Origin of the sequence: Parabacteroides sp. PFB2-10 (genome assembly GCF_029893085.1) — a bacterium.
Classification (GTDB): Bacteria; Bacteroidota; Bacteroidia; order Bacteroidales; family Tannerellaceae; genus QVMG01.
Genome location: NZ_JARXWI010000017.1, coordinates 1 through 57,671 on the forward strand (window position 1 = coordinate 1; position 57,671 = coordinate 57,671).

A 57,671-nucleotide genomic window follows, 5' to 3' on the forward strand; every position below is an offset into this window, starting at 1 on the left:
GTAATTCCAAAATTCACCCGTTTGGGTTTTCTTGAGATATTCTTTCCTTTAGCCCCCCCCCCCAGTCGTTCGCTTCGCTCTCTTCACTGGGGGTTATTAGGAGTTAAACGCCTATGGGCGTTACCTGCTTACCTTCAATTATTACAAGATTGGATTTCTCTGCAGGTGTCCCGAGAAGGGACATCCTCTTTGTAGGCCGTTGCTTTAGCATCGGTATATATGTCCCAATCCAACCCGGGCGTGCCGCAGGTATGCCATCATTATATGCGTACCTGCGGCACGCATATAATGAAATTCAATGCATTAATACCGATGCTAAAGCAACGGCCTACAAAGATATGCAACCGTTCCGGTTGCACTGTCCTCCTTCACATATTACATTATCCGAAGACCTCCGCAAGCAGTCACCTGAACGCGGGCATTGCCCATTCAAACAATGAAGATCGCCAACAGAAACATCGTTGTGATTGAGGTTTTCTTTCACTTTTTCACAGTTTGGTTGTTTCTTCGCTCAAAGATCGATAAATAAATCACTATATTTGTGGCAATAAGACCAGAAAATTATGAAGTATAAGTTGTTAGTATTAGACGTAGACGGAACTTTACTCAACGACCAAAAAGAAATATCTAAAGGCACAAAGACTGCTTTGTTGAAAGTTCAACAAATGGGTTTGCAGATTGTATTGGCATCCGGCAGACCTACACATGGTGTGCTTCCGATTGCGCAGGAATTAGAACTTGACCAATACGGAGGATACATTATGTCGTATAACGGCGGGCAGATCTTTAATGCGCAAACGGGTGAGCGCCTGTTTGAAAAGCGTATCGACACCCAATGGATTTCTTACCTGGAGAGAAAGTCTGTCAAAAACGGATTCCCTATATTTACCTATCAGAAGGATCGTATTATCACGAACAGACCTGACAATGCCCATGTGCAGGAAGAGGCTCGACTGAACCATATGGAGGTGGTGGGTGTGCCTAATTTCAGTGAAGCGATCGACTTCAAACCCTGCAAGGTGATGTTGGTCAGTGACGATGCGAGTGCGTTAGCCGGATTGGAAACCCATTGGCGGAAACGGCTGAGTGGTTCCCTCGATGTATTTCCCTCCGAGACCTACTACCTGGAGGTGGTACCCGAAGGGATCAATAAAGGTAATACCCTGGCCTTTCTGTTAGACAGGTTGAAGATAACGAAAGAACAGGTCATTGCTCTGGGCGACGGGGTATGCGACATTCCTATGCTTCAGTTGGCCGGTATGGGCATTGCAATGGGCAATGCGATGGATGTGGTAAAGAGTTGTGCCGACTATATCACCCTTTCGAATGAAGAAGACGGGGTAGCAGCCGCTTTGGAAAAGGCGGTCATCGCGGAACTGCGTGAGACCTCCATTCCGTTGGATGAACTGAACGCCCGGGCCAGGCATGCACTTATGGGGAACCTGGGTATACAATACACCTATGCGTCGCCGGAAAGGATCGAGGCGACCATGCCGGTCGATGTGCGTACCCGGCAGCCTTTTGGCATCCTGCACGGGGGAGCCACCCTGGCATTAGCCGAAACGGTTGCCGGATTGGGGTCGATGATCTTATGCAAACCAGATGAAATCATTGTCGGGATGCAGGTGAGTGGCAACCATCTGTCGTCGGCACATGAGGGCGATACGGTGCGTGCCGTCGGTACGATCATTCACAAAGGGCGTTCGTCGCATGTATGGAATGTTGATGTGTTTACCTCGACCGACAAATTGGTATCATCAATCAGAGTAGTAAATAGTGTCTTAAAGAAAAAATAAGTTATGGAACATGTTTATGCTGCCATTGATACGGCAATCCACGACAATAGAAGTTTCGTCGTATACCGTCTGCCAAATGACAATAAACTGCGTTTTGTTTCTGCAACAACGGAAGATGCGGTGCAAACTTTCTATGATTTTAATGAACTGAACGGGCTGGAAGGTTTTGTGATTGCTCCTTTCGGCGTTGGGCAGGAGTGTCCGATCGTGTGTATACAGGCAAAGGAGATCACCTGGGAATACCCGGAGGAGTCACCCTATGATTTTACAAATGAAGAACCGCCTGTGCCGGCTCATATTACGCCGCGCTACAAGAAAAGGTTTCACAAGTTTATGGCTGCCTTCCATGAATGGGGCATGCAAAAGATTGTCTTTTCTCGGCAGTTAAAGATGGAGCGGCCCGATATGTTTTCGCCTTCGGAGGCATTTATGAAGGCTTGTTACCGCTACCCGGACGCCTATGTCTATCTTTTCCATACACCGACCACGAGTACCTGGCTGGGGTGTACGCCCGAGTTGTTGCTCGAAGGGGAAGGTGAACAGTGGCGGTCTGTTGCCTTAGCAGGCACTCAGCCTTTGGTAAACGGTGTCCTGCCTATGGTATGGAGTGAGAAGAATTATGAAGAGCAGCGCATGGTGTCGGATTATATCTACAACCAGTTGCAGGCTGCCGGAATCGATACGAAAGAAGAGGGGCCTTTTATCGTCCGTGCCGGCGAAGTAGCCCACCTAAGCAGTACATTCCATTTTACACTTCCAGACAATGAATACCTGGGCGATCTGTTGCAGTTGCTTCACCCAACGCCGGCGGTTTGCGGTTTGCCGAAAGAAGATGCCTATTGGTATATATGCGACCATGAAGGCTATTCGCGTGACTATTACAGTGGGTTTCTCGGATGGTTGTCGCCGGATGGGAAGACGGAATTATATATGAATCTTCGATGCATGCAGATTGGTCCTAAAATCCTGATGCTTTACGCAGGCAGTGGCCTTTTGCCTCTTTCGACGGCCGACGACGAATGGCAAGAGACGGAAGCAAAGATGCAGACGATGAAGGCGCTTTTATAAGAATTATGAATTGTGAATTATGAATTATGAAGGGGGAAGAGTTTTCTCTCATAATTCATAATTCATAATTCACAATTAAGAAAATATGTATACTAATAAAAAATCAATACTCCAATTAGTAGAGCTACTAAAGGAATATGAAGTAAAAAACATTGTGTTGTGTCCGGGAAGCCGAAACGCTCCGCTGGTGCATACATTTGTAAATCATCCCTATTTCCAGTGTCATTCGGTAACCGACGAGCGAAGCGCAAGCTTTTATGCGTTGGGATTGGCCTTGCACGGTGGGAAACCGGCGGCAGTTGTGTGTACATCGGGAACAGCTCTATTGAATATGCACCCGGCTGTGGCGGAAGCCTATTACCAGCAGGTGCCTCTTGTGGTGATCTCTGCCGATCGTCCTATTCAATTCCTCGGGCAGATGGAGGGGCAAACCATTCCGCAAGCCAATGTCTTTGCCTCCTTAGTCAAGAAGTCGGTCAGCCTGCCCGAAGTGCGCACCGAAGAGGAAGAGTCTTTTTGCAACCGCCTTATTAACGAAGCCCTGTTGGAATTGAACCACCGAGGGAAAGGACCTGTCCATATCAATGTACCTATTTCGGAACCTTTGTTTGAGTTTACGACTGAGAAGCTACCGGATGTACGCGTGATCACCCGCTACCAGGGACTGAATGTGTATGATAAGGACTATAACGAGCTCGTCAATCGCCTGAACAGGTATAACCGTCGGATGATGCTGGTCGGACAAATGATGCTTATCTATCTTTTTGACAAGAAGATCAGCAAATTGATATATAAGCATTTTGCCTGGTTGACGGAGCATCTGAGTAACCGGACTGTTCCCGGCATGGCTATCAAAAACTTCGATACGCTATTGTATCTGCTTTCGGAAGAGGAAAAGGAGAAGATGCGTCCGGAGCTGGTCATTACCTATGGCGGCCATATTGTGTCGAAACGCGTGAAGAAATTCCTGCGCGATCATCCGCCGAAAGAGCATTGGCATGTGTCGGCCGACGGCGAAGTGGTTGATATGTTCGGCTCCTTAACGACGGTGATCGAAATGGATCCTTTCGAGTTTATAGAGAAAATAGCTCCTTTGCTTGAAAACAAACCCTGCACCTATCCGCAGGTTTGGGAGAACCTTTCCAAACAGATTCAAGCGCCAGAGCTTCCTTATTCCGCCATGACAGCGATAGGGTCGCTGATGAAATCGATGCCCGAGGTGGCCTCGTTGCATCTGGGGAATAGCTCTACGGTGCGCTATGCGCAGTTGTTTACATTGCCGGAAACCGTCGAGGTGTGTTGCAACCGGGGGACTGCCGGTATCGATGGGTCGCTTTCGGCGGCGTTGGGCTATGCCTCCTCTTCGGATAAGATCAACTTTATTGTATTGGGCGATTTGGGTTTCTTCTACGATATGAATGCTCTCTGGATGGGAGAGATACGGACTAATGTGCGTATTCTTCTGATTAATAACGGCGGAGGAGAGATATTCCAAACCATTCCGGGATTCAATATGCCGGAAGAGACCCGGAAATACGTGACGGCTGTGCATACAACCTCTGCCAAAGGATGGGCGGAAGAGCGGGGATTCCGGTATGGTTCCGCACGTAATACAGAAGAGTTGGCCGAGGAGATGGCTGGTTTTGCGACTGCTGAGGAGGCCGACCGCCCTATGTTCCTGGAAGTTTTTACGGATAAAGCGGAAGACGTTCGTTTATTGAAAGAATATTATCACGCATTAAAAGAAAACAAATAAGATATGGAAAGAATATGGACGCCTATCAAGGCTTACGAAGATATACTTTTTGACTTTTACAACGGCATTGCCCGTATCACGATCAATCGCCCCCGCTACCGCAATGCCTTTACGCCAACTACCACCGGAGAGATGAGCGATGCGTTGCGTATCTGCCGGGAGAATGCCGATATCTGTGTGGTGGTATTGACCGGAGCCGGCGACAAAGCCTTTTGCTCGGGTGGCGATCAGAATGTGAAAGGGCGTGGCGGGTATATCGATAAAGAGGGTGTGCCGCGGCTTAGTGTATTGGAGGTTCAAAAGCAGATCCGTTCGCTTCCGAAACCGGTCATAGCGGCTGTCAATGGCTATGCGATTGGTGGAGGTCATGTATTGCATGTGGTTTGCGATCTTTCCATTGCTTCCGAGAATGCGATCTTCGGACAGACAGGACCGCGCGTGGGTAGCTTCGACGCCGGATTCGGCTCCTCATACCTGGCGCGTATCGTAGGTCAGAAGAAGGCACGCGAGATATGGTTTCTCTGCCGCCAGTATAATGCTGTGGAGGCCTTGGATATGGGACTTATCAATAAGGTCGTTCCTTTGCAGCAATTGGAAGACGAGTATGTGCAATGGGCGGAAGAGATGATGCAACTCAGTCCACTGGCTCTTCGTATGATCAAGGCGGGATTGAATGCCGAGTTGGATGGACAGGCCGGTATTCAGGAGTTGGCCGGTGATGCCACCTTGCTCTATTACCTGACCGACGAAGCACAAGAGGGGAAACATGCCTTCCTTGAAAAACGGAAACCGGACTTCAAGCAATATCCCAAGTTCCCATAAAGAAGATATATATTTTCTTCTAAGCATGCTTTACGCTTCGCGAATGATGTATCAATTATCCATTATCCATTCTCAATTAAACTTCCGTCTTCCTGCCGGAACCTCCCGGGGTGTGTACACCTCCCGCCAGGTTTGGTATGTCCTCCTGCAGAACAGGGAAGATCCGCGTCGATGGGGAATAGGCGAATGTGCCCCACTTCCTTCGTTGAGCATAGATGATGTGCCCGAATACGAATATATCCTGGCGAAAGCCTGTTGGCAGCTGGAACAAGAGGGTGTTCTTCCGATAGATTCTCTTCGCGATTACCCTTCCATATTGATGGGATTGGAAACGGCTCTGATGCAATACCATGCCGGTGGTTTCGGTTTCTTCCCTACTCCTTTTGCACAAGGGGAGGAGGGAATCCGTATTAACGGGCTTATCTGGATGGGCGATTACGACTATATGCTATCGCAGATACGCCGGAAGATAGAAGCCGGATATCAATGCATTAAGTTAAAGATCGGAGCGATCCGCTTTGAGGAAGAGTTGGAGTTGTTGCGATTGATCCGCCAGCAGTTCTCCGCTCGTGAGATAGAACTCCGGGTTGATGCTAACGGTGCCTTTTCGCCAACCGATGCGTTAGAGAAGTTGAACAGACTGGCTGAACTGGATATTCATTCCATTGAGCAGCCTATCCGTGCCGGGCAATGGGAGGAGATGGCACGGTTGGTGGAGGCGACGCCCCTGCCGATAGCGTTGGATGAAGAGTTAATCGGGAACTATACATACGAAAAGAAGGCGGAGCTGCTCTCAACCATCCGGCCACATTATATCATTCTGAAGCCATCCCTTCACGGAGGCTTCGCAGGGTGTGAAGAGTGGATCGCCTTGGCGGAGAAGCAAAAGATCGGTTGGTGGGTCACTTCGGCATTGGAATCAAATATCGGATTGAATGCAATCGCACAATGGACTGCGCGATGGGCTAACCCCATGCCTCAGGGATTGGGCACCGGATTGTTGTTTGAGGAGAACATTGACCTGCCTCTTACCATACAAGGAGATTGTCTTTGGTTTGATCCTGAGAGTAAAAACCTGCCTGAAACGCCTGAAGATATGGCTTTTCCTGCTGAAGGAAATTATTGCTTTCAACGCAAAAAACAAAGACTGCATGCCCTGACATCTATCGACGAAGAGGTGAAATTATTCCTTGAAGAATGGCAAAACGAGCAACCCTGCCTCCCTGTCCGTACCTCGGGTTCTACCGGAACGCCCAAAGAATTATGGGTACGCAAAGACCGGATGATGCAAAGCGCCCGCATTACCTGTGCATTCCTTGGTTTGAAGAAAGGGGATGTGGCACTACACTGCCTGCCTCTTTCCTATATCGCGGGTAAGATGATGCTGGTGCGTAGCCTGGTGGCCGGATTGTCTTCGAAGTTTATTTCCCCCTCTTCGCATCCGCTTCAGGAGGATATGGGAAGAATTGACTTCGTGGCCCTTACTCCAACGCAGGTGTATGAGACATTACAGGTGCCGGAAGAAAAAGAAAGGTTGAAGCGTATCAACCATGTTCTTATCGGCGGCGGCAGCCTTCCACCGGAGGTAGAAAGAAAATTGGCCGGATTTCCCAATCATATCTACGCGACATACGGCATGACAGAGACCCTTTCCCATATCGCGCTGCGCCGCGTAAGCGGGGAAGAGGCAACGGAGTGGTATACCCCCTTTCCCTCTATCAGGCTTTCGCTTTCCGAAGAGGGAACATTGGTTGTCGACGCTCCCTTGGTCGCTGCGGAGGTTCTTGTAACGAATGATATAGCTGTCATCCGGGAGGATGGAAGCTTCCGGATTCTGGGGCGAAAAGACAATGTGATCAATTCAGGAAGTATAAAAATACAAATTGAAGAGCTGGAAACAGTGCTTCGTGCATTTATTTCTTTTACTTTTGTGATTACCTCGGTGTCCGACCCGAAATGGGGCGAAATAGTTGTTCTCTTGATAGAGGGCGCCTGCCGGACAGAAGAGGTCTATGCCCTTTTAAAAGAGATGTGTGCACAAGAAAAGATACCGAAGTATCATTGTCCCCAATATGTTTTCCGGGTAGAGCAGATTCCTCTGACGGAGAACGGGAAGATCGACCGGGCGAATTGTCGCCGACTGGCTGAAGAAATAATAACACGATCATAAATTATAAAACGTCAACCCCATGAAAAAAACACTTTTCTCCCTGGCTCTCTGCTTCGGAGTCCTGCTATCGGCAACCGCACAGGTTTACGATATGAACAAATTTCCGGGCAATCCGACACCTGATGTATTGGAAAAGTATGCCGGTTATGATTGCTTGGTCTTATTAGACAGTACCTCCGTTGAGGTGGAGGCTACCGGATCGGGCAGCTTCATTATCTATAAAAGCTTGAAGATACAGACGCCTAAAGGTGCTGTGGCGAACCGGATCGTTAAATACGATTACGACCCCTTGACAGCATTTGCCGAGTTCCGCCATGTGACTATCTACCGGGCTAATGGCGATATCCTCAACCTGGATGTGACCAAAGCCTGCGATTATGCCGCGCCCGCTCGCTCTATTTACTGGGGAGCCCGTCAGATTATGATGGAGGTGGGACGGTTGGAGCCGGGCGATATTGTTGAATACAAGATCCGGAAGAAAGGATTCACCTACGCGCTTTTGGCTGATGGTGGCGACGATGATGCCCGCTTTATCCCTCCGATGCGCGGACATTTCTACGATATTGTTCCCTTCTGGGTGGAGAATCCGACTCTGCGCAAGGTCTATTCGGTGACACTGCCGAAGGAGAAAGAGATGCAATACGAGTTTTATCAGGGTGAAAGCAGTTCGTCTGTCTACTTCCAAGAGGAGGGCAAGAAATATACCTTCCAGATGCGGGACGTACTTCCCTTCCGTGCGGAACCCAATATGGTGGATCTCTTTGATGCCGCCCCCAAGCTTTTCATGTCGTCTACGCCCAGTTGGGTAGACAAATCCCTGTGGTTTAATAAGGTCAATGAGGACTACGGCAGCTTTGAAGCGCTTCCCGAAGCCCAGAAGAAGGTGGACGAACTCATCAAAGGCAAGAAAACGGATATGGAAAAGATCGCTGTATTGACCCATTGGGTGGCCGATAATATCCGTTATTCCGGGATCTCGATGGGCGAAGGCGAAGGATTTACCCTACATAATACGAAGATGAATTATACCGATCGCTGCGGTGTATGCAAGGATATCGCCGGTATGCTGATCTCTTTCCTGCGTATGGCCGGTTTCGAAGCCTATCCCGCCATGACCATGGCCGGCAGCCGGGTGGAGAAGATCGCGGCCGATCACTTTAACCACTGCGTGGCAGTTGTTAAGCTTTCCAACGGAACCTATATGCCGCTCGACCCGACCTGGGTGCCCTTTACCCGCGAACTATGGAGCAGTGCCGAACAACAACAGAATTATCTGCCAGGTGTTCCGGAAGGATCTGATCTGCAACTCACTCCCCTGTCGGCTCCCGAAAATCACTATGTGCGCATAAAAGCGGAGAATCGCATTGACGAAAAGGGTCGTTTGCAGGGACAATTCACCATCACCGCCGAAGGACAGTCCGACCGTGCCATTCGCCGGATATTCACGACCGGATGGCAATCCGAATGGCAGGCATCGCTCGAACGCGAACTACTCAACGTATCGCCGAAGGCCATACTGAAGAAGGTCGACTACGGCAAAGCGCCGAAAGACTACCAGGCGGCACCTATCCGTATCACCTTCACCTATGAAATACCCAACTATGCCGTCACAACCGGCAGTGAATTGTTGTTTAAACCGATGGTTATGAACAACCTGTACGATCAGGTTAAAACCTTTTTGCGCTTAGATACAAGCCTGGATAAACGCCAATATGGCTTTAAAGATGCCTGTTCCCGCTTGGTCGAAGTAGACGAAACGATCCGCTTGCCTAAAGGTTATCAGCTGGTCACCTTCCCGAAGCAGGGGAGCCTGCGAAGTGGCTGCGCCGACTTTATCGGATTCCTTCAACAGGATGGCAACCAGATCCGCTTGCGTTCGGAGATTGCCCTCAAGAAGCGGGTCTATGAACCCGAAGACTGGGACGACTTCCGCCAGGCGGTAGAGGCCTATAAGCAATATGGAGACTATATCATTGTCAGCAAATAATCTAAACAGAAAATACAGTATGAAAACAATATATAAGATTATATCTATTTTGTGTTTGTCGGCTATTGCAGCCTATAGCCACGCGGCTTCAGAAGCCGAATACGGGAAGGTGGAAAAATCCTGGGTGTTGCATGCCGACGGCAGTCAGACCTATCGCTACGCTATGGAATTGACCCTCTTCACCCATACGGCCATGAACAGCACCTACGGGGAAAGTTTCATTCTCTATAACCCGGCGTTTCAGGAATTGGAAATCCTGACATCCTATACCCGCCAGACGGACGGTACCATCATAAAGACACCCGAAAACGCTTTCGTAGAGGTGCTTCCCCGCAATGCCGCCGATGCGCCGGCCTACAACCACCTGAAAGAGATGGTGGTGGTACATACCGGTTTGGAGCTCGGCGCCACGATCTACCTGGAATATATCTTGAAAACAAAGCCTGGCTATTTCGACGCACTCGACATCTACGAACCGCTGCAGGAAACATCTCCGGTGAAAAACTATACGGCGACCATTACCGTACCCGAAAACAGCCCTTTCCATTATCAACTCACCGGAATAATGGCCAAGGCAACGGAGGAGATAAAAGACGGATCGAAGACCGTTTCCTATTCATTGCGCAACGTGCCGGCCACCTCCCGCGAGTCTTTCCAGATGCAAAACCGCGACAACTCACCGCAGCTTGCCGCCTCCACCTATGCCTCCATCGAAGAGGCCTTGTCGACTCTCTCGAAAAACCTCTACACAGGCTCCAACCTGGAAGCGGAAGCCTTTGCCGAGTATACCATTTACGACGAAACGGAAGACAAAGGCAAGGCAGAGTTAATCCAGAAGCATATTATTCAGAAAATGGGAACCAGCCAGGTTGCTTTGGAACAAACGGGCTATAAAACCCGTAATGTAAGCGAAGCCCTGCGTAGTGCCTACGGGACGGCTGCGGAAAAGGCCGCCCTGCTGGCTATCATGTTGAACTCGGTAGAGATCCCGGCCGAAGTGGTGGCTGTTTATCCGGGCCATGTGGATCCTGTCGGATTGAAAGGCCTTAAGCATCTATTTGTTCAGGCAAAAATAGCTGGTGAAGATACCTTTCTCTCTCCCCTAAGCCTGGCTGCCCCTACGGTTATGCCGCGCGGCGAATTGGATCAGATCTACACCCTTTCGGGCAAACGGATAGAGGTGAAGGCCGCCCCCCTTGTAATCACTGAGAAGAGAGAAATCAAGCTGACAAGAGAGCAAAACAAGAACGGATACATTATCTATGCGTTGCCTACCATTCCCCAGGGGATCGACACATGGGGCATGCGTACCCTAAACACACAACGCAAAGAGGTGTTTGAAATTCCGTCGCTATTGGAAGAGGAGATCACGTATGAGATCACGTTGGAAGAGTATATCGAATTGAAAACCACCACGTCCCGCCATATCACGCACGCGGCGATCGGATCGTTTTCGCAGACCATCAGCCAGGAAGGCAATCAGGTGATCGTGAAACGTGCGATCCGGCTCGACAAACAGCAGTATTCGCCTGCCGAATATCAGTTGGTACGTGAACTTATCCAGGAATGGAATGACCCATCCGGACGGACACTTTTGTTTTCCATCATGTAAACAGGATTTAAAAAATCCTATTTTATCTTCTGAATTCCACATTTTGTCTACTTTTCTGCACAGAATTGTAGACAAAAGATATCTTTGCGTTATCGTTGCATATCGTAACGCATCAGTAATACAATAAGGTGCATGGGAAAAATAGTTGGATGGGTTTTGTATCAAAGTTTTTATGTTAGTCTATATGTAGTCGGCCTGTTGCCTATGCAGCTATTGTATAAGGTTTCTTCTTTTTCTTCTTATTTTATGTTCCACGTCCTTTCTTACCGGAAGCGTGTTGTCACCCAGAACCTTTTGCGCTCATTCCCGGAGAAGAGTGAGGAGGAAAGAACTCGGATCGCCGCCGGGTTTTACCGTTGCTTTACGGATAATATCGTTGAGATCGTCAAATTGTTCTCGATCCATCCGGAGAAACAGGCCGAGAAGGTATCCATCAGCGGCACGGAACAGCTCGTTGCCCAGTTGGAAAACAACAAACATGTGATTGTCTGTATGGGGCATTGTGCCAATTGGGAGATCCTAAACATATTGCCCTACCGGGGAGATATAAATATGTATGCCGTTTATAAGCCTTTGCGAAACAAGGCTGTTGACCGATTGTTCCTGACCCTGCGCTCCCGCTTTGGGCTGGGGCTCGTTCCGTCCAAATCCATTGTCAAGCATTTTCTGTCGAATAAGAACAACCCTTCGGTCTATTTTTTTATTGCCGATCAATGCCCGAAGGTGGTCGAAGAGAAATATCGACTGATGATGTTAAATCAAAAAACAAGTATGTTCTCCGGCGTAGAGAAACTGGCCCGTTCGACCGATGCCGCCGTGATGTATATGCACGTGACCCGATCCAGCCGGGGCAACTACGCCATCGAATACAAACTCATCTCGACACAACCCAAACAAACCGAAGAGACCGAAATCATCCGCCACTACGCCTCCCTCCTCGAACAAAACATATTGGAAAACCCCAGCGATTGGCTTTGGTCGCATAAGCGCTGGAAGAGGTAGACTGTGATTACGCTGAATGCAGGATGGGCTATGATTTGATTCGTTTGACTTGAAGGATTACTCTGATTCTTAGTTCATCCGATAAATGTGTGTTTGGAAGTTTGGATAGGGTGAGATAATGAACTGATTATTCATGTAAACAATCAAGAGAATCAGATAAATCAAAAAAATCAAATCATAGCCCATCCTGTATTCAAATAAATCACAGTTCAAGAAATATCATTTTGCTCTGCACTTCGCTTCGCTCGTTAAGCGATTTACAAATTGTCAAAAACGCAGGAGTTTTTTTCCGAAATCCCGGGACTTTGGAGATAAACTCCCGGGAGAAACATTTTTTAACGTATCATATTGTAAAGCAAAATGGCCTTTTTGCTTACATTTTGTCAATTTAACTTTTCGCTCTTTTAGGGATCCGGATCGAAATCTTTTATTTTTTTCGGCGACAAATCGTACCGTCATGTTGAAGAGTTGGCAGTATATTTGCAAACCTATTTATGTGTAAGCCTGTTTCCATAATATACTATCCTTGTGAAAGGGTGGTTTTTGGTATGGCTTTATACTTGTAAATCAATAAGAAACAAAAAAATATAGAAGAAATGAACAAGGTGAATGAAGAGAGAAAGAGGGTGTCGGAAGATGATCCGATAAACGAATGTGCGACAAATTTGCAGGAAGAAGCACCCATTTCGTCAGATGAAACGGGTGAAAATGCTGACAATGTGGCTGACGGATGTGAAACACTACAGAAAAAGTACGATGAATTGAATGATTCGCATCTGCGTTTGATGGCCGAGTTCGACAACTACCGTAAGCGCACATTGCGCGAGAAGGCGGACCTGATCAAAACCGGCGGAGAAACGACGCTGACAAACCTGTTGCCTGTGATCGACGATTTCGAGCGGGCGTTGCAAACCATCCGCGTGGCCGAAGATGTGAAAGCGGTGAGCGAAGGGGTGGAACTGATCTATACGAAATTCATGGCTTATCTGGCTCAGCAGGGCGTGCGTCCTATTGAGGCGATTGGCAAGACATTCGATACGGAGGCTTTTGAAGCTATCGCGACGATTCCGGCTCCGGAAGAAGATCTGAAAGGGAAAGTACTCGATTGTGTCCAGACCGGATACACATTGAACGACAAGGTCATCCGCCACTCTAAAGTGGTTGTGGGCGAATGACGAACAAGTGTTAAGAAGAAACAAACAAAACAATGGCTAAAAGGGATTACTACGAAGTATTGGGCGTTGCTAAAACTGCCACCGTCGACGAGATAAAAAAAGCGTACCGTAAGAAAGCAATCGAATTCCATCCGGACAAGAATCCGGATAATAAAGAGGCGGAAGAGAAATTTAAAGAGGCGGCAGAGGCGTATGATGTCCTGAGTGACGCGCAGAAACGGCAGCGTTATGACCAGTTCGGACACGCCGGTATGGGCGGCGCTTCGGGTGGTGGTGGCTTCAGCGGCGGTATGTCGATGGAAGATATATTCTCCCAGTTCGGAGATATTTTCGGCGGCCATTTCGGTGGTTTTGGCGGCTTCAGTGGTTTTGGCGGCGGATCGCGTGGCGGACGCCGGGTGAACCGTGGGTCGGATCTTCGCGTGAAGGTGAAACTGAATCTGAAAGACATCGCTCATGGTGTAGAGAAGAAAATCAAGGTAAAGAAGTTTGTTCCCTGTAAACATTGTCATGGATCGGGAGCTGAAGATGATAAGAGCGTTAAGACCTGCGACACATGCCACGGTAGTGGAGTCGTAACGCGCGTGACCAGTACCTTCCTCGGACAGATGCAGACTCAATCGGTTTGTCCTACCTGTAACGGAGAAGGAAAGGTGATTACCAAGAAATGTACCGTTTGTGCCGGTGAAGGCATCGTGAAAGACGACGATGTGATCACGATCAATGTACCGGCCGGTGTAGCAGAGGGTATGCAGTTGTCGATGAGTGGCAAAGGAAACGCGGCCCGTCATGGCGGCGTGAATGGCGACCTCCTGATCTTAGTAGAAGAGGAGGCGCATCCCGAACTGATCCGCGATGAGAATGATTTGCTTTATAACCTGTTGCTCACTGTTCCACAGGCTGCTTTGGGTACCACGGTCGAAGTGCCTACCGTCGACGGCAAGGCCAAACTGAAGATCGATCCGGGCACGCAACCGGGCAAGGTGCTTCGTTTGCGCAACAAAGGGTTGCCCTCCATCAATAGCTACGGAACCGGCGATTTATTGGTGAATGTGAGCGTCTATATTCCTGAAGTATTGACTCCATCCGAGAAGGAAACCCTGACTGGTTGGGAGAACTCCCCGAATTTCCAGCCCAACAAAACTATGAAGGAGAAGATTTTCAGCAAGTTCAGGCACATGTTTGATTAACGGGGAAGAAATGGAAGAGGGGAAAGAGCATTGGTATGTTTTGTATACCGCGCCACGGGCCGAAAAGCAGGTACATGAGCGGATGAAAATCCAGGGTATGGAGAGCTGGTTGCCATTGCACCGTTCGCCACGCGTGTGGTCGGATCGGGTTAAAATGGTCGATATACCTCTTTTCCCTTCCTACCTGTTTGTGCGGACTACTGAGCACCAGGTTCATTCCCTACTTCGTGTGTATGGGGTCTCCCGTCTGCTCTATTATAATGGGAAACCGGCAACTATCCGCCAAAAGGAGATCGATGCCATTGAACTGTTCCTGCAAGAGGCATCCGAACGTCGGCTGTTGCCGGGCGATGAGGTGGAGATACTCTGTGGGGCAATGAAAAATGTATCCGGTAAGGTAAAGAAGGTAAAGAAAAACTACCTTTTGCTTTACCTGGAGCAATTAGGGGCAACCGTTTGTGTGAACCTGCATGAGGTGGCGCCGCTCAAACGACTGAAATAGTCCGACAAAGCGAAATGCCCTGATAAAAGCCTTCGTCAACCGCCAAAAAAAATGTAAGTTTGTGCCTCAAATTCAATAAAGAGAAAAAACAATGAGTATATTTTCAAAGATTTTCGGAAGAAAGAAAACGGAGACCGGGTTGGTGGACAGTGAACGAACCATGGAGGAGTTTATGACCTTTGTGCGGGTGTATTACCAAGGGGTTATTGCCGTGAATTTAGGCGTTACCAACATGAATATGTTGCCCGATCTTGCCCTGTTTAAACGGATGCTGAAGATCCCGACACAAAACAACAAACCCGGCCTGGCCGAGAAGTCGAAAGTAAAGAAGGTATTGATGGCGGATTACGATCTGAAGGACTCTTTCTTCAGGGAGATCGACGCCTCGGTAAAGAAAAACTGCAAGAAGCAACAGGATATACAATCTTACTTCTTTAAATTTCAAGGCTTTTGCAATGATCTCTTCTCGCTCTTGGACAATCTGATGAAATGGAAGTTCCGTCTTTCTATGCTCAACAAGAAATTATTGTATCAGCAAACGGAGAAAACGGTGCATGACATTGTAACCAAATCCGAATGGAAAGAGGTCAACGATCAGAAAGCGGCCTGGAGTGTTCGTAAGACGGCAGAGGTGTTGGGCTATTCGGAAGAGTGGATGACCGATTTTATCTATAACATTGTGTTATTGGCCAAGAACGAGGCCAAGATGAACGCCAAGAAAAAATAATATGGAAGTCCGGACGGAACAACATCCTCTGGGCTTTTTTTTGCCCCCTAACTGCCGATTGTTGATGCTGGGCAGCTTTCCTCCTCCCAAGGCCCGCTGGTCGATGGACTTTTACTATCCGAACATTATCAACGATATGTGGCGGATAATGGGACTGATATTCTACGAAGACAAAGACTATTTCCTGGCCAATCCGAAAGCTTTCAGCCGTGAGAAGGCAGTTGCCTTTTGTGAAGCGAAGGGCATTGGTCTGGGAGATACGGCGGTCGAAGTGATTCGCCAGAAGGCAAACGCATCGGATAAATTCCTCGAAGTAGTCAAGCCGTTGGATCTGTCTGTTATCCTGCCAGCAATACCCCAATGCCAGGCGATTGCTGTTACGGGACAGAAGGCGATGGACACGATACTTTCCCTGTTGCCCGGCACGAAAGAACCTACCGTTGGCGGAAGCGTCGTCGTTGATTACAAAGGACATTCGCTATTGCTTTTCCGGATGCCCTCTTCCTCGAGAGCTTATCCAAAACCATTGATCGAGAAGGCTGAGGTCTATAAAAGCATGTTTGAAACGTTGAAAATGGTATAAAAATGTTGTAATACAAATATTAAACGTTAAATTACTATGTTATTTCTTTTCAGATAGAAAGTAAAAGGCTATTTTTATTGCCGATAAAAAATAGTGGGAATACTATTACATTCTGAAAGAACGAATATGTTTTAAAAACCATGCGTAAAAACACTTTGTCAAAGCATTATCATTCTGGCAAAAAAAGAAATTTCTTTAAGAAAAGAACCTTTATCTTTTTTATTGGCCTCATTCTGGGAATAGCAATCGTCGTATCTGCTTACCTTACCTCTGTTCATTTTTCAACAGACGAATCTTGTATGGTCTGCCATGTGCATCCGCATGTGGAAGATAGTTGGAAACTTTCAACGCACGTGAATAACGGAAGCGGCGTAAAAGTGAGTTGCGTCGATTGCCATCTTCCGCCACAGAACGATACGTGGGATCATTATACAGCTAAACTGAAGCTGGGACTGAAGGATGTTTGGGGTTATATGACAAAAGACAGTGCCGACTTTGACTGGGATATGAAGTCGGAGTTGGATCATGCCGTAAAATATATACCGAATCAATCTTGTGTAAAATGCCATCAGAACCTTTTCCCCGAAGGCATTACATCGGATGGTATTACCGCCCATCTCTATTATGAGGAAAATGAAAAGAAATTGAACCTGCAATGTATCAGTTGCCACTTAGACGTGGGGCATTATAATCCGAACTATACCCATTCGAAACTAACGGGCATACCGGGAGTTACTTTTGGTGTAACGATAGATCCGAGCATGTACTTTAAGGAACCAACCAAGGTGAATGCCTTCGAGGACTTTGAAGAACAGATTCCGGGCACGGCTGTAACCGTAGCCATGAAGGCGATACCGGGCGGCACGTTCCAAATGGGTAGCACAGCAAAAGAGCCATTCCGCAAAGAAGACGAGGGACCGGTGCGTACGGTAACGGTTAGCCCATTCTTCATGGCAGAAATAGAGACCTCCTGGGATCAATACTGGGCATTCTATGCGCAAACCATGAGCGAAGGACGTATTCCGCCTGAAGATGTGTATGCCAACAACAGTAATCCGGAGGTAGATGCCATTTCCGGTCCGACTCCTCCGTTTGGATTCCCTGATCAGGGTTGGGGCGGAGGCGAGCGTCCGGCCATCACCATGACACACTATGCTGCAGAGACATTCTGCCAATGGCTGTCGCAAAAGACAGGTAAGAAATACCGGTTGCCGACAGAAGCCGAATGGGAATACGCGGCACGTGGAGGCACGGAGACGCCTTATTTCTTCCCGGGCAGTCCGAAGGATTATTCTAACCTGGGATTCTGGCGCAAAATCTTTGATGCCAAGACAGACAGTATTTCACCGTATGTGATTTATACGAATAATAGCCGCAATCGCACACAGGAGCCAAGCGTTGTTCGGGCAAATCCATTCGGATTGAAGAATATGTCGGGTAACGTAATGGAATATTGTGCGGATAAATACGATGAGAAAGCTTATAGCAAATGGGCAGAGCAGGTAACAGATCCGCTGGTTACCGAAGGTGAGGAATGGGTTGTGCGTGGGGGTAATTACGCTTCCGATGCGTCGGAACTGCGCGTGGCAGCTCGTGATTATACAAAACATGACACCTGGTTAAAGACCGACCCGCAACAGCCTAAGAGTATCTGGTGGTATTCGGATATTCGTGGCGTTGGTTTCCGCGTGGTTTGTGAACCGGCATCAGCAATAGAACAGTAAACAACCGAAATAATAATCTATTATCATGAAAAAAGGAAGTATTAGCAGAAGATCATTTTTGAAAAGCTCAGCGGCAGCAGGTGCTTTAGGCGTTATCGGAACAGGTGGCGCGGCAACAGTATTGACCTCTTGTGATGGCGGAAAAGAACCGGCTATCAAACCTCTGAAGGAACCGGGAACCTATTATATCCCTGATTTGGATATGGACAAGGCGGCCGATGGGAAAGAGCTGAAAGCCGGGGTGATCGGTTGTGGTGGTCGTGGTTCGGGTGCGGCGTTCAATTGGTTGAATGCGGCCGATGGCGTAACCATTACAGCGCTTTGCGATACTTTCAAAGAGAGAGTTGACAGCTTGGCTAAAAGACTGAAGGAAGAGAAAGAGATTGATATTCCGGAAAATATGCGTTTTGTTGGTTTGGATGCCTACAAACAACTTATTGATAGTGGTGTAGATGTGGTAATCGTTGCCACACCACCTAATTTCCGTCCGATTCATTTTGAATATGCGACGCAGAAAAACAAACATTCTTTCCTGGAAAAACCGATTTGTGTAGATCCAGCCGGCTATCGCACCATCGTTGCAACAGCCAAACAGGCGGCAGCGAAGAACCTGCGTGTTATTACAGGAACACAACGCCATCACCAACGCAGCTATGTAGAATCCTATAAGAAAATAATGGAAGGCATGATCGGCGAGATCACCGGTGGTGTTGTTTATTGGAATGGCGGTAAATTGTGGCATCGCGATCGTCAAACAGGTTGGACCGATGCTGAATGGATGATCAAAGACTGGGTGAACTGGAAATGGCTTTCGGGAGACCATATCGTGGAGCAACACGTACATAATATAGATGTATTTACCTGGTTCAGCGGATTGAAACCGGTAAGTGCTGTTGGTTTCGGATCGCGTCAGCGCCGTGTAACGGGTGACCAGTTCGATAATTTCAGTGTCGACTTCGTGATGGAGAATGGTATTCACCTGCATAGTATGTGTCGTCAGATCGATGGTTGTGCGAATAATGTGAGTGAATTTATTCAGGGAACCAAAGGAACCTGGTGGGGGAATCAAGGTCGTGATGCTATTATCAAAGATTTGCAGGGTAATGTGCTCTGGAGCTGGGATAAAGCTGTCGAAGACGAGAACTACAAACAAGTAGACCCCTATACATTAGAGCATGTGAACTGGATCAATGCCATTCGTCAGAACAAACCGCTGGAACAGGCTTCCGAAACAGCTATCTCCAATATGATGGCTATCATGGGACGCGAGTCGGCTTATACCGGAAAAGAAACTACTTGGGATGAAATGACTGCATCGCCGCTGGATTATATGCCGGAGGATCTAAATCTGGGTAAAATGGACATGAGTACCTTTACCGTTCCTGTTGCAGGAAAAGCCTATGTGCCAAGAAATAAGTAAATAGTATGGGATTAGATAGAAGAAACTTTTTGAGAACCGGTCTGTCGACAGTAGCCATCGCCTCTGTTGGCGGCGCCTCTTTGGCTGCGTGTGCTGGGAAAGCATCTTCCAAAGAAGAGGAAGCCTGTTCTGGAGCCTGCTGTAAAAGCAATATTGAACTGAAGATCTCTTTCCAGGAAGGAACCGCTCCGGGCAAAGACCTGAATGAGAAGTTCGATTATATGGAGAAACTGGGCGTCGTTGGTTTCGAGCCGGGTGGACGCCGATTGAAAGAGCGTGTGCCGGAAATAAAGGAAGCACTGAATGGCCGTAACATTAAAGTAAGTGCTATTTGCGCCGGTTTCCAGGGTTTTATCCTGTCGACCGATCCGGAAGTGCGCAAGCTCTGCATGGACACCATGAAAGAGATTATGGCCGCCGCCGGAGAGCTGGGGTCGACGGGTGTGATCATTGTGCCGGCCTTCAACAGCCAGCAACCAGCTATGCCGCACACACAGGAGACACGTGACTTCCTCTGTGAGCAGTTTACCGAGATGGGGAACTTCGCCGTAGAGCATGGTACCACCGTTATCTTCGAACCCTTGAACCGCCGGGAGGCCTTCTATCTGCGCCAGGTAGCCGATGCCGCGTCACTCTGTCGCGACATCAATAACCCCGGCGTGAAGTGTATGGGTGACTTCTGGCATATGACGCATGAGGAAACCTGTGATATGGGCGCCTTCCTCTCGGCCGGAAAAGAATACCTGCAACACGTACACATCGCTAGTCGCAAGCGCCGCTCTATGCCGGGCGAAGACGGAGAGGCTGATCAATACGTGAATGGCTTCAAAGCCTTGAAGATGCTTGGGTACGATAAGTATGTAAGTTTCGAGTGCGGCTCTCAGGGAGAAAAGGAAGTGACTGTCCCTGCTGCTGTGGAACTCATGCGCAAACAATGGGAAGAAGCTTAAGAATATGGCATTAGTATACGCTAATATGCAAATGAGTGAGGTGGTCGAAGAGTACCCCTCACTCATTCCTGTTTTAAATCGTTTCGGTATCCGTCTGGGCTTGGGCGATAAGCCGGTCGATACGATATGTAAGGAAAACGGCCTGGATACGGACTTTGTCCTTACGGTTATTAATACCTTCCTGAACGAAGAGTATTTCCCGGAAAAGAAACTGCGCACGTTCCATACGTCGCAGATCATTGACTACCTGACAAAGACCAACCTCTATTACGAACGCTATCAGTTGCCCAATATCGAACGCCACCTGAACTCTTTCATTTCCATCAGCAACCCGGAAAACCCCACCCTACTCCTGATCGGCAAGTTTTTCAACTCTTTTAAAGACGAACTAAAAACACGTATCATGCACGACAAGGAGAAATGGTTTCCCTATTGCCTCCAGTTGAGTCGCCAACTGGCTCCCCTTTCGGAAGAGGAAGAGATCCTGCGCCTGCAGAACGAAGGCAATGAGGAGGATGCGATCGAGGCTCTTCTGTTCGACCTGAAGAGTATTATGGTGCGCCATCTTTCGGGCGATTACGATGAAAACCTATGTTATGCCGTGATTTTCGGCGTGAGCAGCCTGGAAAAGGATATCAAACAACATAACCGCATACGCTATCGGATACTGATGCCGATGGTGGCCGCGATGGAAAAACTTCGCTAAGTAAGCCTTAACCGAGATGCCCCTTCACAACAAACAGATTGCCCTTGTGTTAACCGATACGCTCCAGCGCATCGGTCTCCGGTATGTATTGAACGAGTATTTCCCCTCTCTTTGCGTCTATAGCTGTGATTGCCCGGAGGCATTGTCCGATACGGTGGACTATTATGTGACTACGGCAGATACCTTTCTGATATATGCCGACTTCTTTTTGCCGCGGCGCAACAAAACACTTCTGTTGATTGATCGCTACGAGGAGTCCGCTTTCCCGGGGTCAGCCCCCACGAATCATTACATATATAAGAATATTTCGCAAGAGGCATTGATCGAAAAGCTCCAACTCTTCTTTACGGCGGAAGCTTCCGTACTTTCGCAGGGAGAGGGCAACAAAGACCTCTCCGCGCGTGAAACCGATGTGCTTCAACTGATCGTCAAAGGCATCACCAACAAAGAGATTGCCGACAAATTGAATATCAGCCTGAATACCGTCTTGACACACCGCAAGAATATCACCGCCAAGCTCGGCATAAAAACCGTATCCGGACTCACCTTCTACGCCCTGATGAACGGGCTTGTCTCCGGGGATGAAATAGAAATCTAAAACTTTGTAATTCCGCCCGAAAAGCTGTTCCTTTGTATAAAAAGAACAGTAGTATGGATAATATGGTAGAAGTGGCTCGGTTTACGCGCCCAACGGATGCACACGCCTTGGCATCCCTGTTACAATCGGAAGGCATTGAATGTTATGTGCGTAATGAATTGACATCACAAACGCTGGGCTTGATCGACTTGGGCGGCGTCCGGGTAGAGCTGTTGGAGAGCGATGTGCAGCGTGCCTTGCAGGTGATGCTTGACAACGGTTACGAGATCCCCCGTGAAGACGAACAACCGGAAGAGATCAAAACCGTATCGGGCATCGCCAGACAGTTTCCTTTCCTTCGTCGGTTTTCGCCGGAAAAGCAAATCATCTTATTATTCCTCCTTGTTGCCGTTCTTTTGGCAGCGCTACTCTTTTTGTATCCTCTTTTGGTAAAAAACTAACAAAATGTCACGATGGCGCGCAGAAAAATATCAAAAAGTCAAGCCGTATGCATCATCCTTTTGTGGGGAGTTCTGTGTTATATGTTGCTTGCGTACAGTGAAAAAATAACCTTCAACGTCCTGTTTGCCCTGGTATCCTCGGCTATTATTGTATTTGTTCCTTTGTATAAGAATATGCGGAACAAGGATTGACATAAGTGTTCGTAAAACGACCGTATTTCTGACGAAATGCTATTTTTTTAGCCTTTTTGCTTTCTTTTGTTTGTTTGTTTTTAATAATTGCTTACCTTTGTGCCGCTATTCGAATGGCTTTTCCGACAAACAATTTGTATAACATCCAAATAAAAACAAATCATGAAAGCGAATGAAGTTTTAGAGAATCTGAAAAGAAGATTCCCCAATGAACCTGAGTATCATCAAGCCGTAGCCGAAGTCTTAGCCTCCATTGAAGAAGAATACAATAAACACCCGGAATTTGAAAATGCAAACCTGATCGAGCGTCTTTGTATACCCGATCGCGTTTTTTCTTTCCGCGTGACCTGGACAGATGATAAAGGCAAGGTACACACCAATATGGCGTACCGCATTCAGCACAACAACGCAATTGGCCCGTATAAAGGCGGTATGCGCTTTCATGCTTCTGTAAATCTCTCCATTTTGAAATTCCTTGCGTTCGAACAAACCTTCAAAAACTCACTGACAACCCTCCCTATGGGTGGCGGCAAGGGTGGATCCGATTTCAATCCGAAAGGCAAATCAAATGCGGAAATCATGCGTTTCTGCCAGGCTCTTATGTTGGAATTGTGGCGTCAGATCGGTCCCGACACCGATGTACCTGCCGGCGATATCGGCGTAGGCGGACGCGAAGTGGCCTATATGTATGGTATGTATAAGAAATTGGCACGCGAGAATACCGGCACATTTACCGGTAAAGGAATTGAATTCGGCGGTTCATTGATCCGTCCGGAGGCAACCGGTTACGGAAATGTCTATTTCCTATTGGAAATGCTGAAGACACGCCATATCGATATCAAAGGAAAAGTGGTAGCCGTTTCCGGTTCGGGAAATGTGGCACAATACACGGTTCAGAAATTGATTGAACTGGGTGCTAAAGTGGTAACCCTGTCGGATTCCAATGGATACATCTACGATCCGGACGGCATCGATAGCGAAAAATTAGCTTATGTCATGGAACTTAAGAACCTCTATCGCGGTCGTATCAAAGAATATGCCGAGACATACGGTTGCAAATATGTGGAAGGCGCACGTCCATGGGGAGAGAAATGTGATATCGCCCTGCCCAGCGCAACGCAGAACGAATTGACCGGCGAGGATGCAAAAGCCCTGTTGGCCAATGGATGTATTGCCGTTTCCGAAGGAGCGAATATGCCCTCTACGCCGGAAGCCATCGATGCGTTCCTGGCAGCGAAGATCCTGTATGCCCCGGGTAAAGCGGCCAATGCCGGTGGGGTGGCTACATCCGGTCTGGAGATGACCCAGAACGCGATGAAGCTAAGCTGGAGTGCTGAAGAGGTAGATGAAAAGCTGAAAGGCATTATGAAGTCTATTCATGCACAATGTACGAAATACGGAACCCAAGCGGATGGTTATGTCGACTATGTGAAAGGCGCCAATGTGGCGGGATTCATGAAAGTCTCCAAAGCCATGATGGCTCAGGGTATCCTTTAAATACGATACACTTTAAAGTTTACGTTTTTTATTTGCATAAAATGAGAAAAGGCGCCTGCGAAGGCGTCTTTTTTTGTTTTTCCAAAATATCATTTTGTCAAAACCGCGGGAGAATTTTTCCGAAAACCCGGGACTTTGGAGACAAACTCCCGGGAGAAACATTTTTTAACAAACCGAAGTGTAAGTAAAAGAGGGGCAAATCGTTCGGAATCGACCTTTTTTGCTTACACTTCGATTTTTAAGATTTGGACGGAAAAAGGGCTGTTTCTTGTCATCTCCTTGTTTGAAAAGGATAGAATGGTTACTTTTGACTTCGACAAAAAAACGACCAACATGACACAAACGGACGCACAGGCTACGCTTGCGTTGGATTATATCCGGAACACCGATACGAATCTATTCCTGACCGGGCGGGCGGGCACAGGAAAAACGACCTTTCTCCGTCGCCTGAAAGATCTTTCGCCCAAGCGCATGATCGTGGTGGCTCCGACGGGGGTGGCCGCTATCAATGCCGGTGGGGTGACGATTCACTCCTTTTTCCAATTGCCGTTTGGTCCTTATATTCCGGGAAGTGCCACGAAACAAAAGGATTTCCAGCATAAATTCAACCGGGAGAAGATACGGATCATCCGCACACTCGACCTGTTGGTAATCGACGAGGTCAGCATGGTGCGCGCCGATCTGTTGGATGCAATCAGCGATGTGTTATGTCATTACCGGAACACCACCCGCCCGTTCGGAGGAGTTCAATTACTGTTGATCGGCGATCTGCAGCAATTAGCGCCTGTGGCGAAAGACGAAGAATGGGATCTGTTGCAACACCATTATCCTTCGCCCTATTTCTTCGACAGCCAGGCATTGTACAAAAGCGAGTACCACAGTATTGAACTGACGCATGTCTACCGCCAACGGGATGATGATTTTGTGGAGTTGCTTAATAAGATACGCGATAACCGCCCCGACGAAGCGACGCTGCGGCAACTGAATGCCCGCTATATTCCGCAGTTCACTCCTCCCGAGGAAGAGGATTATATCACCCTGACCACCCATAACTACCAGGCGAATCAACTGAATCAACACAAGCTGGCGGCACTTTCGACAGAACCCTATCGTTTTTATGCGACCCAAGAGGGCGACTATCCCGCCTATCTCTATCCGACAGACGAGGTATTGGAACTAAAGAAGGGCGCCCAGGTGATGTTTATCAAAAATGATTCTTCCGCGGAAAAGCAATACTACAACGGAAAAATCGGGCGGATCACCCAGATCAATGCCGATCATATCTTAGTGACGGATAAAGAGGGGGTACGGATCGAGGTCAACCGGGAGACCTGGCAAAACATGAAGTACACCATCCATCCGGAAAACGGAGAGATATCCGAAGAGGTGATCGGTGCTTTCACCCAGTATCCCTTGAAAACAGCCTGGGCCATCACCATCCACAAGAGCCAGGGCTTGACTTTTGAACGCGCCATTATCGACGCGGCATCGGCCTTCTCGCACGGACAGGTGTATGTGGCATTGAGCCGTTGCCGAACATTAGAAGGCATGGTGTTGAACAGCCCCATCTCGCAGCGGGCATTGGTGAGCGACGACCGGATCGACCGCTACACGACATCGCTCGACGAACGACAGGCCAACCGCCATTATCTGCAGGAGGCACAACACGAATACTTCCTGAAACTGGTGGTCGAACTCTTTCAGTTCGAAACCATCCAGCAACGTCTTCAATATGTAACCCATCTGTTGAACAACCATGCCGTCAAATTATACCCCGACCTCTGCCGCCGCTATTCGGAACATCGGGATCAATTCCGCACGGATGTGACCGAGGTGGGACTGCGCTTCCAACAGCAGTTGCGCCGTATGATCACCACCCAACCGAATTACCAGGAAGATCCTTCGATACAGGAACGCATCCAAAAAGGGGCGGAATACTTCTTGCAGCAACTCGAAGCCTACAATCACTCGTTCCTGAAAGCCGCCGATCCCGATATCGACAACAAAGAGGCGCGGAAGCAAATCAAAAAGGCGGTGGCCGCTTTGGCGGAAGAACTGCACCTGAAACGCACGACACTTCTTGCCAGCCGCGACGGATTCAGTACCGCTAAATACCTCTCAGCAAAGGCCAAATCTCAATTGGAACAACCCACCCCCGCCACATCAAAAAAGAAACGGAGCGAAAGCAACTCGCGCAAAGCGGCAAAAGCCGAAACCGAAGAGGCCTTATCCGATGATATCCGCCACCCGGAATTGATGGCTACCCTCAAGCACTGGCGTTACGAAGAAGCCTCTCAACACGGACTGCCTGCCTACACCGTATTGCAGCAAAAAGCCCTGATCGGCATCGCCAACCTATTGCCTTCGTCCGAAAGGGAATTATTACTGATCCCGGGCATCGGAAAGAAGGTGGCCGACCGATACGGAGAGACGCTGTTGCAAATGATCCTATCCTACCGCGCAGCAAAAGGCATATAATCAAGACTTTCAAAAACAAACGGCCTTCCCGGGTTGTTTCAATAATAGGAATACAATTTATCCGTTATGCAAAACAACAAAGAAGTGCAGCATCGCCATACCAATCGCTATTTTTCCGACAAGTATGTGTATGCGGGTCAACACGACACGCCCACCACGATACGGCTGATCCAATATCATGCCGAAGGCATGGAAAAGAAAAACGTAAGCCTTAACACCTCCTCTTTCAGGGAGTTGACAAAGGGTGACCGTATCAGTTGGTTTCAGATACAGGGCATGACGGATGCAGCGACCATCAGCCGCTTGTTGCAAGAGTTTGGTGTGCGCAATATCGACATCCGGGATATCCTGACCCCTCACCATGTGGTGAAAATCGATGATAACGAAGATAATGTTTTGGTCGTTATGAATAGCTGCTCGATGAATCACAAGAACCGGGTGGCTTCCGAACATATTGGCATCATAATAAAGGAACGGGTAGTGATCACGCTGACAGAAAGCAACGCGCCGCTATTTAAGAATGTAGAAAACGGCCTAAAGAATAATATACTGGACATCCGTACACAAAAGAGCGGCCTGTTGTTGGCTTTTCTGTTGAATTCCATTCTGGTGGATATCATCGAGGTGGCGGCCAAAGTAGAGGTACTGTTGGAAAAGCTCGAAGATGGCCTGTTAGCTCCAACACCTACCCCTATGAATCATATCGGACAGTATATTCAGGAATGCCGCCATGCCAATCTGATCATACGGAAGAATACCTATCCGTTGAAAGAGGATTTCCCGAAACTGATCCGTCCGAAGCAAAATATGATCGATGGCGAACTGGTTGCCCTGTTCGACGATTTGTTCGACCAATTGAAATACGCAATTCAGACATCAGAAAACAATAAAGAGATTCTCTCTTCATTGATGGATCTGTATTCCTCGAACAATGATTTGAAAATGAACCGGGTGATGAAGCGCCTGACGGTGGTATCGACACTGTTTATTCCCATTACCTTCCTGGTAGGGCTGTGGGGAATGAATTTCAAGTATATGCCTGAACTGGACTGGGAGTATGGCTACCTGGTTTCTTTAGGTATTATTCTGATCACAGGTGTTGGCACCTGGTTATTTATGAAGAAAAAGAGATGGATATAAAAATCAACATAGTACCCAAGCTGTTCGCCCTATTTGTTGGGGTCACCGTAGCGTGTACACCCCTGGTGAACGAGAGAGCGAATGAAACTGCATCAGCTGCCGACTCCCTTCTGGTAGAAGAGGAGAAGGAACCGGCATTTACCCGCGACCGAATCGTGATCGAAAAGGAACTGGCATACGACCAATACACCCTGGACGACACCTATCCTTACCGCGACACTACCCGTATGGTGCAATGGGAAACGATCAGAGACCGCCTCTTCTTTCTCGATTCCATCCAGCAGGAGCCTGCCGTGTGGGGAGTTGTTCAAAACTATAAGAACCTGAATGGCGAAGCGCCCCTGATCCGAAAATGGCATAGGGATGAATATAAATTGGTGGCCGATGACTGGGGCGTAGCCCGCTATCAGTCGGTGCCGCTCTATGCGGTATATGATCGCGATACGGCGGAGAGATATCTTCGGGATGGTTCCTTGGTCAAGATAATCGAGCAGGATTCTACGGCGTTTACGCGTGTGGAAACTGTGTGGATCGGCGGAGAATGGCTGGTGCCCAATAAATACCTGAAAGTGATTGGTGACACGGTGAGTTTTCATCACACCGTCGTGGTCGACCGGGAAAATCAAAACATTATCACGCTCGAAAAGGTCGATTCCGTATGGTACGCACGGAGTATTAACCCGGCAACCACCGGATTGCATCAGCCCCCGTACGGACACGCGACGCCGATCGGTATGTTTGTCATTCAGGAGAAGAAACCCAAAATGATCTACCTGAAAGACGGTTCCTCGGCACTCGGTGGGTTTGCCCCGCATGCCAGCCGGTTTACCAATGGAGCCTACCTGCATGGCGTTCCGGTGAATGCGCCCCGTACATCCCAGATAGAATACAGCCAGACATTAGGCACTACGCCGCGTTCGCATATGTGTGTCCGTAATGCCACCTCGCATGCCAAATTCATCTATGACTGGGCACCGACACTGGCTTCGATTGTTTTTGTGATCGAATAACGATATTCGTCAGACTGCTAATGAATCCAAATAATACTTAACGCAAAGCGCTTCTCTCTGCCTATTTATATACATTTGTCGAAATGTATGCAAGGAGAAGATGCAAAGGCTGCTACTAATTATTATTCTATACCTGCTTCCTACTGTTCCTGTATGTGATTATGTAGAATTAGACACGCCCGATCCGGTCGTGCCCGGTTATGATCTTTTATACCGGCAGATGCAGATGGAAGGGAAAGTCAGCCGGGAAGCATTTATGCAGGCCGTAACCGGCTTTTACAGTCTCGGGAACTGCCAGAAAGAGATCCTGACCCTGATCGATTTCTCCAAGCCATCTACGGAAGAACGCCTATATGTGATCGACATGAAACAAAAGGAACTGCTTTACTCCTCACATGTTTCTCATGGACGTAATAGCGGCGATAACTGGGCCACCTCCTTCTCCAACGAACCAGGCTCTTATAAGAGTTCACTCGGTTTTTACAGGACTGACGGCACCTACCAAGGCAAAAACGGCTATTCCCTCTTATTGAACGGATTGGAGAAAGGCATTAACGACAAGGCAAGAGAGCGGGCGGTAGTTATGCACGGCGCCCCCTACTCCGACCCTTCGGTGATCCGTTACGCCGGCAGACTGGGACGTAGCCAGGGATGTCCGGCTTTACCTTTGAAAATCAGCAAAACCATTATCGACACCATCAAACAGGGTTCTATCCTCTTTATCTATTCCGAGGATCCGACTTACGCCGAAAATAGTCCTGTTTTAGCTACAGCCTTGCAGAGCCAGCAGCCCCCTTTGCATACGTAATCAATTATTTACCGGGTAGAATCGCGCACAATCAGTTTGGTTTTGATAATCCGGCTGGCAATCTCTTCGTCGCTTCTTTTCCCACGAATGCGGTCTAACAAAAGACGCATCGCTGTCGTGCCTACTTCATAGCCATGCTGATCGACGGAGGTGAGCGTTGGGTCACTTAACTCGCAAATCGAATTATTGGTAAAACCGCACACTGCAATTTCTTCAGGCACACGATAGCCTAACTTTTTGGCCACATTCAAAATGCCAATCGCAGTTTCATCATTCACGGCAAAGAAAGCGTCGGGAGGTTCCGGTAGGGCTAAGAGTTTTTCGGTCATCGATAACGCGTCGTGATAATTATCGCACACCACTATAAAATCCGGATTGATTGCTACCCCATTCTTAAACAGAGCATCTTCATACCCCATGCGACGATTGTTTGAAATAACCAATTGAGAGGTGGATCCATAAAAAGCAATCCGCCGGCATCCGCTTTTCACCAAGTAATCGACCGCGGAATAGACTCCGTTATAATCATCCACCACCACCCGGTCGGTCAGTATGCCTTTACAGATACGGTCAAAAAAGACCATGGGGATCCCATTATCAGCCAATTCCTGAAAATGGTCGTAAGTCGATGTTGACTTAGCTACCGACGAGAGAACGCCACACACATGAGCCTCCAGCATGGCTTGCACACATTTGACCTCGCGCTCATGGTTTTCCCTGCTATGGCTCACCAGAATACGGTAGCCCTCTTTCTCTGCTTCATCTTCTATACCCGAAAGCACGGAGGAAAAGAAATAATGAACCATTTCCGGCAGGATCACGCCGATTGTCTTATTCCGGTTCGTTCGAAGGCTCGTTGCCAACGGGTTGGGTCGGTAGTTGTGTTTTTTGGCGTATGTCGTAACCATCTCTTTGGTTTCCCGGCTGATATCCGGGTGATCAGACAAAGAGCGTGACACGGTAGAAGGGGAAATAGCTAATGCTTTCGCTATATCTTTAATAGTAATCTGTCTTTTTTCCATGGTATTCTTTTCAGCACTTTTCAAAGATATGAAATTCATTGATTTCCGGCAAACAATTACGCAAACGATTCCGGTAACGTTTGCATAACAGAAATTCTGCTTTGTTAAACAATTTAACATTTACAACTGTTTTATTGATATACATTTGCAGAAATTGAAATCTTTACCTGAAACCAATCGTAAGATTGTCTAATGCATGAAACAAAAGATGAAATCTAATCTAACCAGAGCATTCATAAAACCATTTATAGTATGAGATTCTACAAGAACATGAAAAACGTAAAGCGATTAGCTTTCCTCTCTTGCATCGCTCTTGTGTTAGTAGCGTGCAACAGCAATAAAAATTCGGAATCCGACTCTGAAGAAGAGCAAACCCCAACGATTGAATTTGCCAAAGGGGCAGACATTAGCTGGGTGACAGAAATGGAACAAAAGGGCATGAAGTTCTATCATGCGAACGGTGTTGAAGCCGATTGTTTCCGTTTGATGAAAGAGTTGGGTTTGAACGCGATCAGGCTCCGGGTTTGGGTTGATCCTACGGCGCATGGGAACTGGTGCAACAAAGAAGATGTGTTGGCAAAAGCAAAACGGACAAAAGCGTTAGGCATGGATGTGATGGTGAATTTCCATTATAGTGACTGGTGGGCTGACCCGGGAAAACAAAATATTCCTGCCGCATGGGCTTCCTATTCGTATGAAGAAATGAAAGCTGCAGTGGCAGATCATACGACGGAGGTATTGCAACTATTAAAAGATAACCAAATCACTCCGAAATGGGTGCAGATTGGCAATGAAACCAGTAATGGTCTCTTGTGGCCTATGGGGTTAGCCGATAAAAATCCGGAACAATATGCCGGATTATTTGCCGCCGGATATAATGCAGCCAAAAAAGTATTCCCGGAAACGATTGCCATGGTACACCTGGATAATGGTTTTGACGAAGAACTATATCGTTGGAATTTAGATATTTTGAAAAACAATGGAGCCACATGGGATATGGTCGGTATGTCGCTCTATCCTTACTGGGCCAAAGAAAGTGGTAAAGAGACCTCGGCAGACAAAGTCATTACGGATTGTATCGCTAATATTAAAAAGGTAAGCGAAAGATATAGCTGTGACGTGATGCTTGCAGAAACAGGCATGGAGTGTGCCGACGATCAAGGAAAACTGGTAAATGCATCGGTATTAAACGCGGGCAAAACCATGTTGACCCGTATCATTACCGAATGCCGTGACAACACAAACGGACGTTGCAAAGGAGTCTTCTATTGGGAGCCGGAATGCCGTCCAAGCCAATATCGACTGGGCGCATTTACTGAAGAGGGCTATCCTACCGCTATCATGGATGCCTTCAAGTGATTCTCTCCTTTTAAGTTGTATTTAATTTTAACAAAGGTACTCAGTATTTCTAATTAAATTTATAAATGAATGAAGCAAGTTAATCTTAGAATCTGTCAAACGATTCTGACCCTAATCTTAGGGCTATTCTTGTCTGTTGGCACTTATGCACAGGACATTACCGTAAAAGGGCAGGTAAAAGACGCCTCGGGAATGGAAGTGATAGGCGCGAATATCGTGGAAAAAGAGAACCCCACCAAGGGTACAATCACCGACTATGATGGTAATTTTACATTAACCGTTCCGAAAGGTACTACATTAACCATTTCTTATATTGGTTATAAGACACAGGATATAGTTGTTGATCAACCCACACTGGTGGTTATACTGCAAGATGACACCGAACTATTGAGCGAAGTAGTGGTGATCGGGTATGGGGTAGCCCGCAAAAACGACCTGACCGGTTCGGTTACCGCTATCAAACCGGATGAGATGAACAAAGGACTTGTAACAACTCCCCAGGATATGTTGCAAGGAAAAATCGCCGGTGTGAGTGTCATCAACGGAGGGGGAGAACCGGGTGGTGGTGCTACCATCCGTATTCGCGGGGGATCCTCTCTGAACGCCTCCAATGACCCGTTGATTGTGATCGACGGATTGGCCATGGATAATTATGGTGTACAGGGGCTATCCAACCCGCTGGCGTTAGTAAACCCGGCCGACATCGAAACCTTCACTGTACTGAAAGATGCTTCCGCCACAGCGATCTATGGTTCGCGTGCCTCGAATGGGGTTATCTTAATCACCACAAAGAAAGGGCAACGCAATTCCAAACCACGCATTTCGTATAATGGGAATGTATCGGTCAGCATGGTGACCAATAAAGTTGATATGTTGGATAGCAAAGAATATGTGGACTTTGTTCAGAATCTGTATGGCTATACGGACGAAGAGTTCCTTACTAGTCCGGAATATGCCTCTTTAGGTTATGTCGATGCACAGGGGAACCATGTTTTTGCCAATACAGACTGGCAGGATGAGATCTACCGTACGGCTGTCAGTACAGACCATAACCTGACAATAGCAGGAGGTTTGAAAAATATGCCTTACCGCATTTCTGTCGGATACACCAATCAGGACGGGATTTTAAAAACTTCCAGTTTTGAGCGTTATACGGCCAGCGTGAATCTTTCCCCCTCTTTTATTGATGACCACTTGAAGATTAACTTCAACGCGAAGGGGATGTATTCAAAAACGACCTATGCCAATACAGGCGCTATCGGAGGAGCTGCTTCGATGGATCCGACCAAACCGGTATATGGAGGCACCGAGTTTTATGATAAGAATTTCGGAGGCTACTGGCAATGGGCCGAACCTGTAACCCGTGAGGATGACCCGGAATGGGGATATCAGATCAATACCCTGGCACCTGTCAATCCGGTTTCTCTGTTGAACACCACTTCCGACAAAGGTCGTTCGAAAGTGTTGATGGGTAATTTTGAAGCTGACTATAAGGTACACGGATTGGAAGATTTGCATCTGCACGTGAATGCGGGTATGGATATTGCTACGGGTAAGTCCAACAAGCATTACTCACGTTACAATGAGCCTAACTACTATTTCGGCAGTACTGGATGGAACACACAAGACACCTATAACCTTTCTTTGAATATGTATGCCCAATACATGAAAGACTTCGGCGAGAATCATCATTTTGATATCATGGGAGGTTATGAATGGCAGCATTTCCGTAAAGAAACGGACTATTATTACTATGGCACCTATCCTCAATCCAGTCTGAGTCACGCAGGTGAGATATACAACCCATCGGAGAATACACTTTACAAAACGGAGAACTACCTGGTTTCTTTCTTTGGGCGTATGAATTATTCTTTGCTTAATCGTTACCTGTTTACCTTCACATTGCGTGATGACGGTTCTTCTCGTTTTTCCAAGAAAAACCGCTGGGGATTGTTCCCATCTGCCGCTTTGGCATGGAAGGTGAAAGAAGAGAGTTTCCTTAGAGAGGTGGATGCGATTTCCGAATTAAAATTCCGTATTGGTTTTGGTGCAACAGGCCAGCAGGAAGGTATTGGTGATTACACCTATTTTGCGTCCTATACACCGAATTCAGAAGGCGCCTATTACCCTATTCTGGGAGATGGGGTAACCTATCGTCCAGATGCCTACAACAGCAATTTGACCTGGGAAAAGACGACCACTTATAATATTGGTCTGGATTGGGGCTTCTTCGATAATCGCTTTACGGCTAATATAGACTACTACTATCGTAAAACAACAGACCTGATCAATAATGTATATGTAGCCGCCGGTTCAAACTTCAAAAACAAGGTAACCAGCAATATCGGTTCGCTGCACAACCAGGGTATTGAGTTCGCTATGAACTGGAGAGCCATTCAACAGCAGGATTGGCTTTGGGAGATAGGATTTAACCTGACGCATAACACCAATGAGATTGATGAACTGGTGAAAAGTACGAGTGACAAATACATTATCAACCATGGTGGTATTGCCGTGGGTGACGCTGGTACAAATGGTATCAAAGGCTGGTCGGTTGGTGAAGCGGTTTCCGCTTTCCATACCTATCAACAGGTATATGATGAGAATGGCCAACCCCTCGAAGGTGAATTTGTCGATCGCGATGGAAATGGTATTATCAACAACAATGACCGTTATTTCTACAAGAAAGCGGACGCCGACGTATTGTTAGGATTGACATCCAAGATGATTTATAAAAATTGGGATTTCGGCTTCTCTCTTCGCGCCAGCTTAGGCAATTATGCTTATAATGCTGTCGATTGTAACCGTTCCAACCTGTCGATCTCCGGTATCTATTCCGGAAGTGCCTGGCATAATATCCCGCAAATGGCAGTGGACAAAAACTGGAAGAATGTGAGCAGTATGGATGCTCTTTCCGACTACTTTATTCAGAATGCTTCTTTCCTGAAATGTGATAATATCACGTTGGGCTATTCTTTCGACAAGCTGTTTGGACAAAATATCAGCGGACGTACCTACCTTACGGCGCAGAATGTATTTACTATCTCCAAATACAAAGGAATTGATCCGGAGATTAGTGGTGGATACGACGGCAGTATTTATCCGCGTCCTTTCGTTGGTATTTTCGGACTTAGTCTTAATTTCTAATCATTAAAAAACAAGAATAATATGAAATTCTATAATATAAAATCATTTATTCCGGTTATGGTTTTGGTCTTTACAATGGGGTTCTCCTCTTGTATCGGAGACCTGGATGTGAGTCCTATCAATCCACAACAAACCATGACTCTGAACCAAGATGCTCTTTTTAATAAAATATATGCCAGTTTCTGTCTAACTGGTCAGAAAGGGCCGAGTGACAATGGAGATATTGAAGATGTTGACGAAGGACGTTCCGAATTTTTCCGTATGGCATGGAATCTGAATGAACTTACCTCAGACGAGGCGCACTGGATTTGGTTGACAGATACCGGTATTGACGAAATGCTTCATAACACCTATGGAGCAAATGCAGACTTCTCTGCTGGACTTTATTATCGTCTTTACTTTACTATTACATTGTGTAATTTCTTTTTAGAACAGGTGCCGGATGAAGGCGGCGACAGCTCTATGCAACGGGCGGAAGTTCGTTTTATCCGTGCTCTGCAATATTATTATGTGATGGATTTATATGGTAATGCTGCTTTCACCGAAACTGTATCTTCCGAATTGGCAGAGCGATATACCCGTCCTCAGTTTTTTGATTATATAGAAAAGGAATTGACAGAATGTGAAACCGAAATGGCATCACCTGGGCAAAACACTTACGGCCGCGTGGATAAAGTGGCTGCCTGGAATCTATTGTCTCGTCTTTATCTGAATGCAGAAGTATATACCGGAACAGCTCAATGGCAAAAAGCCCTGGATTATGCCGGCAAGGTGATCGATAATGGCTATTATCACCTGTGTACGACCGGCACGACCAATCCGGTGACAGGTGAGAAATATTCAGCTTACCAGATGCTTTTCCTGGCCGACAACGACACAAACGGCGCCCAATACGAGAACATATTCCCGGTTTTATTCGATGGCGTAACCACGAAGAGTTATGGGGGCACGAATTTCCTGATCCTCTCCACCTATAGTTCAACCATGGACACGAACGTGCCTTCCGGAACAGACAATAGCTGGGGTAAATGTACACGCGTACGTAAACAATTGCTTGATAAGTTCTATACCTCTGCTCCTCCGACAGGAAAAACGGTAGCCGTGATGACGACAGCGGCCAATGACGACCGGGCTCTGTTCTATGGTGATGGATTCACCGCCTCTATCGAAGATGAAACCGATGCCAATGCAGGCTTTGCTTGTATTAAGTTCCGTAACGTTCGTTCCGACGGACAATCCAATCAGGAGATTAAATTTGTAAACACCGACCTGGGTCTGTTCCGTATCGCGGAAGCATACCTTACGTACGCCGAAGCATCTACTCGCTTGAATGGCGCTAACGCGGATGCGAAAGAGAAGATCAATGCATTGCGTGGCCGGGCAAATGCCGCTCAGAAGAATCTTTATTCGCTGGAAGATATTTGTGATGAATGGTCCAGAGAATTCTGGTTTGAAGGTCGCCGCCGCATGGATCTGGTTCGTTTCGGACGATATGCAGGCCAAGCTTCTTATAAATGGGAATGGATGGGTGGCACCTATGCCGGTGCACAGTTTGCCAATAGTAAAAGTATTTTTGGAATTCCCGAAAATGATAGGGCAAACAATCCTAATCTGATTCAGAATCCGGGGTATTAATTTAATAAAGGAAAAAACGATGAAAAAATATTTATATGCTTCGTTACTGGCGGGTGTCGTACTATTCTCTGCCTGTTCTGACGACAGGGATTCCAACCCAACAGTACAACAGCCCGACTCTTTTGAACTAAACATGCCTGCTTTGGGTGGTAATACGTACGACTTGGAGAACACCACTTCAATCAACCTGACTTATAAACAACCTGATTATGGCTATACGGCACCTGTTACTTACTACGTGCAGGTATCTCTTAACAACACATGGAATGATGCCACATCCGCCGAAGCAGATGATGCTACCTACGTGGAGTTGGATGGATCCATGAATGAATGTGAGTTTCCGGCTGCAGCCGTTCAGATCAACAAGGCGATTATGAAGTTGGGAGACTATACGGATGAAAGCCTGTTGCCCAGCGATCCGATGACACTCTATGTGAGAATGAAAGCAAACTTATATTCCGGTTATGAATGTTTCTCGAATGTATTGGAACTTTCCGTTCGTCCCTATTTCATGGCGTTAATTGCTGCCGATCCTGAATTATGGTATCTGATTGGCGGTTGTATCGGCGATGGTTCGTGGGGATCGGAAATCGGTAAGGCTGTCATGCCCATGTCTCCAGTGGAAGGATTCAAATATGATGAATCGACAGGACAAGGTGAATTGGTTTATTCAGGGTATTTCCTGAGTTCACAAGGATTCAAGATTGTGAAAGTGCCGGGAGCCTGGGATGAACAATGGGGAGGTGAAAACAATGATATCACCAAGCCTTATAAGAAAGATGCCGCTGGAGAAGGCGGTGACTTCAAAGTACCTGCCGACGGATACTACCTCATCACGTTGAATACAAAGAGTAACACACTCTCTATCGTGAAGACAGATGCTCCAAAGTACTCCTATGATCACCTATTTATTTCCGGTGACTTCAATGGTTGGGCTACCGATGTGCAGCTAACACCGATCAATACGGTAGAAGGTGTGATCAATCACAACTGGCGATTTGAACTGGATGCAACAGGTGGTGATACGACAGCGAAGTTCTTGTATGACGGTTGGACGCCTAACTGGGGTGGATCGGAATTCCCCTTTGGCTTTGGTGTCAATGGAGGAGCGAATATTCCTGTTGCTGCCGGCAACTATGTGGTGGTCTTTAATGACATTGATGGCTATTATCATTTCTTTAGTAAATAACAATAGAACAATAAAAACAATATGAATAAGACATTATTATATGGTTTACTTCTCACATTCGTCACATTTTTCGGATGTAAGGGAGAGTATGACGATTGGGCAGCCCCACAGGGATTTGAAGCGGAAGAAGCAGTTAGTGTTTCTTTGTCGGCCACTGCGACTGCAGCAATCAAAATAGCAGAGGTAGAAACGGAAACAGTTTCTCTGTTTACCCCTACTGCGACAATACCCGAAGGTGCTTCTGTTGTTTCCTACAGCGTTATGTTGGATGGGAAAAAGGAGTTGGAAGCAGACTTAAGTGGAAAAGTTTCTACGGAAGAGTTAATTAATGCTGTGACTGAGCTCTATGGGAAACGCCCGGTAGAAAGAACTGTATCAGCTGTGGTTGCCGCCCAAATCAAACAAAACGAGGTAGGGCTGTATGCCAAGTCGGCAGCTTTTAATGTATTGGTTACCCTGGAGGCACCTGTTATATCAACAGCCTATTACCTGGTAGGCGATATGGTCGGTTGGGGTGCTGATGCTATGATAACGTTTAACCATAGCGGCAAGGATGTATACGAAGATCCGGTATTTACGATCACCTTCACGACAACAGCGGAAAACCAGTACTGGAAAATCATCCCGCAAGAGAATGTTGATGATGATTTCTGGAAGAATCCAGGTGTTGTTGGCCCGGCTGTAAATGGTGATACCAGCCTGGAAGGCGCCTTGATAAACGACGGTGCACAAGCCGGTATGATAGAAGAAGCAGGTATGTATAAGATGACATTGAATATGATGGATTATACCTACACGCTTCAGAAACTCGCTTTCGGAGAATTCATCTATATCCCGGGGAATCATCAAGGCTGGGCTCCGGCAAACGCTCCTGCTTTGCGTGGTGCTTCTTATGATGGTAAGTACGAAGGGTTCTGTTATCTAAATGGTGAATTCAAATTTACGAAAGAGCGTAACTGGGATGCTGAGTACAATTATACTGACTTTATCACCTTCAGCGAAGGCATTACACAAGGTGGCAGTACGAATATCAATATGTCAACAGCAGGATTTTACCAGCTGGTTGCCGATGTCGCCAATGGATCCCTGACAGCATCAGCCGTTTCCTGGGGCATCATTGGTGATGCTACCGCTGATGGTTGGGACGCTGATCAGGATATGAGTTGGGATGCTGATAAGAAATGCTTCACGGCCACCTTGACACTGACAGATGGTTCCATCAAATTCCGCGCAAACGACGGATGGGATATCAACCTGGGTGGCACTGCTGACAACCTGTCACAAGATGGTGATAACCTCTCTGTTACGGCCGGCACCTATTACATCGAGCTTTATCTGGAACGCACCGATTCAGAGAATATGTATTGCACGATCACGAAGCAATAAAAGGAAATATCGTTTAGGTTATTTATCCGGGGGCTGATCCTCAAGAGGATTAGCCCCCCTTTTTTAAATATTATATCATGAGAAAAAATAGTCTCATTTATCTTTTTCTCCTTAGTCTTTTATCCTTAAACGCTCAGGTTAGTACAACTTCAGTCAACTTTTCCGATCAAGAGGCCATCGAGGTGATCTTCAACGCTGCCGAAGGATCAAAGGGGTTGATGGGGTATACCGGTGATGTATATGCCCATACGGGAGTGATTACCGATCAAAGCAGTACCAATCAGGATTGGAAATATGCCCCTACCTGGGGAGATAACAGTGCCAAATATAAACTAACCTCCCTGGGTGACAACCGTTGGAAGCTATCTATCACCCCGAGTATTCGCGCCTATTATGGCGTTCCTGAAGGAGAAAAAATCCTGAAGCTGGCATTTGTTTTCCGCAGTTCGGATACTAAAAAGGAGGGGAAAGGGCCGGGTAACAGCGATTTGTTCCTGAACCTGAACGAAGAGGCTTTTACACCTACCACACCCGTAATAAAAGAAAGACCTGAGGGCATAACCGATGGCATCAACTATGTGGACGATCAAACCGTCACACTATTGATCTATGCGCCGGAGAAAGAACATATTCACCTGATGGGTGACTTCAACGACTGGACGAAAGACAATGCCTACCAGTTGTATAAAGACGGTGATTACTGGTGGTACACCCTGACCGGGTTGGAGAAAGGAAAGGAATATGGTTTTCAATACCTTATTGACAACTCCTTTAAGATTGGCGACGCCTATTGCGAAAAGATTTTAGATCCGCGCTTTGATGGTGATATTGCTGCTTCCGTCTATCCAAACCTGAAGCCTTATCCCAACAAAACGGAAGATATCGTCTCCGTTTTGCAACCGGGCAAACAAGCTTACAATTGGAAAACCAAAGATTTCCAAACACCAGCCAAAGAGGAATTAGTCATATACGAATTGCTTATACGCGACTTCACGGAGGAAGGGACGATTGCTGCTGTCCAGGAAAAGTTGGATTACATCGAGTCGCTGGGTGTGAACGCGATCGAACTGATGCCTATCCAGGAGTTTGACGGAAACGATAGTTGGGGATACAACCCCTGCTTCTTCTTCGCGGCCGACAAAGCCTACGGAACACCGGAAGCCTATAAAGCCTTTATCGACGAAGCACACCGCAGAGGTATGGCCATTATCTTAGACATTGTATTCAATCATGCCACCGGACAGCATCCTTTCGCGCGGCTCTATTGGGGGGGAGATGCCCCAGCGGCCGATAATCCCTGGTTCAACGTGACGGCTCCCCATCCTTACAATGTATTCAACGACTTTAACCATGAGTATGCCGGGACAAAGACCTACTTCAAACGGGTATTGACCTACTGGTTGGAAGAGTATAAGGTAGATGGTTTTCGATTCGACCTGACCAAAGGATTTACACAGAACAAATCGACCGAGTCTACGGCTGCCAATTATGATGCCTCCCGCGTCGCTATACTCAAGAATTACAACGATCATGTCAAAGGAGTTAAACAGGATGCCATTGTGATCTTCGAACACTTCTGCGATAACCGCGAAGAATTGGAGCTGGCGCAAGACGGTGTCCTGTTGTGGAATAACCTGAACAAAGCATATGCCGAAAGTAATATGGGTTGGAAAAACGCCGAAAGCAGCCTGAACCGGGGAAGCTATTCGGATCGTAATTGGACCATTCCGGCCTTGCTGACCTATAGCGAAAGCCATGACGAAGAACGGCTGATGTATAAGATGCAGCAGTATGGTAAAGAGACAATAAGAAACGACAAAGCCCTGCGTATGCAACGGGCAGCCCTGGGAGCCGCCTTCCTGTTCTGCACGCCGGGACCTAAAATGATCTGGCAATTTGGTGAAATAGGATATGATATTTCCATCGAACAGAATGGCCGAACAGGCAAGAAACCGGTCTTATGGGAATATTACGACGAACCGGAACGCAAAGAGCTGTATAACACTTACAGTGCATTGATCGACTTCCGTATGGAGAACCCCGACCTGTTTGCTTCGCCGACGAAGATAACCATGCAGACTACGGCCACCGACTGGGACAACGGGCGGGCTATCCGCCTGGAAAGTGAAGAAAAAGATCTTGTCCTCTTAGGAAATTTCACGGAGAAAGAGATAGAGCTCTATCCCGGGTTTACCCAGAGTGGAAGCTGGGACGTATTGTTCTCAGAGACTCCTTACACCGTCACCGAAGAGACCAAAAACAAAAAAGTAACGCTTCCGCCTCACTCGTTCAGGTTGTATTCTCTCGACAAAGAAACATCTGGCACGATCGGTATCGATTCCGAAGAAGAGACTCCTGATTGGCAATACGACCCCATCACCGAAGAGTTCTCCGTATCCTCCACACATGCTGTCGATGAAATTCATCTGTACACTGTCAGCGGCGCAAAGGTAGGGGAATGGAGACAAACCAACAGTTGCCTGCTTCAACCATTTATTTCAGACATCTATATCCTGCAGATAAAAACGGGAGGTAAACTGCACACGCATAAATTTATCAAACCATAACGTAATATTAATTTCAACTATTCTTACCATGTTTTCAAAAAGTAAAATGGCAGGCGCAGTAGGCCTCTGCCTGTGTTGTGCATCAAGCTTTGCACAAACACTCACGTCGCCCAATGGCGAGTTTGAAATGAATTTTTCTTTACAGGATAAAGGCGTTCCGACCTATTCCTTGCAATATAAAGGGAAAGATGTGATCAAAACCAGCCGCCTCGGACTGGAGCTAATACCGGAAGCCGCCTCGCGCGAGTTCTGGGACTTCGCTCCGGAGGGTACGATTCATCCGATGGCCGACGCGCGCACCTCACTTTACGACGGATTCGAGGTAGCCGACGTGACCACCGGAACCTTCGACGAGACCTGGCAACCGGTTTGGGGAGAGACCAAAGATATCCGCAACCATTATAACGAATTAGCTCTACTGTTAAATCAACCGGCTACCGAGCGTCAGTTATTGATACGCTTTCGCCTGTTTGACGATGGATTGGGCTTCCGTTATGAATTTCCCCAGCAGGAAAACCTCGTCTATTTTGTTCTGAAAGAAGAGCGCACACAGTTTGCTATGGCTGGCGACCACAAAGCGATCTGGCTGCCCGGCGACTACGACACCCAGGAATACGACTATACCACCTCCCGGCTGTCGGAAATCCGCGGTTTGATGCAAACGGCCATTACGCCCAACTCGTCACAAACCCCTTTCTCGCAGACAGGCGTGCAAACCGCTTTGATGATGAAATCGGCTGAAGGCATCTATATCAACCTGCACGAAGCGGCCTTGATCAATTATTCCTGTATGCACCTGGATCTGGATGATAAAAACTTCATCTTTGAGTCCCATCTGACACCGGATGCCAAAGGGAATAAAGGCTACCTGCAGGCTCCATGCGTTTCTCCATGGCGTACCATCATCGTCAGCGACAACGCGTGCGATATCCTGGCGTCCAACATGACACTCAACCTGAATGAGCCCTGTAAGATCGAGGATACATCATGGATCAAACCGGTTAAATATGTGGGTGTATGGTGGGAAATGATCACAGGAAAGAGCTCCTGGGCATACACCGACGACCTGCCCAGCGTGCAATTGGGAGTGACTGACTACACCCAGGTGAAGCCAAACGGCATCCACGGCGCAACGACTGCCCATGTGAAAGAATACATTGATTTTGCAGCAGAACACGATATGGACGCTGTCCTCGTGGAGGGGTGGAACATTGGTTGGGAAGATTGGTTCGGTAAGTCCAAAGATTACGTATTCGATTTTGTAACTCCGTATCCCGATTTCAACGTAGCAGAGATACGCGATTACGCAAAAAGTAAAGGTGTTAAAATGATGATGCACCACGAAACATCCTCATCCGTTCGCAATTATGAACGTCATATGGACAAAGGTTACCAGTTTATGGTCGATAACGGCTACAATTCGCTCAAGAGTGGCTATGTGGGTGATATGATCCCGCGCGGTGAGCATCATTACGGTCAATGGATGAACAACCATTACCTCTACGCTGTTCAGAAAGCTGCCGAATACAAAATCATGGTAAATGCCCATGAAGCCGTACGCCCCACAGGCATTTGCCGCACATGGCCCAACCTGATCGGAAACGAATCCGCACGCGGAACAGAATACCAGGCTTTCGGTGGCAATAATGCCAACCACGTAACCATCCTTCCTTTCACACGCCTGCTTGGCGGGCCAATGGACTACACGCCCGGCATATTTGAAATGGACATCGAAAAGATCAATCCCAACAACACCTCACACGTAAACTCAACCCTGGCCAACCAGTTGGCTCTCTATGTGACCATGTACAGTCCATTGCAAATGGCAGCCGACCTGATAGAGCATTACCGGCAGTTCCCTGATGCTTTCCAGTTTATCAAGGATGTAGCCCTCGATTGGGACGACAGCCGTTACCTCGAAGCCGAGCCGGGCGAATACATCACGGTTGCCCGCAAAGCCAAAGGATCCAACAATTGGTTTGTCGGTCATGTAACCGGATATGACGGTCATCGCTCCAACATTAAATTCGATTTCCTGGATGCCGGAAAGACCTATATTGCGACCATCTATGCCGATGGGAAGGAGGCGCACTACAAAACAAACCCGCAGGCATACACCATCCGTAAGGTCGTTGTCACCAATAAATCGAAACTGACACAACAGTCGGCGCCGGGTGGTGGCTATGCAATCAGCATCATCGAAGCCGACAAGACACAAACCAAGGGATTGAAAAAATTATAACAGTTGATTAAAAACTCTCCAAAGAGGTTTTCTCGCCATGAGAAAGCCTCTTTTTTTGTAGTCTGCTTTCCGTCAGAAGCTGAATTTTGGTTCATTTAGTAGGAAATGAACATTCTTTTTCTATCTTTGCGAACAAGAACCGTAGAAAATTGTTATAAACAAAAAGAGAAAGACTGAGGTAGAGACTTCCTACATCCCCGAATTTATACGGGAATACTTTCTCCTGATACTATTTTATTCGATAAAGACACCATGATTGGGCATAGTGATATCCCGACCATTGGCATTGTCATCCTAATGTAACCGTGTTTAGGCGACAGCCCGACCATGAGTCGGTAAGCGTGTTCCGCCTGTTTTAGAATTTGCAGAAAGCAACAAAAAGAAAAAGAGAAAGAAGATGAGTACGAGAGAATTATTGATTGAAGCCATGGGGCTCAACACCACGAGCGAAGCGTTCATTCTTCAGAATGTGCCTTTGTTCACTAAAGAGAAATCTATGCTTGAGGAATTTAAAGAAAATCTGACGCGAACCTCCAGCCACTGGTACGAGGTGAGCAATGCAACGGAGATTAAACCGTTGATTCATATTTTGCATCCTGAAGCGAACGTGATTGGCTCTGCCACATCAGAAGTGAGAGGAAGCAAAGATCTGAATCACATGTACAATCCGTGTGAACTGGAAGAGGTCGACGTAGCGGTTATCCGAGCAGAATTCGGTGTTGCGGAGACCGGTATGCTTTGGGTTTCACAACAGAACATGCCTATCCATGCGTTAGATCATCTCTCCCGTCATTTGGTGATATTATTGCACCCCGACCGGTTGGTGAAAGATATGCGTGAAGCCTACGAAGAGGTCTACTCGGGAGATATCAACTTCGGCAGTTTTATTTCAGGGCCTTTCCCCGGCAGTAAGACAAAAGCCAAACGGCAACGCAAACAACACGGTCCGAAATCGGTTACCGTATGTTTCATCTAACAAAACAAATAAAAATGGGATAAATGAAGAGGCGAAGATTTCACGATCTCCGCCCTTTTCTTTTTTATAAATACCGTTCCGTTAATCCGTCAAAAGCATCGATCCGCCGGTCGCGGAAGAATGGCCACCAACGACGCACCTGTTCACTGCGTGCCTTATCGATTTCCACCACACGATACTCCTCCTTTTCCTGTGAGAACACCGCCTGCAACTCGCCCTGAGGACCTGCCACAAAACTATTGCCCCAGAACTGAATGCCACGGGTTTGGCCGGAAGGATCCGATTCATGCCCTACACGATTCACAGTGACTACCGGCAATCCATTGGCCACCGCATGACCACGCTGCACGGTTACCCAGGCATCGAGCTGACGCTTCTTCTCTTCCTCCGCGTCGCTACTCTCCCACCCGATGGCTGTCGGGTAGATCAATAATTCGGCACCCCGCATAGCCATCAAGCGGGCAGCTTCCGGATACCATTGATCCCAACACACCAAGACGCCGAGTCGTCCGACAGAGGTGTCGATAGGCTCAAAGCCCAGGTCGCCGGGTGTAAAATAAAACTTTTCATAATAGGCCGGATCATCCGGTATATGCATCTTGCGGTATGTCCCGGCTATCGTACCATCCTTTTCCATCACCACTGCCGTGTTGTGGTACAAACCGGGCGCACGGCGCTCGAACAACGACAACACAATCACCACCCCCAGTTCCCGGGCTAACGCCCCGTAGGCCTCTGTGGAAGGTCCCGGTATTGATTCCGCCTGGTCAAACAGGGTTGGATCCTCTACCTGACAGAAATAAAGCCCGTTATGCAGTTCCTGCAAAACAATAAGTTCCGCTCCATCGGTAGCACATGCCCGGATACGTTCGTGCAACCTGTCTATATTGGCGCGGAGATCACCGCTGTTCGCTTGTTGAATAATTCCTACTTTCATACGGCATTTTAGATAAAACCTTGCGGATACTGCATCGTCACACAATGCAGGGATCCGTGTTGTTTGATTAATGGTAAACAATTGATTCCAATCACTTCCCGCTCTGGGAAAGCCTCTTGTAAAGCTTTTTTCGCCACCTCGTCCAGGGGAGAATCATAAAAAGGAAGCAGGACCGCATCGTTGATAATCAAGAAATTGGCGTATGTTGCCGGAAGACGCTCTCCCTCCCACTCGACCTTGTCGGCCATCGGTAAGGCAATCAACCGGTAAGGCGTTCCGTCGGTCCGGGTAAAGCCTTTCAGTTCCTCCTCCATCTGCTTCAATTCTTCGTAATGCTCATCAGCTTCATCCTCACAGCGCACGTATGCAATCGTATCTTCGCTGCAGAAACGCGCCAGTGTATCCACATGACTATCGGTATCATCTCCGGCAAGGTATCCGTGACTCAGCCACAAAATACGCTCCACACCAAAGAGATCTTTCAGGTGATATTCCAACTGTTCGGGATTCAGATACTCATTGCGGTTCAGGGAAAACAGGCACTCTTCGGTGGTAAGCAGCGTTCCCTGCCCATCCGATTCAATGCTTCCCCCCTCCAATACGAACGGTTGCATATTGACATAGGGCACCTCTTCCCGGAAAGTCTCCGACAGAAACAGCTGACGGGTGATCTGATTGTCTTTATCGGCCGGGAACTTCATGCCCCAACCATTGAATACAAAGTCATAAACCGAAGGAACTCCATCATCGAACACAGAGATGCCCCCATGGTCGCGCGCCCAGGTATCGTTCGATTCTATTTCGCGAACGATAAGGCGCGAGTCGTCGATGTCGCCTAATTGGCTGCGCAGAACCTGTTCGTCCCGGCAAACAACCACTAATTTTTCACGTTTGAGTATTTCATGTGCTATCGCCACGAAGCAGGGAATGACCTCATCCAGGATGGGCGCCCAATCGGTATCTTCATGCGGCCAGGTCAGTTGCACAGCACTTTGCGGATACCACTCCGGGGGAAACAGGACGGAATCTTTTAACATCAGCTTTGTTCTTTTACGTTTTCAGACGTAAAAGTAGTGATTTCCGCTTAAGAATTAAAATCCTTCAGTTGTATCTGCAATTCTTTACGCGCAAAGAAAATGCGGCTCTTGATCGTTCCCAAAGGCATATCCAAGCGATCGGCTATCTCGTGGTATTTGTAACCACCCAGGTAGAGCTGGAAAGGCACACGCAAGTCATCACTTAGGTTTTCTACCGCCTGCGTGATTTCACTCAGTTGATACGAATCCTCCGGCGAGTCAAGCGGCGATTCGCTCAGGATATGCAGGTTATACAGATCGGCATTCGCGTCGATCACCGTTTGTTTGCGCACCACCTTATGGTAGTTATTGATAAAAATATTGCGCATAACGGTCAATACCCAGCCTTTGAGGTTGTAATTGTCGGTAAACTTCTCCTGACTATCAAGGACTTTCAGGGTGGTATCTTGTAACAGATCTTCGGCATCTTCCCTATCTGCCGTCAGGGACAAGGCAAAATTGTACATATTGCGTTGCAAACCGATTATTTCTTGTTGGAATTCTTTCTTATTCATAAGTCTCATCTTTTGCTTTTCTTTATGTGACAAAGATACGGCAGCTTTAAACGCTTGTCAAACAGATATTTTTTATATACTTATATAAGAAATCTATCATGCCCCTTCCAAGAATTGGTGGCCGAGCATGGTGAGCCAACTGGCCGACCATGCTCGACCAACTGGCTCACCATGCTCGACCAATTGGTCGACCTTGCTCAGCCAACAACTTCTCCCGGTGAAAAAAAACGGAATTCCATGAAATACAAGGGGAATATCAATGGTTTTTGAAGATTTTAACAAATCAATATAGCCAGCCCGTGGAAATAATCCTATTTTTGCGGTAGTTCTCAAAAAAATCAAAGTATTATGCAAAACAGACGTGATTTTCTAAAGCAAGCCTCCTTATTGCTTGCCGGAGGTGTAGTGGCTCCTCAGCTCTTATCATCGTGTGCCGCCGGTAGTCCCGGGAAACACATGGGATTGCAATTGTATTCCTTGCGCGAAATGGTTAAAGATGCCGGTATCCAGCCTGTCATCGAGGCTGTAGCCAAGATGGGGTACACACATGTGGAAACCGCTAATTACGGCGACGGAAAGGTGTATGGTTTAGCTCCTGCCGAATTCAAAAAATTATGTGATGATAATGGTCTGAAATGTACCAGCGCTCACCTGGGTCAATCGTTCAGTAAAGAGAAAGAGGCTGAGGTTATGGCCTGGTGGGACAAAGCGATCGAAACGTACGACCAGATCGGCGTGAAGTATATGGTACAACCCTCTATGCCGGTGAACAGAGAAACCACGTTGGACGATATAAAAATGTATTGCGACTATTTCAGCGCGGTTGGTTATAAAACCGCTGCAGCAAGCATTTCCTTTGGTTATCACAACCATTCGTTTGAGTTTAGAAAGATTGACGATCAATTGATCTATGACTATATGCTAAACAACGTAAGCAAGAACCATTGCTTCTTCCAATTGGATGTTTACTGGTGTCAGCAAGGCGGATACGATCCGGTGGAATACCTGAAAAAACATGCCGACCAGTTCAAGAATATCCATATCAAGGATGCGAAAGAGATCGGCGCCAGTGGAGAAATGAACTTCGAGGCAATATTCAACCAGATGAAGGCAAACAACGTCAAAGACTGGTATGTGGAAGTTGAACAGTACACCAACAACAACCCGTTGGAAAGTGTACAACAAAGCTATGATTTCCTGAAATCAGCCAAGTACGTTTACTAATACAACTGAACATAAAAAGAAACGTCCTTATGACTTCATGTCGTAAGGACGTTTCTTTTTATATAAACTCTTAGTAATTACTATAAAGATATCGCTTAATGCTCTTCTTAGGCGTCTTCTCAAACTCGTTCGGATAAAGCTGAATAGACGAAACAGACTCGTAAGGCGCCAGCAACTTATTTAGTTCCTCCTTATTGCGGTTCATAATAACTCCCAGGTCGTCATGCGAGAGTCCCGTTTGGTCGACCGCTTCATAGTCAGGATAAACCAATCCAACCAGCTTTCCGTTTTTCTCCACCACGACACTTTCCATCACAAAAGGCAGGTTGTTGAGTTTCGATTCGATCTCTTCCGGATAGATATTCTGCCCGCTTGCACCGAGTATCATGGTCTTACTGCGGCCTCTGATATAGATACGGTTGCCTTCATCGATCGTGCCCAGGTCACCAGTCTTCAACCAACCGTCTTTGGTGAATACGTTGTTGGTCGCTTCATCGTTTTTATAATAACCCGACATCACGTTTTCACCTTTCACCTGGATCTCACCAACTTTATTATAAGGATCGTCCGAATCGATACGCACCTGCATGATGCCTTTCAACACCTGTCCGCAGGATCCGGGAATAAACTCTTTGTTGTTGTCGTAACTGATCAGCGGACCACATTCGGTCATGCCATAGCCAATCGTAAAGGGGAATTTGATTTTGTAAAGAAAATCGGTCACCTCCTGATTCATGGCCGCCCCACCGACAATCACTTCGCGGAAACGTCCACCCATCGCATCTATCAGGCTCTTGCGGATCTGCGCATAGATGCGCGTATCCAACAACGGAATATTCAATGCCAGCTTCAAGGTTCGCTTATTCAACTGCGGAAGGATCATTTTTTTGTAGATCTTTTCGAGGATAAGCGGCACGGTGATGATCAGATTCGGTTTGATCTCATCAAAAGCTTTCAAGAGAATCTTGGGCGAAGGCACTTTGCCAAGTATATAGACATGGGCGCCAACGGCCAGCGGCACCAAGAAATTGAACGCACAGCTATAAGCATGAGCCAACGGGAGGAAACAGATCATCCGCTCGCTACGGAAGATAACATCCAATGTTTTAGCATAGGTCACGTTCCCCGCCAGGTTATTACCTGTCAGCATCACGCCTTTACTAAACCCGGTAGTGCCGGAGGTATAATTGAGCAACACCACCTTATCGTTCTCCAATTCGGCATATTTGATGTTCTCACGGGTGAATCCCTGCGGATAATAGAGACGCATTTTATCGTCTAAAGCGAGCATCAGTTTCTGGATCTGTTCGCCATCGCGCTGATGTAAACAACGGTAATCGGAAAGTGAAAAGACAGCCCGCAGGTTGTCGATCTTATCCTCTTCGAGCGAATCCCAAATGCGATCGCTCACAAACAGGAAGATCGACTCGGAATGGTTGATAATATGATGGATATCATTCGCACTGAAATCCTGCAGGATGGGAACGATAATGGCGCCATAGGTAACGGCAGCCATATACACAATACACCAACGGGAAGAGTCTTTTCCGACTAATGCGATCTTATCTCCCCGCCTGATCTGGCATTCCTGAAAGATAATATGCATACGGGCAATATCCTTTGCCATATCACCATAGGTGAATGTTTTGTTCTTGCTATAGTCCGTTAAGGCTGGTAGGTCCCAATTTTCTTTGAAGCTCTCTTCGTAGAGCTTAATAAAGTTTTCTTGTATCATAGCACAAATGTGACAATTTTGTGCAAAAGTAGATAGAAATATGTAGATATACAAACTATATACAAGGCAAACATATCTAAATGAATTCTGATTTACCCCTGGTTTTCCGTTTTTATTAAAAAGTCATAGTGTAAGCAAATAGCCCTGATTTTTAATAAAACTCGACATTTTTCGTGACACTTCAATTGTTAACAAATACTAACTCCCGGGACTTTATCTCCAAAGTCCCGGGCTTTTGCGCAAATTCTCCCGCGGAAATATCAAAATGACATTTTGGGGTTTGTGAAAAATGGGAGAGCTACTTACAATTTATTATTTCAGAGATATGGTATTCTTCACAAAAAAATAAATAAGTAAAGCAACTTTATTCCTATATTTGTGATAGGCCAATAGAGTACTATAAATGAAACAAAACTATTTTATTATATCCCTGTTTATTTGGTTGGCATTTGCTTGTAGTAGTGAAAAGCCAACCGGAGAGATTCCGGTTTTTGACATAGCGGCTGCTTATGGTCAATCTGAAAAAATTGTGGTATTGGATGATGTGGCTACCGATATTAAAGCTGTATTTTTAGAGACAAGTGATGATATCCTAATAAATGGTATTACTTATGCTTCTTTGTACAGAGATAAGTTATATATAGTACACAAAAGCAATTGTTCTGTTTTTGATCTTTCCGGTAAATATCTGGGAAATATAGGAAGCAAAGGCAATGGACCTGGAGAGTATACTTCTATTAGTGAAAAGCCTATATTTGTAGATAACTATATCCTTATTTATGACGTGTTTACAAAAAAAATACACAAATACTATTTGGATGGGGAATTTATATCCACACTGGAAACTCCATATAGATTTTCTTATTTTGCCCATTGGAAAGATGATGTAATAGTAGGTTATGTCCCTAATGTTATGGGCGATGAAAGGAATCGGGTTGTTTTTTTTAATACGGATGGAGAGGTATTGAGCGTTCTGCCACATTATAAATATATAGAAGGAGTAACGATGTGTTCTTTATATTCTGATGAATGCTCTATGTTTAGATTGGGTGATGATTTACGTATGAAAGAGGGTTTTAACGATACTGTTTTTACTGTAACAGCTAATGATATTATTCCCGAATATGTGATGCATGTGGGCGATAATGTTTTTACAGAAGAGATGCGTTGGCAGCAAGTAGAGGCTCCAAAGGGTGGCGGTCGGATGCCAGTCGTTTTTTATGAAGATCAGCATGTAGTGTTTGTTCGTGGCATGGGACTCAAATCTTACAGGGTTACAATCGTCTATAATAAGCATACGAAAACAAGTGAAAAGGTTGTATTTTATTATAATGAAGAATTTGCCAAGCAGTTCAATAAAGAAGAATACTATATCTCCCTTCCGGGCGGGCAGAGTGTAACCCAAGAAGATGGCACCCCAACCTTTCAGATACGAAATATTTCGGAAGACGGAAAAACGCTTATCGGATATGAGACACCCGCAAAGAATGAAGATGATAATCCGGTAATAGTGTTAGTACGATTGAATTAGTTTTTGTTGAACGAAAGATTGAGTATAATCTGTTAGTTGACATTATATTTGTATGAAACAAATCTATTCATTGAGGCTCTTCACAACCTGAGCAAGCGCATCGAGGATACCGCGCTTAAGTTCGCTTGAACAGACTGAATATTTTTGCGTAACTTTGCCGGGAAATTTGCATGTGATGATAGATAAGACAATATTCGAATATAAGACAGCCGCGTACTACACTTTAGGCTGTAAACTCAATTTTGCCGAAACATCCACGATAGGAAAAACGCTGGCTGAAAACGGCATACGCAAGGCTCGTCCGGGAGAAAAGGCTGACATCTGTGTGATCAATACCTGCTCTGTCACCGAACTGGCCGATAAGAAATGCCGGCAAGCCATCCGCCGGATCGGCAAACAACACCCGGGTGCCTTTATGGTGGTGACCGGTTGTTACGCTCAACTCAAACCCGAAGAGGTATCCAACATCGAGGGGGTCGATCTGGTATTGGGCACGGAGCAAAAGCTCGATATCCTGACCTATATCCAAAACAGAGACGAAGAGGCCGCGCCCATCGTCTCGACCCAATCGAAAGATATACGCACCTTCTCGCCCTCCTGCTCGACAGACGACCGCACACGCCATTTTCTGAAGGTACAGGATGGGTGCGATTATTTCTGCTCATACTGTACCATTCCGTTTGCCCGCGGCCGCAGTCGCAACGGTTCGATCGAAAGCTTAGTCAAACAGGCGGAAGAGGTAGCCCGGAGCGGAGGCAAAGAGATCGTGCTCAGTGGCGTGAATATTGGCGACTTCGGCAAAACAACCGGGGAGAGTTTTATCGATCTGTTGCGCGCTCTCGACCGGGTGGAAGGAATCGAACGCTATCGCATCTCCTCGATCGAGCCGAACCTGATCACAGATGAAGCCATTGATTTTGTAGCGACAAGCCGTCGTTTCGCGCCCCACTTTCATATTCCATTGCAAAGTGGAAGCGACGAGGTGTTGCGCCTGATGCGTCGCCGCTACGACACGGCACTTTTCCGGCATAAAATAGAAAAGATCAAATCGGTTATTCCCCACGCTTTTATCGGGGTAGATGTGATTGTAGGCACGCGGGGTGAGACGGATGAGCTCTTTGAAGAGACGCGTCTTTTCCTCGAAGAACTGCCGGTCAGCCAGCTTCATGTGTTCAGTTACTCCGAACGGGCAGGTACACAGGCACTGAAAATAGAACATGTAGTCGATCCGCAAACCAAGCATCGTCGCAGCCAGTCGCTGCTCGACATTTCCGACCGCAAACTACACGCTTTCTATGAGCAACACATCGGCCGACCGGCAAAGGTATTGTTCGAGCATACCCGCAAGAACAATCGGATGTATGGCTTCACAGAAAATTACATCAAGGTGGAAACGGAATATAATAAGGAGTGGGTCAACCAGGTTCAACCGATCCTGTTAGCCGGTTGGAATGAAGAGGGGAACGCCCTGTTTATTAAAGAAGCATAACACGTATGGGAACGAAGATACAATATGCCTTGTTATACACCTTGGTAAAGCTACATGCTTTGCTTCCGATGCCTCTATTATATATCTGTTCGGATATATTCTACTTCCTGGCTTACCGGGTGATCGGATACCGCAAAAAGGTGGTTCGTTATAATATGACAAAAGCCTTTCCTGAAAAGAGTGAAAGCGAATTGCGCCAGCTCGAAAAGGAGTTCTACCATCATTTCTGTGACTATATAGTGGAAACCATGAAACTGGCGCATATCTCTTCCGAAGAATTATTGCGTCATGCCTACATGCGCAACCCGGAACTGGTCGACCAATTGGTCGACGAGGGGCATACCTCTATCATTTTTGTGATGGGGCATTACGGCAATTGGGAATGGTTTTCGGGCATCTCCACGCAGTTCAAAGAAGCCCGGGCATACAATATTTACCGCCCACTCACGAATAAAGCGTTCGACAAATTACTGATCGATCTGCGTACCCGCTTCGAGGCCAGAGGAATCAAGAAGAATGATACGATCCGCGAAATGATACGACTGAAACAGGAAAAGACCCCTTCGGTGGTGGTATTCCTGGCAGACCAGACACCCAGTAAAACGAATATCCATTACTGGACCACCTTCCTCAACCAAGAGACGCCGATGTTTACCGGCGCGGAGCGCATTGCCCGCAAATTGGATCTGCCTGTGGTCTTTGTGGATGTAAAGAAGATAAAGAGAGGTTATTATACCGTCGACCTGGATCTGTTGACCAAAACGCCGAAAGAAACGCCGGAGTTTTGGATCACAGAGACCTATGCGCGCAAACTGGAGCAGAGCATTCTCCGCCATCCCGCCTATTGGCTTTGGACGCATAAGCGTTGGAAATATAAACGTAGTGATTTCGAACAAAAATGAAAAAAGTATCCATTGTTATCCTGAACTGGAACGGGAGCAGCCTGATGAAGCGCTTCCTTCCGTCTGTCGTGGCGCATAGCCCGGAAGAGATAGCGGAAATTGTCGTGGCTGACAATGGTTCCACCGACGATTCGCTCGCGATGTTGGCAAAAGAGTTTCCTGGAGTGCGTGTCATAGCACTAAAAGAAAACTACGGATTCGCCGAAGGATACAACCGTGCCCTGGCCGAAATCACAACGCCCTATACGGTATTGTTAAACAGCGACGTGGAGGTTACGCCCCACTGGCTGGAAGCGCCCTTGAAAGCATTAGATACAGAGCAGGAGATCGCTGCCGTACAGCCTAAAATACTGGCTGAAAAGGAACGGGATTGTTTTGAATACGCCGGCGCTTCCGGCGGTTTTATCGACCGATACGGATATCCTTTTTGCCGGGGTCGGATGTTTCATGTGATCGAAAAAGACGAAGGACAATACGATACTCCCTGTGATATATTATGGGGCAGCGGTGCAGCCCTCTTTATCCGCACGGATGTATACCGGAAAGAGGGTGGATTGGATGCCGGTTTCTTTGCCCATCAGGAAGAGATCGACCTTTGCTGGCGCCTGCGCACACGAGGTTACCGCTTGGTCTGCCTGCCCGATTCGGTGGTCTATCACGTCGGAGGAGCCACGCTCAACCAGGAGAACCCGCGTAAGACCTTCCTCAATTTCCGCAACAACCTCCTGATGCTCTACAAAAACCTGCCGGAAGAACGACTGCGCGCCACCATGCGCCTCCGCTTCTGGCTCGATTACCTGGCGGCCTTGCAGTTCCTGTTAACAGGACAGTTCGCCAATGTCCGGGCCGTGTATCGGGCACGCAAAGCGTTTCGTAAGCTGCGCACCGCCTACCTTCCGCTACGCCGGGAGAACCTGCAGAAAGCCACCAACCCTTTCCCACCGGAGATACTTTCCAAAAGCCTGTTGGTCACTTTCTACCTGAAAGGGAAAAAGAGATATGGGGAAATTGATTTCTTATAACTATCTTTACGCATATAAATTCATTACAATTCCTCTGCCATGAACATTCAACAGTTAGAGTATATATTGGCCGTCGACCAATATCGTCACTTTGCCAAAGCAGCCGAACACTGCCATGTGACCCAACCGACATTGAGCATGATGATTCAAAAACTGGAAGATGAACTAAACACCAAAATATTCGACCGCAGCCTGCAACCCGTATGCCCTACCCCTATTGGGAAAAAGATCATTGCCCAGGCGAAATCGGTTATTTTTGAAACACAACGAATCAAAGAAATTGTACACGAAGAGGAGCAATCGCTGAAAGGGGTGTTCCGACTCGCCGTATTGCCCACCATTGCTCCCTACCTATTGCCCCGCTTTTTTCAACAACTGACGGAAAAACACAGCGATCTGGATATCCGCGTATTGGAAATGAAAACAGCCGAAACGCTTCATGCGCTTCATAAAGGCGACATCGACGCGGCTATTATCGCCAACCAACCGGTAGAAGATTACCTGCAAGGCACCTTGCTTTTCTACGAACAATTCTATGGGTATGTGGCTCCCCAGGAGTCGATTTACAAAAAAGAGATGATCAAAACAGCTGATATAAGCGATGAAAATCTGTGGTTGTTAGACGAAGGCCATTGCTTTCGCGACCAGTTGATGCGCTTCTGCCAGATGGAAAAGGTCAAGGTACGTCAGGCAGCCTACCAATTAGGCAGCCTGGAAACCTTTATGCGTATGGTAGAAAGCAACAACGGCATCACCTTTATTCCGGAACTGGCCACACTGCAACTAAGCGACGAACAGAAAAAACTGGTGCGTCCGTTTGCCATTCCGCGCCCAGCCCGGGAAATTGTCTTCGTACACCGGAAAGACTTCATCCGCCACACCATTGGAAACTTGCTTATCAACAGCGTGAAGACGAATGTCCCCAAAGAGATGCTAACACTGCAACCAGGCCATAAAGTGGTATAAAAAACAAGAAAAAGGCCCTCCTTCCAACACGTTTCAGAAGAAAATGTTAAAATACGGTTTGTAAGCAAAAGAGACCTTTTGCTTACAAACCCATACGTTAAAAAATGTTTCTCCCGGGAGTTTGTCTTCAAAGTCCCACCTTTTTGCGCGCAAAGTCCCGCGAAAATTACAAATTGATAGTTGGGGGTTTTGAAGAAAACAGGCGATTTAACATTTATAAACATGTAAAAGTTGGAGGTGGTATTTGAGGGTTAGTGTTGAGCTTCAAGTAGGGAAGGAAGATCTCATAACTAAAACAGCCCCTATCCAACCCCCTTCTCTTTTTCAATAATTTCCATACAAAACAAAAAAAATATCACTTTTTGCTTGCACAAAACAAAAAAGTATTACTTTTGATCCCCATAAGAGACAAATCGTAAGATGAACAAGTTTAGCTTTACATATTTTTATTTTTACTTTTATTTTAGCAGAATAAAGGCAGGAATTTGTATGTAATGCGTTGAATACAGAAACATATCAATAAACGAATATAGAAAGTCCTGCCGATCATCGGTGGGACTTTTTTTTGTTTATAGCGAAAGAAAAAAAGTAACGATGATGAAAAAGAAAGTTGCCATTCAGGGAATAGCCGGTTCCTATCACGACATTGCGGCACATAGTTATTTCCCGGAAGAAGAGATCGAACTGATCGGTTGTAATTCCTTCCGGGAAGTGATTGCCACCATCCGGAAAGAGCCCTCCATCGTCGGCATGATGGCCATTGAGAACACCATTGCCGGCAGTCTGTTGCAAAACCATGAACTGATCCGTCAGAGCGGACTGAAGGTGGTGGGCGAGTTCAAACTCCGCATATCTCATTCGCTGGTTGCCCTTCCGGGTACAACGATCCATGAGATTGAAGAGATCAACTCCCACCCGATCGCCCTGATGCAATGCAATGATTTTCTGGACACCCTGCCTAACGTGAAACTGGTAGAAAAAGAAGACACGGCGATGAGTGCCCGGTGGATCGCGGAAAACAAACTCAAAGGCCACGCCGCTATATGCGGAAAACAGGCGGCCGAGATCTATAACATGGAGATCCTCGCCGAAGGGATCGAGACCAACAAACGCAATTTCACCCGTTTTCTGGCTATTGCCGACGCCTGGCTTGCCGAAGAGATGATCGAAAAAGAGGAGATCAACAAGGCGTCACTCGTATTCGCCCTGCCACATGCCGCCGGCAGCCTTTCCAAAGTATTATCTATCCTTTCCTTCTACGACATGAATCTGAGCAAGATTCAATCGCTTCCGATCATCGGACGCGAATGGGAATACCTCTTCTACATTGACCTGACTTTTCTTGATTTCACACGATACAAACAAGCCTTGGACGCAATCCGTCCCCTGACTAAGAAC

Annotated in this window: 45 protein-coding genes and 2 pseudogenes (1 of these 47 running past the window's edge); 42 read left to right on the forward strand and 5 right to left on the reverse strand. The window is 47.0% G+C overall.

All coding sequences use genetic code 11. The features are described from left to right. Positions 1 to 219 precede the first annotated feature (219 nt). The 27 genes and pseudogenes from M2137_RS12435 to M2137_RS12560 all read left to right on the forward strand — a co-directional run bounded on the left by M2137_RS12435 (position 220) and on the right by M2137_RS12560 (position 29,353). Entirely contained in the window at positions 220 to 471 is a 252-nt protein-coding gene (locus tag M2137_RS12435) for a hypothetical protein (RefSeq protein ID WP_280766772.1), read from the forward strand. Positions 472 to 563: 92 nt separating this feature from the next. Further along, entirely contained in the window at positions 564 to 1,796 is a 1,233-nt protein-coding gene (locus tag M2137_RS12440) for a Cof-type HAD-IIB family hydrolase (protein WP_280766773.1), read from the forward strand. A gap of 3 nt (positions 1,797 to 1,799) precedes the next feature. Continuing rightward, the gene (locus M2137_RS12445) at positions 1,800 to 2,864 is read left to right on the forward strand and encodes an isochorismate synthase (RefSeq protein WP_280766774.1); all 1,065 of its coding nucleotides are present in this window, start codon (positions 1,800 to 1,802) and stop codon (positions 2,862 to 2,864) included. Between the two features lie 85 nt (positions 2,865 to 2,949). After that, positions 2,950 to 4,620, forward strand: a complete 1,671-nt coding sequence (menD, locus tag M2137_RS12450) for a 2-succinyl-5-enolpyruvyl-6-hydroxy-3-cyclohexene-1-carboxylic-acid synthase (protein ID WP_280766775.1) — start codon at positions 2,950 to 2,952, stop codon at positions 4,618 to 4,620. A 3-nt stretch (positions 4,621 to 4,623) separates the two neighbouring features. After that, positions 4,624 to 5,442, forward strand: a complete 819-nt coding sequence (gene menB, locus M2137_RS12455; protein ID WP_280766776.1) for a 1,4-dihydroxy-2-naphthoyl-CoA synthase — start codon at positions 4,624 to 4,626, stop codon at positions 5,440 to 5,442. Between the two features lie 46 nt (positions 5,443 to 5,488). Further along, positions 5,489 to 6,499 (forward strand): annotated as a pseudogene (locus tag M2137_RS14825) (o-succinylbenzoate synthase); the annotation flags it as partial. Positions 6,500 to 6,646: 147 nt separating this feature from the next. Next, a pseudogene (locus M2137_RS14830) lies at positions 6,647 to 7,612 on the forward strand (AMP-binding protein); the annotation flags it as partial. Positions 7,613 to 7,631: 19 nt separating this feature from the next. Further along, the gene (locus M2137_RS12465; RefSeq protein WP_280766778.1) at positions 7,632 to 9,599 is read left to right on the forward strand and encodes a DUF3857 domain-containing protein; all 1,968 of its coding nucleotides are present in this window, start codon (positions 7,632 to 7,634) and stop codon (positions 9,597 to 9,599) included. A 19-nt stretch (positions 9,600 to 9,618) separates the two neighbouring features. Beyond that, entirely contained in the window at positions 9,619 to 11,211 is a 1,593-nt protein-coding gene (locus M2137_RS12470) for a DUF3857 domain-containing protein (protein ID WP_280766779.1), read from the forward strand. Between the two features lie 132 nt (positions 11,212 to 11,343). Next, positions 11,344 to 12,213: a lysophospholipid acyltransferase family protein gene (locus M2137_RS12475; protein WP_280766780.1), complete on the forward strand. Its 870-nt coding sequence runs from the start codon at positions 11,344 to 11,346 to the stop codon at positions 12,211 to 12,213. Positions 12,214 to 12,809: 596 nt separating this feature from the next. Beyond that, positions 12,810 to 13,388, forward strand: coding sequence for a nucleotide exchange factor GrpE (locus M2137_RS12480; protein WP_280766781.1), 579 nt, complete (start codon positions 12,810 to 12,812; stop codon positions 13,386 to 13,388). Between the two features lie 32 nt (positions 13,389 to 13,420). Beyond that, positions 13,421 to 14,578, forward strand: a complete 1,158-nt coding sequence (gene dnaJ / locus M2137_RS12485; protein ID WP_280766782.1) for a molecular chaperone DnaJ — start codon at positions 13,421 to 13,423, stop codon at positions 14,576 to 14,578. A gap of 10 nt (positions 14,579 to 14,588) precedes the next feature. Beyond that, positions 14,589 to 15,080 carry a UpxY family transcription antiterminator gene (locus M2137_RS12490; RefSeq protein WP_280766783.1) on the forward strand — a complete coding sequence of 164 codons (492 nt, stop codon included), beginning with the start codon at positions 14,589 to 14,591 and terminating at the stop codon, positions 15,078 to 15,080. 91 nt (positions 15,081 to 15,171) lie between these two features. Next, positions 15,172 to 15,807: a hypothetical protein gene (locus tag M2137_RS12495; RefSeq protein WP_280766784.1), complete on the forward strand. Its 636-nt coding sequence runs from the start codon at positions 15,172 to 15,174 to the stop codon at positions 15,805 to 15,807. Position 15,808: 1 nt separating this feature from the next. After that, positions 15,809 to 16,390, forward strand: coding sequence for a uracil-DNA glycosylase family protein (locus M2137_RS12500; RefSeq protein ID WP_280766785.1), 582 nt, complete (start codon positions 15,809 to 15,811; stop codon positions 16,388 to 16,390). A gap of 140 nt (positions 16,391 to 16,530) precedes the next feature. Continuing rightward, a complete protein-coding gene (locus M2137_RS12505) occupies positions 16,531 to 18,114 on the forward strand; it encodes an SUMF1/EgtB/PvdO family nonheme iron enzyme (RefSeq protein WP_280766786.1) in 1,584 nt (527 codons plus the stop codon). Between the two features lie 22 nt (positions 18,115 to 18,136). Continuing rightward, positions 18,137 to 19,534 (forward strand): Gfo/Idh/MocA family oxidoreductase, encoded by a 1,398-nt coding sequence (locus M2137_RS12510; protein WP_280766823.1) that lies wholly within the window; start codon positions 18,137 to 18,139, stop codon positions 19,532 to 19,534. Between the two features lie 5 nt (positions 19,535 to 19,539). Beyond that, positions 19,540 to 20,484, forward strand: a complete 945-nt coding sequence (locus tag M2137_RS12515; protein ID WP_280766787.1) for a sugar phosphate isomerase/epimerase — start codon at positions 19,540 to 19,542, stop codon at positions 20,482 to 20,484. A gap of 25 nt (positions 20,485 to 20,509) precedes the next feature. Then, positions 20,510 to 21,190, forward strand: a complete 681-nt coding sequence (locus M2137_RS12520; protein ID WP_280766824.1) for a helix-turn-helix transcriptional regulator — start codon at positions 20,510 to 20,512, stop codon at positions 21,188 to 21,190. A gap of 16 nt (positions 21,191 to 21,206) precedes the next feature. Next, positions 21,207 to 21,788, forward strand: coding sequence for a LuxR C-terminal-related transcriptional regulator (locus M2137_RS12525; RefSeq protein ID WP_280766788.1), 582 nt, complete (start codon positions 21,207 to 21,209; stop codon positions 21,786 to 21,788). Positions 21,789 to 21,841: 53 nt separating this feature from the next. Beyond that, positions 21,842 to 22,228 (forward strand): DUF2007 domain-containing protein, encoded by a 387-nt coding sequence (locus M2137_RS12530; RefSeq protein WP_280766789.1) that lies wholly within the window; start codon positions 21,842 to 21,844, stop codon positions 22,226 to 22,228. A 12-nt stretch (positions 22,229 to 22,240) separates the two neighbouring features. Beyond that, a complete protein-coding gene (locus M2137_RS12535; RefSeq protein WP_280766790.1) occupies positions 22,241 to 22,420 on the forward strand; it encodes a hypothetical protein in 180 nt (59 codons plus the stop codon). A gap of 162 nt (positions 22,421 to 22,582) precedes the next feature. After that, positions 22,583 to 23,917 (forward strand): NADP-specific glutamate dehydrogenase, encoded by a 1,335-nt coding sequence (locus tag M2137_RS12540; protein WP_280766791.1) that lies wholly within the window; start codon positions 22,583 to 22,585, stop codon positions 23,915 to 23,917. Positions 23,918 to 24,250: 333 nt separating this feature from the next. Next, the gene (locus M2137_RS12545) at positions 24,251 to 26,395 is read left to right on the forward strand and encodes an AAA family ATPase (RefSeq protein ID WP_280766792.1); all 2,145 of its coding nucleotides are present in this window, start codon (positions 24,251 to 24,253) and stop codon (positions 26,393 to 26,395) included. Between the two features lie 66 nt (positions 26,396 to 26,461). After that, on the forward strand, positions 26,462 to 27,535 hold the full coding sequence (locus tag M2137_RS12550; RefSeq protein WP_280766793.1) for a CorA family divalent cation transporter: 1,074 nt from the start codon (positions 26,462 to 26,464) through the stop codon (positions 27,533 to 27,535). Continuing rightward, positions 27,526 to 28,545, forward strand: a complete 1,020-nt coding sequence (locus M2137_RS12555; RefSeq protein ID WP_280766794.1) for a L,D-transpeptidase — start codon at positions 27,526 to 27,528, stop codon at positions 28,543 to 28,545. Before M2137_RS12550 ends, M2137_RS12555 begins: the two co-directional genes overlap by 10 nt. Before the next feature lie 100 nt (positions 28,546 to 28,645). Continuing rightward, the gene (locus M2137_RS12560) at positions 28,646 to 29,353 is read left to right on the forward strand and encodes a murein L,D-transpeptidase catalytic domain family protein (protein ID WP_280766795.1); all 708 of its coding nucleotides are present in this window, start codon (positions 28,646 to 28,648) and stop codon (positions 29,351 to 29,353) included. 8 nt (positions 29,354 to 29,361) lie between these two features. On the opposite strand, the gene M2137_RS12565 is transcribed toward M2137_RS12560, so the two are convergent. After that, complete coding sequence (locus M2137_RS12565) at positions 29,362 to 30,375, reverse strand: LacI family DNA-binding transcriptional regulator (RefSeq protein ID WP_280766796.1); 1,014 nt, start codon at positions 30,373 to 30,375, stop codon at positions 29,362 to 29,364. Between the two features lie 270 nt (positions 30,376 to 30,645). On the opposite strand from M2137_RS12565, the gene M2137_RS12570 reads away from it, so the two are divergent. The 8 genes from M2137_RS12570 (at position 30,646) to M2137_RS12605 (ending at position 44,876) form a co-directional block, all read left to right on the forward strand. After that, a complete protein-coding gene (locus M2137_RS12570; RefSeq protein ID WP_280766825.1) occupies positions 30,646 to 31,734 on the forward strand; it encodes a glycosyl hydrolase 53 family protein in 1,089 nt (362 codons plus the stop codon). 69 nt (positions 31,735 to 31,803) lie between these two features. Then, the gene (locus tag M2137_RS12575) at positions 31,804 to 34,881 is read left to right on the forward strand and encodes a TonB-dependent receptor (RefSeq protein WP_280766797.1); all 3,078 of its coding nucleotides are present in this window, start codon (positions 31,804 to 31,806) and stop codon (positions 34,879 to 34,881) included. Between the two features lie 21 nt (positions 34,882 to 34,902). After that, entirely contained in the window at positions 34,903 to 36,516 is a 1,614-nt protein-coding gene (locus tag M2137_RS12580) for a RagB/SusD family nutrient uptake outer membrane protein (RefSeq protein ID WP_280766798.1), read from the forward strand. Between the two features lie 19 nt (positions 36,517 to 36,535). Further along, a complete protein-coding gene (locus tag M2137_RS12585) occupies positions 36,536 to 37,705 on the forward strand; it encodes a SusE domain-containing protein (RefSeq protein WP_280766799.1) in 1,170 nt (389 codons plus the stop codon). A gap of 21 nt (positions 37,706 to 37,726) precedes the next feature. Continuing rightward, positions 37,727 to 39,091 carry a DUF5115 domain-containing protein gene (locus tag M2137_RS12590; RefSeq protein ID WP_280766800.1) on the forward strand — a complete coding sequence of 455 codons (1,365 nt, stop codon included), beginning with the start codon at positions 37,727 to 37,729 and terminating at the stop codon, positions 39,089 to 39,091. Between the two features lie 77 nt (positions 39,092 to 39,168). Continuing rightward, entirely contained in the window at positions 39,169 to 41,658 is a 2,490-nt protein-coding gene (locus tag M2137_RS12595; RefSeq protein WP_280766801.1) for an alpha-amylase family glycosyl hydrolase, read from the forward strand. A gap of 46 nt (positions 41,659 to 41,704) precedes the next feature. Then, positions 41,705 to 43,900 carry a glycoside hydrolase family 97 protein gene (locus M2137_RS12600; RefSeq protein ID WP_280766802.1) on the forward strand — a complete coding sequence of 732 codons (2,196 nt, stop codon included), beginning with the start codon at positions 41,705 to 41,707 and terminating at the stop codon, positions 43,898 to 43,900. A gap of 397 nt (positions 43,901 to 44,297) precedes the next feature. Further along, positions 44,298 to 44,876 (forward strand): LUD domain-containing protein, encoded by a 579-nt coding sequence (locus M2137_RS12605; protein ID WP_280766803.1) that lies wholly within the window; start codon positions 44,298 to 44,300, stop codon positions 44,874 to 44,876. A 64-nt stretch (positions 44,877 to 44,940) separates the two neighbouring features. Here M2137_RS12605 and M2137_RS12610 read toward each other — a convergent pair whose 3' ends face one another. From M2137_RS12610 to M2137_RS12620, 3 genes are read right to left on the reverse strand one after another with little or no spacing between them, the layout of a single operon-like run. After that, positions 44,941 to 45,813 carry a carbon-nitrogen hydrolase gene (locus M2137_RS12610; protein WP_280766804.1) on the reverse strand — a complete coding sequence of 291 codons (873 nt, stop codon included), beginning with the start codon at positions 45,811 to 45,813 and terminating at the stop codon, positions 44,941 to 44,943. A gap of 8 nt (positions 45,814 to 45,821) precedes the next feature. Then, entirely contained in the window at positions 45,822 to 46,850 is a 1,029-nt protein-coding gene (locus M2137_RS12615; protein WP_280766805.1) for an agmatine deiminase family protein, read from the reverse strand. Positions 46,851 to 46,897: 47 nt separating this feature from the next. Next, the gene (locus M2137_RS12620) at positions 46,898 to 47,404 is read right to left on the reverse strand and encodes an RNA polymerase sigma factor (protein ID WP_280766806.1); all 507 of its coding nucleotides are present in this window, start codon (positions 47,402 to 47,404) and stop codon (positions 46,898 to 46,900) included. 348 nt (positions 47,405 to 47,752) lie between these two features. Between M2137_RS12620 and M2137_RS12625 the strand changes: the two genes are divergently transcribed. Further along, positions 47,753 to 48,628: a sugar phosphate isomerase/epimerase family protein gene (locus M2137_RS12625; RefSeq protein ID WP_280766807.1), complete on the forward strand. Its 876-nt coding sequence runs from the start codon at positions 47,753 to 47,755 to the stop codon at positions 48,626 to 48,628. Positions 48,629 to 48,698: 70 nt separating this feature from the next. Here M2137_RS12625 and M2137_RS12630 read toward each other — a convergent pair whose 3' ends face one another. Then, the gene (locus tag M2137_RS12630) at positions 48,699 to 50,363 is read right to left on the reverse strand and encodes an AMP-binding protein (protein WP_280766808.1); all 1,665 of its coding nucleotides are present in this window, start codon (positions 50,361 to 50,363) and stop codon (positions 48,699 to 48,701) included. Positions 50,364 to 50,766: 403 nt separating this feature from the next. Here M2137_RS12630 and M2137_RS12635 point away from each other — a divergent pair, with 403 nt between their 5' ends. The 6 genes from M2137_RS12635 to M2137_RS12660 all read left to right on the forward strand — a co-directional run. Next, a complete protein-coding gene (locus M2137_RS12635; protein WP_280766809.1) occupies positions 50,767 to 51,894 on the forward strand; it encodes a 6-bladed beta-propeller in 1,128 nt (375 codons plus the stop codon). Positions 51,895 to 52,069: 175 nt separating this feature from the next. Then, positions 52,070 to 53,383 carry a tRNA (N(6)-L-threonylcarbamoyladenosine(37)-C(2))-methylthiotransferase MtaB gene (mtaB, locus tag M2137_RS12640; protein ID WP_280766810.1) on the forward strand — a complete coding sequence of 438 codons (1,314 nt, stop codon included), beginning with the start codon at positions 52,070 to 52,072 and terminating at the stop codon, positions 53,381 to 53,383. A 5-nt stretch (positions 53,384 to 53,388) separates the two neighbouring features. Next, positions 53,389 to 54,285: a lysophospholipid acyltransferase family protein gene (locus M2137_RS12645; RefSeq protein ID WP_280766811.1), complete on the forward strand. Its 897-nt coding sequence runs from the start codon at positions 53,389 to 53,391 to the stop codon at positions 54,283 to 54,285. Then, positions 54,282 to 55,307, forward strand: a complete 1,026-nt coding sequence (locus M2137_RS12650; protein ID WP_280766812.1) for a glycosyltransferase family 2 protein — start codon at positions 54,282 to 54,284, stop codon at positions 55,305 to 55,307. Before M2137_RS12645 ends, M2137_RS12650 begins: the two co-directional genes overlap by 4 nt. A 39-nt stretch (positions 55,308 to 55,346) precedes the next feature. After that, positions 55,347 to 56,273, forward strand: a complete 927-nt coding sequence (locus tag M2137_RS12655; protein WP_280766813.1) for a hydrogen peroxide-inducible genes activator — start codon at positions 55,347 to 55,349, stop codon at positions 56,271 to 56,273. 597 nt (positions 56,274 to 56,870) lie between these two features. Beyond that, positions 56,871 to 57,671 carry the 5' portion of a prephenate dehydratase gene (locus M2137_RS12660; protein ID WP_280766826.1) on the forward strand. Its footprint extends 45 nt past the window's final position, so 801 of the gene's 846 nt are visible here — the first part of the coding sequence; it begins with the start codon at positions 56,871 to 56,873; its stop codon lies beyond the right edge, outside the window.

Excerpts from the sequence above, each read along its gene's own strand:
- M2137_RS12435 (WP_280766772.1), top strand. The coding sequence starts at position 220 with ATGTCCCAATCCAACCCGGGCGTGCCGCAGGTATGCCATCATTATATG.
- M2137_RS12440 (WP_280766773.1), top strand. The coding sequence starts at position 564 with ATGAAGTATAAGTTGTTAGTATTAGACGTAGACGGAACTTTACTCAAC.
- M2137_RS12445 (WP_280766774.1), top strand. The coding sequence starts at position 1,800 with ATGGAACATGTTTATGCTGCCATTGATACGGCAATCCACGACAATAGA.
- menD (WP_280766775.1), top strand. The coding sequence starts at position 2,950 with ATGTATACTAATAAAAAATCAATACTCCAATTAGTAGAGCTACTAAAG.
- menB (WP_280766776.1), top strand. The coding sequence starts at position 4,624 with ATGGAAAGAATATGGACGCCTATCAAGGCTTACGAAGATATACTTTTT.
- M2137_RS12465 (WP_280766778.1), top strand. The coding sequence starts at position 7,632 with ATGAAAAAAACACTTTTCTCCCTGGCTCTCTGCTTCGGAGTCCTGCTA.
- M2137_RS12470 (WP_280766779.1), top strand. The coding sequence starts at position 9,619 with ATGAAAACAATATATAAGATTATATCTATTTTGTGTTTGTCGGCTATT.
- M2137_RS12475 (WP_280766780.1), top strand. The coding sequence starts at position 11,344 with ATGGGAAAAATAGTTGGATGGGTTTTGTATCAAAGTTTTTATGTTAGT.
- M2137_RS12480 (WP_280766781.1), top strand. The coding sequence starts at position 12,810 with ATGAACAAGGTGAATGAAGAGAGAAAGAGGGTGTCGGAAGATGATCCG.
- dnaJ (WP_280766782.1), top strand. The coding sequence starts at position 13,421 with ATGGCTAAAAGGGATTACTACGAAGTATTGGGCGTTGCTAAAACTGCC.
- M2137_RS12490 (WP_280766783.1), top strand. The coding sequence starts at position 14,589 with ATGGAAGAGGGGAAAGAGCATTGGTATGTTTTGTATACCGCGCCACGG.
- M2137_RS12495 (WP_280766784.1), top strand. The coding sequence starts at position 15,172 with ATGAGTATATTTTCAAAGATTTTCGGAAGAAAGAAAACGGAGACCGGG.
- M2137_RS12500 (WP_280766785.1), top strand. The coding sequence starts at position 15,809 with ATGGAAGTCCGGACGGAACAACATCCTCTGGGCTTTTTTTTGCCCCCT.
- M2137_RS12505 (WP_280766786.1), top strand. The coding sequence starts at position 16,531 with ATGCGTAAAAACACTTTGTCAAAGCATTATCATTCTGGCAAAAAAAGA.
- M2137_RS12515 (WP_280766787.1), top strand. The coding sequence starts at position 19,540 with ATGGGATTAGATAGAAGAAACTTTTTGAGAACCGGTCTGTCGACAGTA.
- M2137_RS12520 (WP_280766824.1), top strand. The coding sequence starts at position 20,510 with ATGCAAATGAGTGAGGTGGTCGAAGAGTACCCCTCACTCATTCCTGTT.
- M2137_RS12525 (WP_280766788.1), top strand. The coding sequence starts at position 21,207 with ATGCCCCTTCACAACAAACAGATTGCCCTTGTGTTAACCGATACGCTC.
- M2137_RS12530 (WP_280766789.1), top strand. The coding sequence starts at position 21,842 with ATGGATAATATGGTAGAAGTGGCTCGGTTTACGCGCCCAACGGATGCA.
- M2137_RS12535 (WP_280766790.1), top strand. The coding sequence starts at position 22,241 with ATGGCGCGCAGAAAAATATCAAAAAGTCAAGCCGTATGCATCATCCTT.
- M2137_RS12540 (WP_280766791.1), top strand. The coding sequence starts at position 22,583 with ATGAAAGCGAATGAAGTTTTAGAGAATCTGAAAAGAAGATTCCCCAAT.
- M2137_RS12545 (WP_280766792.1), top strand. The coding sequence starts at position 24,251 with ATGACACAAACGGACGCACAGGCTACGCTTGCGTTGGATTATATCCGG.
- M2137_RS12550 (WP_280766793.1), top strand. The coding sequence starts at position 26,462 with ATGCAAAACAACAAAGAAGTGCAGCATCGCCATACCAATCGCTATTTT.
- M2137_RS12555 (WP_280766794.1), top strand. The coding sequence starts at position 27,526 with ATGGATATAAAAATCAACATAGTACCCAAGCTGTTCGCCCTATTTGTT.
- M2137_RS12560 (WP_280766795.1), top strand. The coding sequence starts at position 28,646 with ATGCAAAGGCTGCTACTAATTATTATTCTATACCTGCTTCCTACTGTT.
- M2137_RS12565 (WP_280766796.1), bottom strand. The coding sequence starts at position 30,375 with ATGGAAAAAAGACAGATTACTATTAAAGATATAGCGAAAGCATTAGCT.
- M2137_RS12570 (WP_280766825.1), top strand. The coding sequence starts at position 30,646 with ATGAAAAACGTAAAGCGATTAGCTTTCCTCTCTTGCATCGCTCTTGTG.
- M2137_RS12575 (WP_280766797.1), top strand. The coding sequence starts at position 31,804 with ATGAAGCAAGTTAATCTTAGAATCTGTCAAACGATTCTGACCCTAATC.
- M2137_RS12580 (WP_280766798.1), top strand. The coding sequence starts at position 34,903 with ATGAAATTCTATAATATAAAATCATTTATTCCGGTTATGGTTTTGGTC.
- M2137_RS12585 (WP_280766799.1), top strand. The coding sequence starts at position 36,536 with ATGAAAAAATATTTATATGCTTCGTTACTGGCGGGTGTCGTACTATTC.
- M2137_RS12590 (WP_280766800.1), top strand. The coding sequence starts at position 37,727 with ATGAATAAGACATTATTATATGGTTTACTTCTCACATTCGTCACATTT.
- M2137_RS12595 (WP_280766801.1), top strand. The coding sequence starts at position 39,169 with ATGAGAAAAAATAGTCTCATTTATCTTTTTCTCCTTAGTCTTTTATCC.
- M2137_RS12600 (WP_280766802.1), top strand. The coding sequence starts at position 41,705 with ATGGCAGGCGCAGTAGGCCTCTGCCTGTGTTGTGCATCAAGCTTTGCA.
- M2137_RS12605 (WP_280766803.1), top strand. The coding sequence starts at position 44,298 with ATGAGTACGAGAGAATTATTGATTGAAGCCATGGGGCTCAACACCACG.
- M2137_RS12610 (WP_280766804.1), bottom strand. The coding sequence starts at position 45,813 with ATGAAAGTAGGAATTATTCAACAAGCGAACAGCGGTGATCTCCGCGCC.
- M2137_RS12615 (WP_280766805.1), bottom strand. The coding sequence starts at position 46,850 with ATGTTAAAAGATTCCGTCCTGTTTCCCCCGGAGTGGTATCCGCAAAGT.
- M2137_RS12620 (WP_280766806.1), bottom strand. The coding sequence starts at position 47,404 with ATGAATAAGAAAGAATTCCAACAAGAAATAATCGGTTTGCAACGCAAT.
- M2137_RS12625 (WP_280766807.1), top strand. The coding sequence starts at position 47,753 with ATGCAAAACAGACGTGATTTTCTAAAGCAAGCCTCCTTATTGCTTGCC.
- M2137_RS12630 (WP_280766808.1), bottom strand. The coding sequence starts at position 50,363 with ATGATACAAGAAAACTTTATTAAGCTCTACGAAGAGAGCTTCAAAGAA.
- M2137_RS12635 (WP_280766809.1), top strand. The coding sequence starts at position 50,767 with ATGAAACAAAACTATTTTATTATATCCCTGTTTATTTGGTTGGCATTT.
- mtaB (WP_280766810.1), top strand. The coding sequence starts at position 52,070 with ATGATAGATAAGACAATATTCGAATATAAGACAGCCGCGTACTACACT.
- M2137_RS12645 (WP_280766811.1), top strand. The coding sequence starts at position 53,389 with ATGGGAACGAAGATACAATATGCCTTGTTATACACCTTGGTAAAGCTA.
- M2137_RS12650 (WP_280766812.1), top strand. The coding sequence starts at position 54,282 with ATGAAAAAAGTATCCATTGTTATCCTGAACTGGAACGGGAGCAGCCTG.
- M2137_RS12655 (WP_280766813.1), top strand. The coding sequence starts at position 55,347 with ATGAACATTCAACAGTTAGAGTATATATTGGCCGTCGACCAATATCGT.